The organism is Lysinibacillus cavernae (assembly GCF_009724685.1).
Classification (GTDB): Bacteria; Bacillota; Bacilli; order Bacillales_A; family Planococcaceae; genus Lysinibacillus; species Lysinibacillus cavernae.
Genome location: NZ_WMEF01000002.1, coordinates 571,539 through 629,209, shown reverse-complemented (window position 1 = coordinate 629,209; position 57,671 = coordinate 571,539). Strand labels below are relative to the sequence as shown.

The following is a 57,671-nucleotide window of genomic DNA, read 5'->3' as shown; positions in this document are numbered from 1 at the left end:
TGCCTTTTATAAGAAAGGCTTATTTTTTAAGGAGGGCTACGGCTTAACGGAAGCGGGACCTAATAATTTTTATATTGCCCGAGAGCATGCCTACGCCAAAAAAGGTGCTGTGGGAAAAAGTATGCAATTCAATGAAGCCAAAATTGTTAATCCAACAGGGCAAAGCTGTGCACCACGTGAAGTGGGAGAACTGTTGGTAAGAGGTAAGCATATGTTTCGTTTTTACTGGAATAACAAGCAAGAAACAGATAATATACTGCAAGATGGTTGGTTAAAAACAGGTGATTTAGCGATGATGGATGAAGATGGCGATTTTTATATCGTGGGACGTCGAAAAGAGATGATTATCTCTGGTGGTGAAAACGTATATCCTCAGGAAGTGGAGCAATGTATGCTACAGCATCCGCATGTGCTAGAGGTTGCAGTGATTGGAGTGGCAGATGACTATTGGGGAGAAATAGTAACAGCCTTTATTGTCTGTCATCATCAAGTAGCTCCCATTTTAGATGAACTAAACGAGCTGTGCCATGAACAATTAGGGCGTTATAAAATACCGAAACAAATTATCTTCTTAGAAGAACTACCAAAAACAAGTGTTGGTAAAATTGATAAAAAGGCATTGCAGTTGCTTGTAGATACTTCGAATTGTTAAATAGCATGAATAGGATGAAGACACGTTCGTCTCTCTAAATATAAAGACTAAAATAAAAGGGAGGGACACATGAATGACGCATGCATTAGTTATTGGCGGGACAGGGATGTTAGCCAACACATCCCTTTGGTTAGAGCGTAAAGGATATCATGTCTCTGTGATTGGACGTAATGCAAATCGGATGGAATGTTTACTAAATAAATCAACAGATCCTTCGCATATAACGCCGATTTTAGTTGATTATCGTGATACAGGCTTATTCAAAAATAAACTGAGAGGTACGATTGAGCAGAATGGACCAATTGAATTAGTCATTGCTTGGATCCATTCAAATGCTGAAAGTACTTTAGAAATCGCTTTAAGTGAAATTTCACATGAAAATAGCGGGAAATGGAAACTGTTTCATGTATTAGGTAGTAGCGCAAATCTACGTGCCATCCAAAAGAAAATTAATCTACTTGATAGTACTCAATACCGTCAAGTCCAGCTAGGTTTCATTATGGAAAACGGTCATTCAAGGTGGCTTACAAATGATGAAATTTCGCAAGGGGTAATTGATTCTATTCAACATGATCAACTCATCAATATCGTTGGCACTCTTCAGCCTTGGGAAAAAGGTCCTTTATAATGATCGTTTAAGCATGCAAGCACTCTAACTAACCTTCGTCTAACTATAAAGACGAGGGTTATTATTTTTATCTCTAATTATAATTAGTACTAAAACATCCAACTCGACTATACAAGAGACTTCTTTTTTTACTTACAATAAATTTATATAAAGTATCCTTATTTTTTCACAACCCTTCCCATCTAACGAACATATCAGTAAAATAGAGTAGGTTAGGGGGATTGTCATGTGAAAGATCAACGCTTTAAAATAGCGCATCGAGAGGCGCTTATCGGAATTGGACTTGTCATTATCAACTTTGCGATTTGGTTTGGCTTTGCCTATGGATTAGGGGCAGGTGACCCAGCCGATTATTCGTATGTATTTGGTTTTCCTGCTTGGTTTTTCTATAGCTGTATCGCAGGGACAGGCTTTATGATCCTACTTATCTGGATTGTTATGAAACTCTTTTTCAAAGAGGTTCCATTTGATGATGAGGAGGAGGGTCGCTAATGCATTGGCAAGTTGTATTTCCTTTGCTATTATTTCTAATTATTATTTTTGGGATTGGGATTTGGGCCAATAAGCATATCCGCTCCTCGGATTCCTTCTTACAGGAGTACTTCCTTGGTGGTCGTGAGATGGGTGGTTTTATCCTTGCGATGACAATGATTGCTACATACGGCAGTGCGAGTAGTTTCATTGGAGGACCTGGAGTTGCCTATACAAAAGGGCTTGGCTGGGTATTACTGGCGATGGCACAGCTACCTGCGGGTTATTTTGTATTAATGATATTAGGTAAGAAATTTGCCATTATCGCTCGTCGTTACCAAGCGATTACATTAATCGACTTTTTACGAGAGCGCTACAAAAGCCACGTTATTGTTATTCTATCTGCGATTAGTATTATTGTCTTTTTATTTTCTGCCATGATGGCACAATGGGTAGGTGGCGCCCGTTTAATTGAGTCATTAACTGGCTTAAATTACACGACGGCACTTTTTATTTTTGCTATTTCGGTGTTAGTGTATGTTATTATAGGTGGTTTCCGAGCGGTTGCTTTAACGGACACAGTACAGGGCTCTATTATGGTCATCGGTACGGTTATTTTGCTGATTGGAACCATTGTTGCAGGTGGAGGCATTGACAATATAATGGCCTCACTTGTCGCTGAAAACCCAAATTTTGTGTCACCTTTTGGGGCTGAAGGAGATTTAACACCTCTTTATGTCTCGACATTTTGGATTTTAATCGGTGTAGGTGTAGTGGGATTACCGCAAATCGCTGTACGTGCCATGAGCTATAAGGATTCAAAAAGTATGCATCAAGCCATCATTATTGGCACGATTGCCATAGGGACAATCATGTTTGGTATGCATTTAATTGGTGTATTAGCGCGACCTGTTTTACCTGGCATTGATATTGGTGATAAGGTGATGCCGCTCCTGACATTGAAGGTACTACCGCCATTTTTAGCAGGGATCGTCTTAGCTGCACCAATGGCCGCTACGATGTCAACTGTCAACGCGTTACTTATGCTTGTTAGCTCTACGGTTGTCAAAGACATCTATTTACATTACATGAAGCCAAAAGCGAGTAACGCGGAAATTAAGCGTGCAAGCTTCGTTGTGACAACGGTCATTGGCTTAGCAGTTATAGTCTTTGCGCTCAATCCACCAGATTTATTAGTATGGTTGAATTTATTTGCCTTCGGTGGGCTAGAGGCTGTCTTTATTTGGACAGTGATTTTAGGATTGTATTGGAAAAAGGCAAACAAGTATGGTGCAATTGCGTCGATGATTTCAGGTATGTCCTTGTATATTACCATTGATCGCTTCTATCCTTCTGTCTTTGGTATGCATACTGTCACGATTCCAATTGTTGCGTCCTTCTTTATTTTTGTTATCGTCAGTCTTGCTACTAGTCATAAATTCAAAGATGAACAGCTCATGATATAATTCAAAATGCCACAGATTCACTTCTGTGGCATTTTTTATTTTTAATGCATCATAAAATCGTAGGCGTTTTTCGCTAGTAACGTCATCGTCACGACGATAAAAAGCGTTCGGACAAAACCGCTTCCTTTTTTGATGGCCATTCGTGATCCAAGCATAGCCCCCCCAATTTGAGCAATTCCCATTACTAAGCCGTAGACATAGTGGATTTGTCCTAAGTAAGCAAACATACAAACACCAGCCACATTACTCGCCAAATTTAAAAATTTCGCATTCCCTGCCGCCTTTAAAAAATCGAAGCCTACAAGTAAGAAGCTAAAAATTAAAAAGGAACCCGTACCAGGACCAAGAAACCCATCATAAAAACCAATAGCAAATAATAGCATCATAAATAAAAATAAATGGGTTTTAGATAGATTTTTTACGGTAGAGACTGAGCCCCAATCTTTTTTAAAGATCGTATAAATCCCAACCACCGCAAGCATTACAAGCATTAATGGCTTTAGTAAAGCTGGATTGATTAAATGAACAGTCCATGCTCCACATAATGATCCGACAAAGGCTAGAGGAAAATACTTGAGGACAGATCGAATTTCAAGCTGACCAGAACGATAAAAGGAAATGGACGATGTGAGTGAGCCCATTGCCCCCGCTAGTTTATTAGTTGCCACAGCAGCAGCTGGGTTTAGGCCGACAAACAGTAAGGCCGGAAGTGAAATTAAACCCCCTCCTCCAACTACCGAGTCGACAAAAGCGGCTAGAAAGCCAAATGAAATTAACAGTAAGATGATATGTACATCAACATCAAAAAGCATTTTTACACCTCTTTTATTAGTTACTACTGAAATAGTAACTAATTTTATGGAAGCTGTAAACCCTAACTTTTTTATTGGCAAATCTTCACAACAGTAGCCTATAATAAAGACAATGGAGGGATTACATGGAGGAATTAATCGCCCAGTTGAAAGAAATGGGTTTTACAGAATATGAAGCAAAGGCCTATACGGCCCTTGTTCAGCAAAGTCATGTCAGTGCCTATCAAGTCAGCAAAAATTCGGGCATACCACGTGCAAGAATTTATGATATTTTGAATATCCTTGTAGAAAAAGGGATCGTCCTAAAAGAAGAGACAGCTGAACAAACGACCTATGCGGCTATGCCAGTGTCAGTTTTTTTACAGCAAATGCAGCAGCGCTGGCAATCGAATTTTACATCTATGAGTGCCCAATTAGAAAAATTAGAGGAAAAAGTGCAGGAAGCGGAACATAAGGTAGTCATGCTGAAGGGCAAGGAAGCTATCATCAACTACTGTCAGTCACTTCTAAAAAAGGCCAAGAAAAAAGTGATTTTGTCGATGTGGGAAGATATGTACGATGCTTTACGGGAAGATCTTCAAGAGGTGCCACAGCATGTTCAGGTACATGGCATTACATTGTATGTAGAGGAACATCTAGCATCGATAGACCGGCATAGGGCCACACACTATACAAGAAAGACTTCTACACCTCATTGGTTTATTTTATCGGTAGATGGTCAGGAAATGATCTATGGACACGCACCGTCCAATCAAGAAATGGCTTTTATCACCAATGACCCTGTCCATATTTATTTGTTAGAGGATTATGTTTGGCATGACGTCCTCATCAATCGATTGGTAAAACGTGATGACATGGAGCTTGAGGACTGGATTGCCAAAGAGCGTAAAGCTTTTTTCTTAGAGTAGTCATAAGGGAAGGGGAGTATCGTGAAAAAATATGTATTGCTAGGTTTATGGTGCCTCCTATTGTTAGGAGCATGTAACGCTAAAACGCCTACCAATCCACTAACGATTCGTGAGCTAACTGTCGTACCAGACAATATTCAACAAAATATAGAGGCTAATGATAAGGTTCAATTATTGTATGAAGATGACTCTACGTATTATCTTGTTTATTATTCGAAAGGGAATGTACTGGCAAGTATTGAGGCTGAAGGGAATAGTCAAGTTATCCAACTCAAAGAAGGAAGCGAGCAACGAAAAGAGGCTCAACCTTATGTATTTAAAATCATCACCAAAGATCCTGCGCTAGACACGATTGATTTGCGAGTAAACGGCCAAAGTACGCCAATAGTTCGCGTAACCTCTATATAAGGCAGAAACCGAAATCTCACTAAATGAGATTTCGGTTTCTTTACAAGATGTCTTAATAAAAGACTTTATCTACATTGTATTTTGAGCGGAAAGTATTAATCGCATATGTTTCGTAAATTTCACGTTCCATTGGATCTTCTACTTCATAGACTTCGATTTTAAAGACTTCATCACGATGGTTTTTCATCGGAGATACATTGTCCTCGAAATGCTTTTTAACACGCTGACGAATTTTACGTGCTTTACCGACAAATAATAGCTCATTCTTATCATTATAGAATAAGAAAATGCCACCTTTATCACGTGTAATTTTATGGAAGTCAATAAAACCAAAGTATGGTGTGATCGGGACATCACCTGGTTTTAAATCTTGTTCACGTTGACGGATTACTAGATCTGGTTTTGGAAATTCAATTTTAATCAAACTATTCACGTTCCTCTCTATTACTAAAGATATATGGTAACATAATTACGGCATGTTTACCATAAAATTTAAATGTAGAAAATCCACATACAGCAAGCTTAGTGTACATCAAATGAACAAGGAACATGCATCTGAATAACAAAATATTCTATGAATTATTGATATTCTAACTAGTCCATGTTACAATTCAATGTAATTAAATAATCTTATCAAGAGAAGCTGAGGGATTTGGCCCGATGAAGCTTCAGCAACCTCTAACAATTGTTAGAAAGGTGCTAATTCCAGCAAAGGATTTTTCCTTTGAGAGATAAGAGTGGACGTGAAAAAATCCTTCTCATTCTATCTCGTATGGAATGAGGGGGATTTTTTAATTTTACATGCATTCTTTGCTAAAAGAGAGCGAAAATAGAGAGGGGAACGCAAGATGCCAATTAATATTCCGAAAAATTTACCAGCTGGAGAACATTTACGTGAGGAAAAAATCTTCGTCATGGAAGAGGATCGTGCGAAAACACAGCAAATTCGTCCGTTAAATATATTAATATTAAATTTAATGCCTGAAAAAGAAAAAACAGAGCTACAATTACTACGATTATTAGGAAATACGCCATTACAGGTGAATATTACCTTTTTAAATACAGCTACACATGAGTCCAAAAATGTGAGTAAATCACATTTACAGTTATTTTACACAACGTTCGACCAAATTCGTCACCGTCGCTATGATGGTATGATTATTACAGGGGCGCCAGTAGAAAAAATGGCGTTTGAAGATGTAAACTATTGGCAAGAAATTTCAGAAATTATGGATTGGTCCAAAAAGAATGTTACATCAGTGTTACATATCTGTTGGGGAGCACAGGCTGCATTGTATCACCATTATGGTATTGGGAAGGTTGAGCTTTCGGCTAAATGTTCAGGCGTCTATTCCCATGTAATTACAGATTTAACGGTGGATTTAGTACGTGGCTTTAGTGATTTATTTACTGCTCCTCATTCACGCTATACATCCGTTTCAATAGAGGAGGTACGTAATCATCCAGACTTACGATTATTATCCTATTCAGAAGATGCTGGGGTATTCATCGTACAATCAAAAGACAATAAAAACATTATGATTACAGGACATCTTGAGTATGATGCTACGACACTAGCCGATGAATACAGTCGTGATGTAGCGAAGGGCATTGAGATCGATGTACCAGTGAATTACTTCCCGCTTGATGATCCAGCACAAGAACCGATTAATACATGGCGTGCTCATACGCATTTATTATTCTCTAACTGGTTGAACTATTACGTTTACCAAGAAACACCATACGAATGGGATTTTGTAGATGAAATTGAATATCATATTTAATTAACAAAAAGTCTAATTTCTTTCCTGATAGAAGAAATTAGACTTTCTGACTTTCTTTGGTTGTTTCTGTATTGGTTGCTTCGGTATTGTTATCGTTAGATTTTCGATTCCGAATGACCGTCACAATTAATATGAGTAAAGGTAATAAAATGGTGAAGATAAATGAAAAAATAGGCCAAATTTCATTATTATAGTTATTCGAATGGACAATGTCTGGATGAACAATTTGTGAAAGCCCAATCACAAGAATACCCATAGGTATGATTAGTGGCCGATGATCCTTGATTTTCAAAATCTGTGCGAGACCGACAACAGTAGTATAGAAATACATAAACGTACGAATATAAATGGACGAGATCCACATAAAAGCCATGATGATTTCAATACGCTGTAAAAAGTTACCTATTGAAATTCTTTGTGCTAAGGCATAACTTGGAAATGTTCTGGACGCAGTATTCTCAGGTCCTAATACAAGGATTGAAAGCACAATCAACATGATTAAGACGATACCTCCTAGAATTGTCCCAATATAAAACCCTTTCTGGGCAGATGGCTGTACATTGACGGAAGCAGGATACAGCATTAATAACACAACTAGTGGAAAGGAAAAGATACTCATGAAGCGTGCAATACTATAAAACATGGATGTTTTGCTCGCTTCTAGCACAGGTTGAATATTTTCAAAAGTAATCTGAGGTGTAATACAAATAACAAAAAAAATAAAAATAAAGACAAATAGCGGGAATAAAATTTCTGCCGAACGTGCAAAAGTTTCAATACCTAAATAGGCGGCATACATAATAATAATACAAAACAGTAAGGAAAATGCCATCGTCGGTGTTTCTGGCATGACTTCTGTTTTCATGAAAATACCGATAAAGTAAAGCAGTTCTCCAGCGGAAAGAAAAGTAAGGATCAGAAAGCCTATTGCTGTGATTTTTCCAAAAAAGCGCCCGAGAATTTTTTCGTTCGCCTCTATAAAATTTAGTGACGGTGTTTGGTTAGCGAGTGTTAAAAATAACTTAATGATCAGTAAACTAAGGACAATACCAATGCCTGCTGCAACCCACGCATCTTGCTTAGAAGCAGCAGTAATACTCGAAGGGATAATTAATATAGCTGTACCGATAGAATAGAGGAAGGTAATGATTGTAAATTGTCTTGAACTAATGATCTCTTTATCCATCTTGCTACCCCTCCGATTTCGTCAATCTATCTATTTGGTTAATGACACAATGTAATCTCTGATTGGTGTAAATATAAAGGTAATTAAGTCTAATGGGCTCGGAATATGGATTCTTAGGGCAATCCCCATATTTAAAACAGTTCCAATGAGTAGCAGAATGGTGAATACAACAATGGTTTTTGTATCCTGTTGCTTTTTTAACTTAGGAATAAAAATAAGCACAAGAATGACCGACATGACTAAGATTGCTACGGCTAGAACCATTCGATTACTCCTCCTTTGGATTATTTAATAAAGAGTTTTGAAGTGTTCCTAAACCTTGTGTCGTCACTTTCACGTGAACGTCAACAGTCAAATCTGGAAAAATGGATATCCAATCATCTTTGATTTTTTTCCATTGTTTTGCATCCGTCCGATGTAGTGCATCACCAAAACCAAAAACATCAACTTCATATTGTTGTTGTATTGTTTCTAATGTTTTTTTGATTCGCTCCTCGATACCTTGCGCTGTTTTTTTATTGACATAATCAATGGATTTATTTTTTGTGAGATCGATATCACATTCGACCTCTCCAACATTTTGCTCGACGATAATTTGAACATCAATTTTTGGCTCTCCGTGTTCAAAAGACCCCTTTACTTTCGTAGTCGATTGGGTGATTTCAGTAGATAAAGTCCCTTTCTTTGGACAGGCAATGATTTCAATCGTACTTTGAATTTTATCCTTTAGAAAACTAATGCTTTTACTTTCTCCCTCAGTCAGCAGACCCATGAATTTATCCTCTTTAAAGACAGCCAAACCTGCATATTGTAGCAACACAGGTGTTTTTACGCGTTGGACATTTGTTTGATCTGCACCTAATTTCTTATCACCGTGAATTTCAATCGCAGAAATTAATGCTCCTGCATCTTTATTACTCAACGTAGTGACTAATTCGTCTATATTAACAGCTATTGTGGTACCCCAAGCTCTCTCAGAGACCTTTAGGGAGTTTAACATTTTATTAGCAGGAACCTTTTCGATGGGTGTTAGCACATTTAACACTTCTTTTGCTGTAGCTTCATGAGACATAACGACATCAAAATCTTTTCGAAATTCATGGTCCCTCGAAATTAAATCAAGTGCTTCACTAATTCCTTCTTTGGCTAAATCTTCCCCTAAGACGACGACTTGAAGATGTGCAAAATAGGGCTTTCTGGCAGCTGTGGTTGTCATTTTTCGAATAGCCTCAAAGATCGTCTCGCCTTTTGAATGATAGCTAACGACTGGAGCGCGTTGAGTGGTAGCCTGTCTCATAGAAATTTCACTTGGATCGACAATTTGCAAAGAAATCTCATATTCATCGTCTACTTTGTCTATCCCAAGTGCTACGACAATGGCTAATTCATTTAATTCACGCTTACTCCAGCAACCACTTAACACCAAAGTGAGGATGCATAGTAAACAAATTGCATGTACTTTTGCCATATTCCATCCCTCTTTTGACCAGAAGTTTATTTTCGACTCTTGATTTTCTTATTGTTATGTCCTCTGACAATATTTTTTTGATTGACTAATCGAGGTCGTGTTAGTAACTTTCTACGTGGGAACAAAAGAAAGGCATCTTTTTGATCCTGTATTATTAATGGTGCGAAGGGACTTAAATAAGGCACGCCAAATGAACGAATACTACATAAATGTAGGATAATCACCATAATGCCAAACATAACACCAAATAAACCAAACATAGCAGCTAAAATCATTAATGGAAAACGCAGTACACGAATGGTATTTGATAAGCCATAAGCTGGGAATAGAAAACTACAAATCGCAGTTAGGGCTACAATAATAACCATTACAGCTGATACAACGCCTGCATCAACCGCTGCCTGACCAATCACTAAGGTGCCCACAATTGATACAGCGGGACCAATTGTTCTTGGCATACGAAGTCCAGCTTCCCTTAGTACCTCAAAGGCAACCTCCATAATGAGTGCCTCTACTACTGCAGGGAAGGGCACGCCTTCTCGTTGTGACGCAATACTGATCAGCATGGCTGTTGGCAGCATTTCTTGGTGAAACGTTGTAATTGCTACATAAAGTGAAGGTGCTACTAGAGCGAGACTGATCCCCAAAAATCGCAATACTCGTACAAGGGAACTAATCATCCAATGTTGATAATAATCTTCTGCTGATTGTAAAAAGGATGTAAATAAAGCTGGTACCACTAAAACAAAGGGTGTACCGTCTACTAATATGGCTACTTTACCATCTAATAACTCACCCGCAATCACATCTGGGCGTTCAGAGTTATAGACTGTTGGAAACATAGAATTTTTTGAGTCTTGAATAAAATCCTCAATATAACCACTTTCTAGTATGCCATCTATATTAATACGATCTAAACGAGCTAGCACCTCAGCTACGACTTTGTCGCTGGCGATGCCATTGATATACATAATCGCTACATCTGTTTGTGTCACATCACCAATGACACGTGTTTTAATCCAAAGATTGGGGCTTTTTATTTTCCGACGGATTAGCGCTGTATTCGTACGCAAGGTTTCGGTAAAGGATTCCCTAGGTCCTCGAATAACCGATTCGGTCGATGGCTCTGTGACTGCTCGATCCTTGGCACTTCTCGTACTTGTCACAATTCCCTCGGCAAAACCGTCTAATAAAATGACCGTTTCGCCATTGAGAATGGCATTAAATAAGGCGGTAAAATGCTCGATATTCGCTACATCACCTACCGTTAAATAAGAATTCCGTATATATTGATTAATGGTTGTAATTTCAATGTTTTGTTCTTCTTCAATATTAGCCATGAGCTTATCGATAACTGAATTCGATATTGTCGTTTTATCAGATAAGCCATCAATGGAGATGACGGCAATGCTATGAGAATCTGATGCACCAATGGTGATTTCCCGAATAATAATGTCATTACTATGACCGAGTGTATTTTGAATAACTTTTATATTTTTAGATAGGGAAGTGTACAACAAATCGTTCGTTGTATGCGATGGGGAGGTCTTGATATTGTTAGACATTGACATGCGTTTTCCTCCTCAAATGGTCGATCATTATCTATAGAATGGACAAATTATTTGAGAGATAAACGAAGTGGACATGAAAATCTAGCTATTTGCTACTAAATCAAATATGACTTGGCGAAATTGCCGCTGCTGAAACAAAATAAAAAACAGTTTGTCCTTTCATGGCTTGAAAGGACAGACTGCTTTATGTACGATACTCATAATGTAATTCATCTTTACTTGCATCAACGTCAACATGTAAATTGTGATCGTTAAAGAACCATAGATCTTTTTCATCAATGTAATAGGTTACACCTTCGACCACTGTCTGAACACCTATGTCAATAGGTTCTTCACGTGTCATGCCAAGTGAAAAACCTTCATGAAAAGGACTAGAGCCACCATAGCGTGCATAAAAGCGAATTGTATCACCCGGTTCAACTTCCATCTCTTGTTTGAACCATTGTAGAGCTTTAACTGTCAGTGCAATATTCATATCGAATACTCCTCTCTTACTAAAGCCATTTTACCTTTGGCTCGGTGCCATTTTTAATTCGTGTAATATTGGCACGGTGTCGATACATAATAAAGGTAAATAAAAAGGCTACCAAGATGCCTAATGCAAAGTCACCTGTAACAAAATAATAAACGATTGCATAAATAAGTGCTACTAAAGCGGCTATCATAGATGTTAAGCTGACGATTTTTGTGATTTTTAATGTCACAATAAAGGTAATAAATAGTAAAACAAAGAGAGGCCAAGAATAGCCTAATAAAACACCTGCAGATGTTGCCACTGCTTTCCCACCACGAAACTTGGCGAAAATCGGAAACATGTGACCGATAACAGCAACAAGACCAAGTAATAGGGGATGGAGCGTACTGTCAGAGAAAACGGGAAGTGTCACGAGTAAGACAGCGGCTGTACCTTTTAAGACATCCATAATCGTAACAACAATACCCGCTTTTTTCCCTAGCGTTCGAAAAGTATTGGTCGCACCTAGATTACCGCTCCCGTGTTCACGAATATCGGTAGTATAAAAAATTTTGCCTATCCATAACCCAGAAGGTATAGAGCCAATTAGATAAGCACATAAAATAATAAGTCCATTGATCATAGCTGGACTCCTTTCATTCATAGTCCATCACTTGGTACTAATAGTTTGTAACAAGTATTTTACACTTTTTCTTGCTAATCTACAATGTTATGAAGGAGATTTCATTAGGAGCCTTGAATTCAATACAAGAGAAAATATACTAGCCTTGGGATAGGCTTTTAGACATGAGTTTTTTTGAAGCGAAAAAAGCCTTATTAAAAATATAGGCAAAAAGGCAATTTTGTCAATCGTTCATTCCTTTGGTAGAATAGAAGTCTAACTTTATCCAGTTTAATCACAATGTACGTAAGTAGCTCTTATATCTATTAAGGTAGGCAAGCAACACAAATTTATTTTGCAACTAAATAAGCTATGATGCGTCAGGTGTTTATGGATACTAGTAGCTGTCTGCCTTGCTTAAATACCAATTTTAAGCAACTGTTGAAGATGTTTACTTTTAATAAATAAGATCAAAACTGTGAGCAAATTTTAAAATTTTATTAGACCTGTCGCTAACTATTGACAGGAAATGCTATTATTATTAGGATGAGAACATAAATAGAACATGCGTTTGTTTTTTGGAGGGGAATTTTTTTGACGAATAAACAGTCACCTAGCGTCTATAATGATGACGCAATACAAGTATTAGAAGGATTAGAAGCGGTACGCAAACGACCTGGCATGTATATCGGTTCGACGGATGGCCGTGGACTTCACCACCTTGTGTATGAAATTGTAGATAATGCGGTGGATGAAGCACTGGCTGGCTTTGGATCTCATATTACTGTCACGATTCATAAAGATCAGAGTATCAGTGTGCGTGACTTTGGCCGTGGAATGCCTACCGGTATGCATAAAATGGGCAAACCAACCCCTGAAATTATTTTTACTGTGCTACACGCTGGCGGTAAATTTGGACAAGGTGGTTATAAAACAAGTGGTGGCTTACATGGTGTAGGTTCTTCCGTTGTGAATGCGTTATCTACATTTTTGGAAGTAACCATCCATCGAGATGGTAAAAAATATCGTCAACGTTTTGAAAACGGTGGGCACCCTGTAACAACGCTTGAAGAAATTGGACAAACTAAACAGACAGGTACACTTGTCCATTTTCTACCAGATGAGACGATTTTCTCTGTCACGAAATACAATTACGAAACACTAGCAGAACGTTTACGTGAGTCAGCATTTTTATTAAAAGGCTTAAAAATTGAGTTAATGGATGAGCGCGAGGAAGGCAAAGGTGATGTGTTCTTTTATGAGAACGGCATTGAAGCTTTCGTTGCGTATTTGAATGAAGAAAAAGATGTCCTTCATCCTGTGAAATATGTTGAAGGGATTCAAGACGAAATTGAAGTAGAATTCGCCTTCCAATATAACGATGGTTATTCTGAAACAATCTTGTCGTTTGTTAATAATGTTCGTACACGTGATGGTGGGACACATGAAACGGGTGCGAAAGCGGCATTAACGCGTGTGTTTAATGAGTATGCAAGAAAAATCGGCTTGTTAAAGGATAAGGATAAAAACCTTGAAGGGACAGATATTCGAGAGGGTTTAGCGGCGATCGTGTCTGTTCGTATTCCAGAACATTTACTTCAATTTGAAGGGCAAACGAAGGGTAAGCTCGGCACTAGTGAGGCTCGATCTGCAGTCGATAGCGTAGTGTCTGAGCAAATTTTATATGTACTAGAGGAAAATGCTGAATTATCGGCTTCTCTTGTGCGCAAAGCAATTCGTGCGCAGCAAGTCCGTGAAGCGGCTCGTAAAGCACGTGAGGACGCACGGAATGGTAAGAAAAACAAAAAGGGCAGTACGATTCTTTCAGGTAAATTAACGCCTGCTCAGTCACGTAATGCGTCCAGAAATGAATTGTATTTAGTCGAGGGTGATTCTGCGGGTGGCTCTGCTAAACAAGGGCGAGATCGTACGTTCCAAGCGATTTTACCATTGCGCGGGAAAGTCATTAACACGGAAAAAGCCAAGCTACAAGACATTATGAAAAATGAAGAGATATCAACGATTATTCATGCGATTGGTGCAGGCGTTGGAACGGATTTTGCTGTGGAAGATTCAGCCTACAATAAAGTAGTCATTATGACCGATGCCGATACAGATGGTGCACATATTCAAGTATTGCTATTAACGTTCTTCTATCGTTATATGCGTCCGCTTATTGAGGCAGGAAAAGTATATATTGCATTACCGCCACTTTATAAAGTCTCTAGAGGGACAGGGAAAAAAGAAGTGATTGAATATGCTTGGACAGAAAGCGATTTACAAAATGCCATCAAGAAGGTTGGAAAGGGTTACATATTACAACGCTATAAAGGTCTTGGTGAGATGAATGCAGACCAGCTATGGGATACAACGATGAACCCTGAAACACGGACATTAATACGTGTCACAATCGAGGATGGTGCACGTGCAGAGAGACGTGTTACGACGCTAATGGGTGATAAAGTAGAACCACGTCGTAAATGGATCGAAGCCAATGTAGACTTCGGTATGGAGGATGATTCAAACATTTTAGAGAATGAATTCATCCAGCAAGAGGAGGACCAAGCATGAGTAGTACGGAAAAGTTTCAAGATTTACCTTTAGAAGAAGTAATGGGTGACCGTTTTGGTCGCTATAGTAAATATATTATTCAAGACCGCGCGTTGCCTGATGCACGTGACGGTCTTAAACCAGTACAGCGTCGTATATTATATGCGATGTTTACAGAAGGCAATACAAACGATAAACCGTTCCGTAAATCGGCTAAAACTGTCGGTAACGTAATTGGTAATTACCATCCTCACGGAGATAGCTCTGTGTATGAAGCAATGGTACGTATGAGTCAGGATTGGAAAGCGCGACATATGCTCATTGAGATGCATGGGAACAATGGTTCGGTCGATGGAGACCCACCTGCTGCGATGCGTTATACTGAGGCGAGACTATCTGCCATTGCGGCTGAAATGCTGCGAGACATTGGCAAAAAAACGGTCGAGTTTGTGCCGAACTTTGATGACCAGGATATGGAGCCAACCGTTTTACCTGCGCGTTTCCCTAATTTACTTGTCAATGGCTCTACAGGGATTTCGGCTGGTTATGCGACAGATATTCCTCCTCATGCGTTAGATGAGGTGCTTGATGCTGTATTAATGCGCTTGGAAAAGCCTACTGCAACAGTGGATGAATTAATGACGGTTATTAAAGGGCCGGATTTCCCGACAGGTGGTATTATTCAAGGCGTTGATGGTATCAAAAAGGCTTATGAAACAGGTCGTGGTAAAATCATTGTACGTGCACAAGCTGTTGTGGAACCAATCAAAGGTGGCAAAGAGCAAATTGTTATTACGGAATTGCCATATGATGTGAATAAAGCGAATCTTGTGAAAAAAATCGATGAGCAACGTGTCGATAAACGTCTGGAAGGTATTGCGGAAATTCGGGATGAATCAGACCGTACAGGCTTACGTGTCGTAATTGAGCTGAAAAAGGATGTACCAGGGCAAGGGATTTTACAGTATTTATTTAAAACAACGGATTTACAAGTAGCTTATAATTTTAATATGATTGCTATCCATAATCGTCGTCCAACGATGATGACATTGCCATTATTGCTGGATGCCTATATTGCCCATCAAAAAGAAGTTGTCACGAACCGTTCTATCTATGATTTACAAAAGGCAAAGGATCGCTCACATATTGTGGATGGGCTTATTAAAGCGCTCTCCATTTTAGATGAAGTGATTGCTACGATTCGTTCTTCTAACGATAAGAAGGATGCGAAGCTTAATTTACAAGCGAAGTTCGATTTTACAGAGGTGCAAGCAGAGGCCATTGTTAGCTTGCAATTATACCGTTTAACGAATACCGACATTACAGAGCTTCGTCAAGAACAGGACGAGTTAGATAAGTTGATTGCAAAACTAGAAGGAATTCTGCAAAGCGAGGCGAAGCTTGTCCGTGTCATTAAACAAGAATTGCTAGATATTAAGAAACGCTTTACAGAACCTCGTCGTTCGAAAATCGAGCAAGAAATTGAAGAAATTAAAATTACATTAGATGTCCTTGTACCAAGTGAAGAGGTTGTCGTGACTGTAACGAAGGATGGTTATATTAAACGTACTTCGACACGTTCACATGCCGCTTCAAACGGGCAAGATTTTGCGATGAAGGATTCGGATTATTTATTGTATGAAGCAACCTTAAATACGCAGCACCATCTATTACTGTTCACAAATAGAGGCAATTACATTTATCAGCCTGTTCATGAACTTCCTGATATTCGTTGGAAGGATCTTGGTCAGCATATTTCAAGTATTGTACCAACAAGCGAGGATGAATCAATTATCGCTGTCTATGGCTTTGAGACATTTGATCAACCTAATACGTATATCTTTACAGCAACGAAAGATGGGCAAATTAAACGCTCACCACTCGCAGATTATGCGGTGACACGTTATTCGAAACCAATCAAAACCATGAATGTGAAAGCTGGCGATGCGATGATGTATGCAGCGTTTGTGACAGATGAAGTGGAATTGATGTTAACAACAGATACAGCCTATGCGATTCGTTTCCCAATTGAGGAATTACCAGTAACAGGTGTCAAAACAGGCGGGGTGAAAGGCATTACGCTGAAAGATGGAGAAGCTTTAGTTGGTGTGAATGTGCTACAACCAGATGAAACGCACTATGTGGTCATTGTGACACAGCGTGGGGCTGTAAAGAAAATGAATGTCGCTGAAGTTGAAGTGGCAAGTCGAGCAAAACGTGGTCTAAAGGTATTAACAGAATTAAAGGCAAATCCTCACCGTATTGTGGCAGTTATCCAAGCAACAAACGAGGAGCAAGTTGTCATTGAAACAGAAAAAGGCGTGCAAGAAACCATAGATGTCCAAGGATTGACGCGTGCAGATCGCCATTCAAACGGTTCGTTTAAAGTAGATATTGCAACAGACGGTGCCATCTCACATGTCTTGACGGCCAAAAAGGAACAAAAACCTAGCTAATATTATGCCCAGACTCAGACGTGAGCTGGGCTATTTTTAATAGTGGAGCATCTATTCAAAAATAGCACCTTGTCATTTAAGATCAACTATGGGTATAATAATCATCGAAAAGTTCATATCGAAAGAATGTAGGGGGGCTAGTAGTTGCTAGCTGAGATTGTGTCCGATAGACGCTGACCCTTTGAACCTGATTTGGCTCGTACCAGCGTAGGGAACATCTATTCAAAAAAGCAAAAGTTTTGAAGATTGATTGCATTACGCCTGGGAAGAATCCTAGGCGTTTTTTTTATGTTTTTAAGCAGCATCTTCCATCCGCATATACGCTTTCTTCTGGTGACATTCAATCATGAACACTTTCATATTACAAACTGGGAGGACCTAGCATGAAAAAATGGTTATTTATTCTATTGGCTGCACTTCTGACGTTAGTGGGTTGTAGTAACAAGGAGGACAAGCAGGCTACTGACAAGTTAAAAAAGGTGTCAGTAGTATTGGACTGGACACCGAATACGAATCATACAGGGCTGTATGTCGCGGATAAACTCGGTTATTTTGAGGAACAGGGCTTAGATGTTGAAATTATTATGCCTGGTGAAGCAGGAGCAGATCAGCTTGTTGCTTCTGGTAAGGCGGAATTTGGAGTTAGCTACCAGGAAGGTATTACACAGGCTCGTGTACAGGATGTACCGCTTGTATCTATCGCAGCCATCATTCAGCATAATACATCTGGCTTTGCTTCTATTGTTTCAAAAGGCATTACATCACCAAAGGATTTTGAAGGTAAAACCTATGGTGGATGGGGAGCTCCACTAGAACAAGCCGTACTTCAATCATTAATGCAAACAGAAAATGCAGACATTAATAAGCTAGACATCGTCAATGCAGGAGATTTAGATTTCTTTACAATGATGGAAAAAGATATTGATTTTGCATGGATTTATTATGCATGGACGGGTATTGAGGCAGAGCTTCGTGGTGAAAAAATTAATATGCAGTATTTAACGGACTATAGCGATCAGCTGGATTATTATACACCTGTTCTTGCAACGAATGAAAAAATGATTAAGGACAATCCTGAAGTGGTTAAAGCGTTTGTTGCGGCTGCATCGAAAGGCTATGAATACGCAATGGAGCAACCAAGTGAAGCGGCTGATATTTTAGTAGAAGCGGCACCTGACTTAGATAAAGAGTTAGTGCATAAAAGTCAGGAATGGCTAGCTGATAAGTATCAGGATGATGCTAAGCAATGGGGTGAACAAAAACTTTCTGTATGGGAAAATTATGCGAAATGGATGTCCAGTAACAATGTATTAGAGGGCGAGTTTGATGCAAAACAAGCCTTTACTAATGATTTCTTACCTAAAAAGGGGGCAAATTAAGATGGCAAATTCATTAATTAGTGTTCAAATCATTCCGAAAACAGAGAAATATGAGGATGTTATTCCTTATGTAGATGCGGCGATTGCTGTTATTGACGCTTCTGGTGTGAAATATGAAGTACATCCACTAGAGACAACGATGGAAGGTGAGTTAACAACATTACTCCAAATCATTGAAAAAATGAATGACAAGATGATTGATCTTGGTGCCATCAATGTCATTACACAAGTGAAAATTTTATATCAACCAACAGGTATTACGATGGGCAAGTTAACGGAGAAATATCAGTAATGAAACGCGCGTTGCAAAAGGGAAGGACGATAATTTTTATCGCCTTCCTCTTATTCATATGGGAGCTAGTTGTGCAAATGGCTGAAGTTCCTCATTGGCTCTTACCTGCACCAAGTATTATTTTGTTGGAGGGCATGCAATCGTATCAAACGTTTCTACCCCATGCTTTGGCCACGGTGCAATTAGCCTTATTAGGTCTTGCCATTGGGATTGGTTGTGGTTTAACGGTGGCAATTGTTTTGCATCGTTTTACTTTTATTCGGGAGTTGTTTTATCCGATTCTTATTATGTCGCAAAACATTCCCATTCTTGTATTAGCACCGCTGCTCATTATTTGGTTTGGCTTCGGCCTTTTACCGAAACTCATTATTATTTGTCTTGTGTGCTTTTTTCCGATTGTCATTGCGGCGATGGATGGGTTTCGTCAAACGGCACCCGAGTTAAAGCATTATTTTGCCATGATTGGTGCAACGAAGGCACAAACTTTTTGGAAACTGGAATGGCCACATGCGTATCCAGCTATTTTCTCAGGTATTAAAATAGCTGCTACATACAGTGTGATGGGTGCTGTCATTGCGGAGTGGCTTGGTGCAAAGAAGGGCATCGGTGTTTACATGACCTTAGCACAGTCCTCCTTCCGTACGGATCGAGTGTTTGTAGCGATTTTTGCAATCGTTTTGTTAAGTTTACTGTTGTTTAGCAGTATTCGTTTGATTGAAAAGTTAATGGTAAAGGGGAGAGGCTACCATGCTCAGCATTCAGAACATCGCTAAATCTTTTAATGTCCTGCAAGTCCTGGACAAATTATCTTTTGATGTCAAGGATGGCGAGTTTGTGGCTATTGTGGGACCTTCAGGAAGTGGTAAAAGTACTCTATTTCAATTAATTGGCGGTATCTCTTCCATTGATAAAGGTGCCATTTTATTAAACGGGGAAGATATTCAACAAAAACGAGGAACGATTGGCTATATGCCACAGCAGCCTTGTCTACTGCCTTGGCGTACCATTTTAGAGAATGTTACCATCGTGGAGGAATTACAACATAAACCAAACGTTGAACGTGCCAAAGAATGGTTAGAAAAGGTTGGGCTTGCTTCGTTTATCCATGCGTATCCGAACGAACTTTCAGGAGGCATGCAGCAGCGTGTATCCTTTATACGAGCCATGGTTAGTAATAAGCCTATTTTATGCTTAGACGAACCATTTTCTGCGCTGGATGAATTTACGAGACTGGAAATGCAGGCATGGCTTTTATCTATTTGGGAAGAGTACCGTAAATCAATCTTATTTGTTACACATAGTATTGAAGAAGCGCTCTTTTTAGCGGATCGTATACTTGTTTTAACGAAACGTCCAGCAATGGTTAAAAAGGAAATCATTGTACCGTTTGAAAGACCTCGCAAAGAGGAAATTCGTCATTCTGCAGCATTCACCGCTTTAAAGCAACAGTTATTTATGTACTTACAGGAAGAAAAAGGTGATTTGTATGTTGATTGATGCTCATATTCATTTGGATCAGTATAAAGATGAGGAAATTTCGTCTTTATTGGAAGAGGTAGATTATGTGATTGCAGTTAGCATGCAGCTAGTATCTTGTGAAAGAACACTGCATCTGTCAAAAACCTATCATCAAGTAAAGGCAGCTTTTGGCTTTCATCCTGAACAGTCTCTACCAGGTCAAAGAGACGAGGATGCTTTATTTGATTGGATACGTGCCCATGCGGATGATATGGTAGCTGTTGGTGAGGTTGGTCTACCTTATTATTTAAGGCAAGAACAAGCCATTGATAATCGTCCTTATGTGGCTTTATTAGAGCGTTTTATCATTTTGGCAAAGGAGCTTGATAAGCCGATTGTTTTACATGCCGTATATGAGGACGCCGCCATCGTATGTGATTTACTTGAAAAACATCAGCTACGTAAAGCGCATTTTCATTGGTTTAAAGGGGATAAGGCTGTGGTGAAACGTATGATACAGCATGGTTATTTTATTTCTATAACGCCTGATTGTTTCTATGAAGAAGAGATTCAACAGTTAATTCAAGCTTACCCCATTGAACGCATGATGATAGAAACAGATGGACCTTGGCCGTTTGAAGGACCGTTTACGAATAAGCGTACATCACCGTGGATGATGCATTCGACGATTGAGGTCATTGCGTCCATTAAAGGGTTGTCAACACAGGAAGCGGCTCAGATCATCACACAAAATACAAAAAACTTCTATCGACTTTAATGGATCAAGAAAAAGCAGTATAGGGTACGAATTATTCGTCCTTATACTGCTTTTTATGTTTACTGAAATGATGCTCCAATTGCTCATTCTTTGTTTTCGTCATGCGTTCATGTGTGCTGAAAGAGCTAGATTGCCGATTTTTTTCAACATCCTTGCCGATTGTTCGTTTAACATGCATACGCTTCTTTTTAGCATCAGACTGTGACATAAGCATACCCTCCAATTCTTTCTAACTTTATAGTAACGAATAAGGGAGAAAAAGTAAAACCTCGTAAGCAAGATACTTACGAGGTTGTCGAGTGTATTAGTGAGATACGTCCTGTACAGAAATACCTGTGTTTGCTTTAACATCTACTTCACGATATTTCGCATCATCTGTTTCTTTAGAAAGTAATGTGCCAATGAAGCCGCCAAGGAAACCAAGTGGTACAGAGATTAGTGCCGGGTTCGTTAACATAATTAACGGATCACCAACGAAAATCGCTTTTCCTTCAACTGGATTCCACACGTTAGGTGACATAGCAACTAACACTAATGCTGAAATTAAACCTGTTAACATCGCCGTTACAGCACCAGCTGTATTAAAGCGTTTCCAATAAATTGTGTAAATGATTACTGGAAGGTTAGCAGAACCTGCAATACAGAATGCTAGAGATACTAAGAACGCAACGTTTAATGTTTGTGCACCAAGTGCTAATAGGATAGAAATAACAGCGATTGTGATCGAACCGATACGAGCTGCAAGTACTTGCTCTTTTTCTGTAATTTTACCCTTTTTGATAATTTGTCCATAAATATCATGAGATAGGGCAGATGCACCAGAAAGTACAAGACCTGCTACTACCGCAAGAATTGTTGCGAATGCTACCGCACAAACAAATGAGAATAGAATGTCGCCACCAAGTGCTTCCGCAAGAAGTGGGGCAGCCATATTACCAGCAGCGTTTGCCGCGATAATATCTTCTTTTCCAACGAATGCTGCTGCACCGAAACCTAAGAAAATTGTTAGAACGTAGAAGATACCTACGATCCAAGTAGCCCAAATAACTGATGAACGAGCTGTTTGTGCGTCTTTTACTGTGAAGAAACGCATTAAGATATGCGGAAGACCCGCAGTACCTAATACTAACGCAATTAACATGGAGATTGTGTCAAGTCCATTTGTATATTTTAGACCTGGGTTTAAATAAGCAGCCCCACTATCAGTAGCTGTCGTCATTTCTTTAAACATTGTAGAAATACTGAAGCCGAACTCTTTTAAAACTAAGAACGAAATAATTACCGTACCTATCATTAAAAGACAAGCTTTAATAATTTGTACCCAAGAAGTTGCTGTCATACCACCGAATAGTACGTATGTTGTCATCATGAAACCTACGATTAAGACAGCAATCCAGTAGTCGATTCCTAAAAGTAATTGAATAAGTGCTCCTGCACCAACTAGTTGTGCAATCATGTAGAATAATACAATTGTAATAGTGCTTAAAGCAGCTGTTCCACGAACTTTAGCGTTATCGAAACGCGCTGTAATCATGTCAGCTAATGTGAATTTCCCAAGGTTACGTAATGGCTCAGCAACGATGTATAATACCACTAAGTAAGCTACTAAATAACCAATAGAGAAGAAGAATCCGTCAAATCCAAATAGTGCTACTGCACCAGCGATACCTAGGAAAGATGCTGCTGATAAATAGTCACCAGCGATAGCTAGTCCATTTTGCCAGCCTGTTAACCCACCGCCAGCAGTGTAGAAATCACTTGCTGAAGATGTGCGTTTAGATGCCCACCATGTAATAACTAATGTTAAACCAACAATGCCTACGAAGAAGAATATGGCTGTGAAACTCATTCCGTTATTCATCGGCGGCCACCTCCGTTTTCGTATTCAGCGATAATCGCTTTTGCTTCTCTATCGAAGCTGTTTGCTTTTGCTACATATAAATGACATAACCCCCATGTCATGATGAATAGCCCTGCCGAGTAGATCCACACCCAAGTAATTTCCCCAAATGCCTTTTGGTGTAGAATTGTTGTGTATGATGTCAGAATTGGTAGCAACATGTAAGCCATTAAAAATATGGCAGTCATAGACCAAAGAAAAGAGTTCTTTCTTCGTACAAGAGCCTTAAACGATTCTTGGTTTGCAATTGCATCATAGTCAATCACGACACCTTTTTTTGCTTGATTGTTCGCCATTAACATTCCCCATTTTGTGTATATTTTTTCTGCCTCAAGACTTAATTTTGCTAGTTTAGTGAATTCACATTCTCATTTTATGAAACAGTTCACAAAATTGCAATACATTTCAGAAAAATTATGCAAAAAAAATTTTTCTGAAAATAGTCCTGGAAGAGAAAAAATGCCACAAAGTCAAGGATATAAAGGGTTTTAGAAAATTCAGATAAATAAATGAAGTGAAGAGAAATCTAGATTCTTGACAAAAAAGGAAGGGTAAAATTACAAAATAATCTCGTTTTTTCAACTGAAAATAAACACTATTTACTTAGTGGAAATTGGATTTTTTCTGTTTTTTGGAAGAGAAATAATATTGTTCGATAAGTAAATTGGTAGATATTGAATAACAAAAAAGGCGAAAAACTCGACCAAAAATCGAATTTTTTGCCTATTTTTTTGCATTTTTTGAATTAGGATTCATTGTACATGATGTGTATAAATATTAATGTGAAACATCAGAAACAGACACACCTGTATTCGCTTTCACGCGAATTTCTTGATAAATACGCTCAGCCTCCTCCTGTGGTACTTTGCTTGATGTAAGTACTGTCCCGAGATATCCAGCAATAAAGCCCAATGGAATTGTAATAATAGCTGGTACAGCAAGTGGCACAAGTGGATTTCCAACAAAAATGGCAGCACCTTCTACAGGGCTCCAAACATTTGGTCCCATTGCCCCTAATATTAAACAGGACACTAAACCCGTTACCATAGCTGATACTGCACCTGTAGAATTGAACTTCTTCCAATAGATTGTGTAAAGGATAACAGGTAGGTTCGCTGATGCACCAATACAAAACGCAAAGGATACTAAGAACGAAACATTTAAGTTTTGAGCGAACAGAGCAAGAATAATAGACACAATCGCAATCGAAATAGAGCCTGTACGAGCAGCTACCACCTGTTGCTTTTCAGTTAATTTCCCGCCTTTAATAATTTCTCCATAAATATCGTGAGAAATCGCAGAAGCTCCCGTTAATACTAAGCCCGAAACAACTGCTAAAATTGTCGCGAAGGCTACAGCACCGATAAATGCCATTAATACATCTCCGCCTAGATAATGAGCCAGAAGTGGGGCAGCTGTGTTACCAGCCTTACTTTCAGCTAGAATTTGATCCAGACCTACAAAGTTTAATGCACCGAATCCTAAGAAAATCGTTAATGAGAAGAAAATAGCTGTAATCCAAGTTGTCCAAGAAATCGAAGCACGTGCAGTCTTTGCATCCTTTACTGTAAAGAAACGCATTAAAATATGTGGTAAGCCTGATGTTCCTAAAACTAAAGCCATCATCATCGAAACGGAGTCGATTGTACTTGTGTATTTGATCCCTGGCACAAGGAATTCTTCACCATGATCGACGGCAATCGTGTCAAACATCTTCATAAGAGAGAAGTCAAATTTCGCTAATACTAATACTGCTAATAGACCTGTCCCAAATAATAATAGACTGGCTTTAATGATTTGAACCCAAGAAGTCGCTGTCATGCCGCCGAATAACACATACGTAGTCATCATAACTCCAACGATTAACACGGCAATCCAATACTCAATCCCAAATAATAGTTTAATCAATGCACCGGCCCCTACTAGCTGTGCAATCATATAAAGAATCACAATGATTATGGTCCCTGACGCAGCAACACCACGAATTCTTTTTTCATTAAAACGAGCCGTTAACATATCTGCTAACGTATAGCGACCTAAATTACGCATTGGCTCAGCAATTACATAAAGTAGTACTAAATTTGCTACTACATAGCCTACAGAGAAGAAGAAGCCATCAAAACCAGTTAAGGCAATAGCACCAGAAACACCTAGAAAAGCAGCTGCCGATAAATAGTCACCAGCAATCGCAAAGCCATTTTGCCAACCTTTTAAACCGCCACCAGCAGTATAGAAATCAGCCGCAGAGGAAGTACGCTTTGCCGCAATATACGTAACAATAAGTGTTAAGCCAACAATAGCTAAAAAGAAACCAACAGATACGAAGTTCATTTATTTACCACCTTTCGCATGATACTCTGCTAAAACAGCAGCTGCAGCTTGATCGAATGAAGCCGCTTTTTTTACATATATTGTACAAAGCACAATGGTCATGATAAATAATCCTGCAGAATAAACCCAAACACCCGTAATATTTCCGAAGAATTTTTGTTGTAGTACAGGTTGGAAAGCAAGGATCGGAAGCAAGATATAAAGGATTAGAAACATTGCTGTAATCGAGAAAAGGAAGGTATTTTTCTTTTTTACAAAGCTATTGAACGATTCCATTGCCTCAATTGCATGATAATCAATTGACTGGGCTTGTTTTTCACTTGAAACGTTAGCCATTATTATTCCCCCTAAAGTTATATATTTCTGTTTAAAACGACATATTTCTTTTTAATTCGTCGTTATATTCACTTATTTTATGGGGGAGATTCTTATAATGCAATACTAAATTTTGAGTTTTTATAATTTTTAGTCACTTTTACTTAGAGAAAATAACTTAGAAATAATGGGGAATTGTTAGAAAAAAACCGCTCGAAGAAGAAATAAGAAATTTCTTGAAATAATATTACTAAAATAGTTTATTGTTAATAAAGATGAATGTAGGAGAAAATATAAACATGAAAGAGAATTTTCTGTATTTTATTATACTGCTAGTAAAATCAAAAAAAGAGTAGAAAGTAGAAAAACGTTGTTATATAACAATTTTCTGATGCCTTGGGAAATATCGAAAATAGTATAAAAAAGCTGTGAAAAAATTTTTTAAAAGAGATGCGTTATTTGGAAAATTTAGTAGGGTGAAATACCAGAATAAGTTAATGTTCACATGTTACACAAAAAGCAATACTGGTGTAAGACCATTATCTTGTATTTAGCTTCTATAATGAATAAAATAAGATGATGAAATTGAAGGGAAGTGGGCACCACAAATGAAAAAGAAAAGTATAATGCTCGTTTTAGTACTAGCATTAAGTAGCATTTTAGCTGCTTGCGGAAGTTACAAATTTGAGCCAACATTAAACCTTGAGGTTCAAGATTTCACTGTAACCAATCAAAAAAATGAACAAGTAAGCCTGGATGATTTAAAAGGTAAACCATGGTTAGCAATGTTTATTTTCACGAACTGTACGACGATCTGCCCGCCAATGACATTTAATATGACGGAAGTTCAACAAGCACTTCAAGATGAAGACCTTGAGGATTATCAAATTGTTGCATTTAGTGTGGACCCTGAGGTGGATAAGCCTGAGGTATTAACGAATTACTTAAATACGTATAACGTTGTAGATGATAGCAAGTGGCAGCTATTAACGGGCTATCAACAAAAATTCATTGAGCAATTTGCACGTAAATCATTTAATTCATTAGTTAAAAATGATCCTAACTCAGACCAAGTGATACATATGTCTAGCTATTATTTAGTAAACGCAGACGGCACAGTTGTAAAAGACTATGATGGCGCGACAAACGTACCAGTTGAAACAATTGTTGGAGATATGAAAGCTCTTATTAAGGAAAGCAAATAACGCAGAGGTCCATGTGACTTCTGTGTTTTTTTATTATAAAAATATATATCCTACAGAGTCACGCTAAGATGTGATTCGTCTCGATTTTCTTTCCCAATATTGCACCGAATGTAACAATAATATATTGTGTTATTCAGTAATATGGTTCATTAACTTAAACCAATCAACGAATTAGTGGAGGTTTTTATAATGAATAAACAGGAGCAACTAAACTTAATTAAAGAAGATTTTATTAATTGTCAAAATGTATTACTAGCAATTGGGGATGAAACACGTCAATCGATTTTGTTGGTATTAATGGGAACGGATTGTCAAACAGGCTTGCGTGTAGGGGAAATTACAGAACAAACACACCTTTCTCGACCTGCAGTGTCTCATCATCTAAAGATTTTGCGAGATGCCGGTGTTATTTTAATGCGTAAAGAAGGTACAAAAAACTTTTATTATATTGATGTACGTACAAAATTAGGACTATTAAAAACACTTGTGCTGGATATAGAAGAGTTTATGCAAAACTTTTATTGAAGTGATAAGACATATGTTATTTGGAGGAATAAACAATGAAAGCAATGGTTATTGATAGATATGGCAAAGCTCCCATGCGGTTGGCGGAAATGACTACACCTGTAATTGGAGAATATGAGGTACTTGCGGAAATCCATGCCGCTAGTATTAACCCTATTGATTTTAAAATACGCGATGGGAAAGTGAAGTTGCTAATTAAATATAAAATGCCTCTTATCCTTGGTAATGACTTTTCAGGCGTTGTGGTAAAGATTGGTGCAAAAGTGACTCGTTTTAAAGTTGGGGATGAAATATATGCACGCCCACGTAAGAGTAGCATCGGAACCTTTGCGGAATATATCGCAATTCATGAAGATGACATCGCGCTAAAACCAAAAAATTTGAGCTTTGAGGAAGCTGCATCGATTCCACTGGTAGGGTTAACCTCCTACCAAGCGTTACATGACATCATGCAATTACAAAAAGGTCAAAAGATTTTGATTCATGCTGGGTCTGGTGGTGTCGGAACTTTTGCAATTCAACTGGCAAAATTAATGGGTGCCACCGTTGCAACGACTGCTAGTGAAGCTGGAGCTAATTTAGTAACATCTCTAGGTGCAGATGAAGTGATCAACTACAAGAAAGAAAAGTTTGAAGAGATACTGGAAAATTATGATGCAGTCTTTGATACACTTGGAGGGAAGTCACTCGAAAAATCTTTCGACATTATCAAAAATGGAGGAAAAATTGTTTCCGTTTCAGGCATGCCAAATGCCCGTTTTGCTAAAGAATATGGTTCAGGGATTTTCAAAAAATTATTATTTTCAGCAGCAAGTCATTCACTGACTGCACTCGAAAAAAAGCATCATGCTCAATATACGTTTTTGTTTATGAAGCCAAGTGGCGCTCAATTACGTATAATTGCAGACTATATTGAATCTGGTAAAATCAAACCCGTAATTGATCGAACATTTTCATTCGAAGATGCTCAAAAGGCAATGGAATATGCAGAGTCGGGAAGGGCTAAAGGGAAGATAATAGTAAAAATTAGATAGGTAGCTAAGCAAAAAATTTTACCTAGCGTTCTACAAACAGAAGTAGGTTACCCGTGGGGCTCATAATAAGTGAGTACCTGGTCTTTAAAGTCGGAACTTTTTTAAATTTCATGTTATAAGATTAAGAATACCAAAAAAGGCAATGAAAACAGGCTGTAAACAAAGTGATGTTGTCTACAGCCTGTTAAGATTTTATTTATGCATATTCAATTTAGTAGTTTTCTTGTTTAATGTGTATGCCTTTTATTTCATCAATTCGTTCTTTTTGATGATCAGACAATTTATTATAAGGAACGCCATTAAATGCATGGATAAAAGGATCTTCTACATCTGTAGTGATACCACTCAGTTCCTCAACGATTGCATGTGAACAAAACGGCACATACGCAGTGCTATAACCACCTTCGTGTACAGCAACTAATTTTCCATCACAATTAGATTCAGCTAGTTGCAACATGAATTTCGTCATTTCTCTATAACCCTCAGCAGATACCATCATTCTTCCTAAAGGATCAAAAATACTTGCATCTTGTCCTGCAGAGATAATTATTAGTTGAGGTTTAAAATCGTCAGTTATTGGCTTTACAATTTCTTCAAGTGCATACATATAACCAGCATCTCCTGTACCAGCAGGTAGGGGAATATTCACAGTCGTTCCTTTCCCATTTTCCTCACCAATATGATCGATTTCTCCACGTCCAGCAGGGAAGAGTCCTTCTTGATGAAGGGATATAAAAAGTACGTTAGGATCATTATAAAATGCAGATTCTGTACCATTTCCATGGTGAACATCCCAATCTAAAATCATAACTCTCTCTAATCCAAGTTCTTTACGAGCATAGTGAGCAGCAATAACAACGTTATTAAATAGACAGAACCCCATCCCTAAATTGGCTTCTGCATGGTGCCCAGGTGGTCTTGTAAGAGCATAGGCATTGTCACATTCGCCCTTAACAACTGCTTCTACTGCAGAAATGGCACCACCAACTGATAATTGAGCGATCTCATAAGAGCCATTTCCAACAAGAGCTAATTCACCAGCGTCACCATGACCAATACGACTTAATTCCTTCACCTTTTGAATATAATCTTTTGTATGAAAATATTCGAGTTGGTCTTCTGTAGCAGCATAAGGTTTTAGTTTATAGAGCTTTTCGTATAATCCACTTCGTTCAAGTAGATTCTTGAAACGCCGTTTCGTTTCAGGGCTTTCTGCATGACCATCAGATTGGACATACCCACCTGGTAATGAAAATAAAGCACCGTTCCCAGTATCATGCCAGAAGTAACTTTCATCGCAAATAAATGCAGTTTTTTTCATATTTAAAGCTCCTCTCTAATTTGATAAATTTATGATAAACTAGATTTTAAGAGAATAATATTACACCAAAGTATAATTTTTTGTTGTTTTCATTTTTTTGGAGATATGTCTATATTAAAAGGGTGGGGTTTTATGTATAACAAATTATCCGTTACAGACTATGAAAAAATAATTTACTTTGCTTCTCAAATAACTAAAGCTATACCAAAGGTTAGAAGTTCAGCGCTCCAGGAGCTTTCTTCAATTTTCGGATACAATCATACTTTATTTTGGCTTGCAGACAATGAAGGACAATTAAAAGATCCAATTAACTATAATATTTCTGACAGAATGCTAGATGAATATTTAAATGGGAACTATAATTTAGACTTTTTATATCCACCTTTTAAGAAGGATTTATTTAAACAGAAGAATGTTTTACGATTATCCGATGTTACGACACATGAACAATACGAGCTGTCAGAATATTATAAGGGCTTTATGAATAAATATGGGTTCTATGACGAGATGGTTGTGACGCTTTCACATAATGAACAAGTTATTGGTACAATAGGTATGATTAAACGTGAAAAAAACAATTATTTTACAAACCAAGATGTACTTAGGTTTGAGTATTTATCGACCATTATTTCTTCAGCATTATTGAATTGCAGTGAAGAAAAGAAAAGTATACTTTCAAGGCGCGAACAAGAAGTCGTGAATCTTGTGAAGAAAGGTTACACAAATGCCCAAATTGGTACAGAATTGTTTATTTCAATTCATACAGTAAAAAAACATTTGCAAAATATATTTGATAAATACGGAGTTCTGAATAGAACAGAATTAATAAGTAAGTTAAATTCAAATAAGAATCGTAATTAAAACTATACTTAATTTGGACTAAAAGATTTTAAAAAAAGTGAAGCAATGCATATTATAAATTCTTATAACTAATGAGAGCGTTGATCCAACAAGTGATTAGCGCTTTTTATAATGAACAAAACAGGATTAGATGAAGCGCTTGTCTGTGGTTAGTCAGAGAAACATTGTAACTTTCTTCCACTATATTCGTTTGATTTAATAAGAAGTTTAATTGTACCAATATTATAAAATTCATAAGAGGATGAGTTAGAATGAAAACTTTTTATCATTGTTTAATAATGTGGATACCTTTTATATTGTTGTTTGCCTTAGCTGGATTCGGTCTAGAAGTTTTAGAAGGCAATAAAATCAGGGCATCAGAATATATGACAGGATTTCGTGATTTTGGAGTTGCTTATTTGTTCTTAACGGGTTCTTATGTTTTTATTCTTTACCCTTTTTCATTTTTGCCATTAACATGTATTGTGAGTAGATTTATGAAAAATCGGATATTCAAAGTGGTTACTTTTACTTTATTTGGTGGGGTAATAGGGGCTTTTTCTTTAGAAATAATATATGATTCCCGCTTTATAGAAGAATATAATTTAAGTATTGTTAGTTCGATTATTATTTTTGGGATTGCAGGTTTACTCTACGCATTAGTAGAAAATTCTGTGAAAAAAAATATAAAATTTGTTTAGGAGGTATACTTATGTGGTTAATACTAGGACTTATTGCAATAGTAGCAAATTTTGTAAATCTTTATATGTATACAACAGGTAAAGATTATAAACTTGCGATGGCAATGGGGTTATCATTTACAGCGTTGACACTTTGTTCAGAATATAGTCTTGTATCCCGGTGGGTAAAAGTGGATGATTGGGCAGCTTTAGAGGATGTAGTACCTGGTATGGAAAGGGCATTATGGTTTTTGACAATTTTTTCTATCTTACTAAATATAGCACCTATACTTTTAGAACGAAAAGGAAAGAAACAATAACTTATTGTCACATCACTTAATAGGCAATTATTGTGTATGTCTTTATGTATAAGTATCGGGGGCGTTTCTTTAAAAAGGAATGCTCTTTTTGTATCCTAAAGGAAGTAAAAGTTATTTTAATTAAAGATAGTTGCTCTTCTATTATAGGTGGAGGAAGCTTTAATATGATATATGCTACAATATTAAAAAAGGTAAACTTTAGAGGCACACCACTGCAATAAGACATATAACGAATATGAAACAGTGCTTTAATAAAGGAGTTGTATAAAATGGATGAAAAAAAAGATACAGAAATAAAACGCTCTTCAAAAGCAGAAGACATTCTACCTCAGATCAATAGTAAAACTAAGCTAGGCGACTTACGAAAAATCGCGAAGGACATTAAAAAAGATCACGAATTAGCTATGGAACTTTGGTCAACCGAAGAGTTTTTACCCAGACTATTAGCAATCTTAATAATGGACAAAAAACTTCTTTCATATGATGTGCTAAATAAGCTTGATAAGGATATGCAGACGCACACTTTTGATGAGCGAAATAACTTAATGGATTGGTTAATGGCTAATCAGCTTACCAAAGACAAGAAGAAGATTGCATTGATGGAGTCATGGGAAAATAGCCCTTCAGCTCTTCAAAGGCGAGCTTTCTGGTATTATCAAGGGCGATTGAGATGGACTGGACAAACACCGCCTGATAACACCGCAGACTTGCTATCTGCAATAGAAGCTAATATTACACAGGAAGAACCGGAAGTTCAATGGGCTATGAATTTCACCGCGGGCTGGATAGGCGTTTATGATGAGAAGAATCGTGCACGTTGTATTAAACTTGGTGAGAAAACGGGTCTTTACAAAGATGAAAAAGTAGCAAAAGGATGTACGCCCAGCTATTTGCCGGAGTTCATTACGATTGAAGTTAACAAACGACATAATAATTAGTTACCTCTGAAAAAATTATTAGGGTTTAATGTAAAAAAAAGGAATTCAAAGCCTCGATATCAAAATTGTAATAGGTTTGAACCGAAAAATAAAGAAAACAACGCGTTATGGCAGCTAGTTAGTGAAATAATGAAAGAAAGATGTAAAGGATTAACCCATTATCTCTTCTTGATCTGTAGAGCGCTTATCTTTTAAAAGAACAACTTTCCAGCTGCGCAGTACAACGATACTATTCAATAGAAAAAGATCTGGGCGCATTTCTCTACGTCTACATTCAATGGCCAGATTGTGGAAAAACACAAAAAGTCCGCTGACCACTTCACAAATTCTTTAAAAACAATATTTATACCCATTTCAGCCTAATTACCGATAGCATATTAAATGATTTTCCTTTATGGTTAATAGGTCGTAAAAGAAACTATCAGGGGCATCCTGTGAATATATGGAATGATAGGTGAAAACAATGAATTATCAAATTTTATTATATTACCATTACACGAAGATTGAAGATCCAGCTGCGTTTTCGGCAACGCACTTAGCAATGTGTAAAGAAATCGGTTTAAAAGGTCGTATTTTAGTAGCCAATGAGGGCATTAACGGTACTGTTTCAGGTACGATTGAGCAAACAGAGCAATACATGGCAAACATGCAAGCAGACTCATTATTTGAAGGCATTGTCTTCAAAATTGATGCGGCAGATGGTCATGCATTCAAAAAAATGCACGTACGCCCACGTCGTGAGTTAGTAAACTTAGGCTTAGAAGAAGACGTAAACCCACATGAATTAACAGGTCGCTACCTGTCACCAGAACAATTCCTTGCTGAAATGCAAGATGAAAATACAGTAGTATTAGATGTGCGGAACACGTATGAATACGATGTCGGCCATTTTCGTGGCGCGATTCGACCAGATGTAAAAAACTTCCGTGATACTCCGGAATGGGTACGTGCAAACCGTGAGCTATTCGAAGGGAAAAATGTTTTAACCTATTGCACGGGTGGGATTCGCTGTGAGAAGTTTTCGGGCTGGATGAAACGTGAAGGCTTTGGCAATGTCGGTCAATTACATGGCGGTGTTGCAACATACGGAAAAGACACTGTTGCGAAAGGTCAATTATGGGACGGTCAAATGTACGTATTTGATGAGCGTTTAACGGTGCCAATCAATCAAGTAGAGCATGTGATTATCGGTCGTGATCACTATGACGGTGAACCTTGTGAACGTTACATAAACTGTGCAAACCCCGAATGTAACAAGCAAATCATCGCATCTGAAGAAAATGAAGCAAAGCATTTAGGTGGCTGTACAATCGAATGTACAATGCATGAGCGCAACCGCTACATCGTGCGACACAATTTAACAGAAGAGCAAGTAGCTCAAACAATTGAGGCGTTACAAGGTTAAGCATGACTAAACATAAAAAACGTCATTAACTATCTTTTATAACGGCAACCAACTATATAGAGGTATTTAAAACACTCTATGTAAGTGTTCAAACTATCCATTTCATAATGGAACTAGTCTGCTCGCTTACATAGGGTGTTTTTTCTTATGTAAGGAAAAAGGAAATGACTAAATGTATACGTCGAAACGCAGGATGTAAAAAATATGCAAGTGAAGTGATTTCTAAAGAGGATGTAGTAAAAAGAAGAATTAGAAATTTTTTGAGGCAGGATGAGCAACAATTGGGCGCTTTTCTGAAATAAGATAACAACTTTCTTCCTGAAAAGGGCCAGAGTCTTGAATAATAGCTTTAAAAAGTGTGGCATATATATGTTGAAATTAAGGAGCTACCAAGAACTGTACTGGAAGTGATGAACCGTTATGGTTGATCAAGAAGAAAAACCTTTGGTAGATGAGAATTTTAAAAAATAGTCGAGAATGATACCCATTTGGGAAACGCTTTTCCGGGCGCTATGGTTGAATGTACAGTGAAGTATCTTATATTAAACAATTATATTTTAACCCCGACCTAAATTTAGAACGAGGTTATGCTTGTTTTAGGTTTTAAAATCAAATAATTTTATCCGAATGATATCCTTAACTAGTTTGAAGTTTAAGACACAGCAACTACTAAAAGAAGTTTAAGAATGGGGGTTGAAGAAATTGGAATTAAATTATCAAATTTATATGTTAGAGAAATTCTCCTCTTTAAATATTACACGAATTCAAGAATTCATTGAAAAATTTGTAGCTATGAACTCTATTAAAGATGTGTCGAATCAAATTATAGAAGGTGAAATTATTTACTTTATTCGTATGGAAACGAATATGTTTGAAGATTTAGCAACTAAAGTTCAAATTCATTTTGAATATGAACTAGCTGAATATACTATGTTTCTCCACAACCATTATCATATGGAAAGGATAGTATGGAAATTATTCATGCTGCAATAGGAAATTTATTATCAAGATAGAATTTTTGATGTGGAAGAAAAAATAGGTACTGTAGAAGAGGAGATTTGCTTTATTAATAAATTAGAATTGAATTCATCACAGGAAAATATAGAAGATACCTTAGAAAAATCATTCGATGATTGGCTGAATACTAAATTTTTTGGTCCAAACTATTTGACCTTTTACATTCATTTTGTCTCACTATTAGTAGTATACTTTTCAATGAAACGTAACTTCCTATAATTTATATTATGTAAACTAAAATTATTTGGCGTGGAAAATATACGCTTTCGGACCATATGAAGCCATTGCAATTATTGTATATGGACAAGAATCTACAGACATTTTGGACAAGAATCTACAGACAAAATATAATTCCCTACTTTTTGGACAAGAAAGTCCAGACAAAGTCACGTTTTCAAAAGAAAAATGGACAAGAATGTCCGGACAGCTCATTTTTTTAATACATGATTGTCTAAAGAAATTGTACATAAACCGTTGGGTTTGAAATTCCCCATATCCTTTAATATCTAAAACAAAGTTTGTTCATTTTCTACATGTGCAGCTCCACAATAGCCATAACTTCATAAATTATCCTGGTTTACTTTAACTTTTTAATTAGGAATAAAGATTGATTAAAAAATATCCCTCAATCCTTATCTAATAGCAACTTCAAAACCTCCATTTTGAAAGAAGATTGTTCAAAATGGAGTTACTCCTTTAAAATAAGTATGAGATTTATATAAAAAAAGTTTGATCATTTTCCAGCTGTATTGTTCCACAAACGCGCCTGATTGTGGAATAACTCTTCTACTTATTCTTTATACGAAGGTCAACCTGCCTGTTACTTAAATTTTCATCAAGTTTCATTTTGTATGTATGCGGATGGTATTTCTTAATTTTACTATTAATGCTAAACACCCTTTAACAGCTTCAAAAACAGTTGGACTTATACTATCTTGGAGTGGCATAATTCCGTGGTTTTTTAGGACAGTGACCCAACTATTTAATAAGTCAAATTGATTTATCTTATCTACAAGTCTTTTGTACCTTCTTTTGATTGTCCAATACTTAAAAAAGCTCGATAAGCTGTGATTCCAAATGGAAATGGATCAATTCTAATTTATTTAAAGTCAAGAGCCTCGGAAACTATATCGAGAATTATATAATCAAACTCTTTCTTCGAAATATCCATAGATGCTAAAAATTCCTTGTTCTTTTTAAAAGACTTCCACAAAAGCTGTTTATCTTTATTATCCAATTCAATTTTATATAAAAGGTTTGACAATGCGATTATTAGATCTTTATTAATATCTTTTCTGTTGCCATCAGAAATAAATTTGCTGAAATCTTCTTCATTGTACTTTGGTTGCAATCCTAATATCGGGTTTACAAGCAATTGAGTTGATGCCGACATCAAATTTACATAAGCTCCTAATTCGTATTGCTGAGCTTGGGCCATTTGATGATAATCCGAACCAAACGATTCAATTTTTTCAATTGCATTATAAAGTTTAACACTTTCTTCTTTTATACGAGATATGCGTTCATTAAGTTCAACTATGGCAAGCTCATAGGATTTTATATCTCGCTTGCAAATCAAGGTGAAAATGTTTTCAAGTCGATTCTGATCACTTTTAGTCTTCCAAAAGAGAATTCCACTACCCAAAAGTGCAACACCTGCGATTGCCCAACCGATAGGTCCAGCAAGAGCCAAGAAGGCGTTTCCGGCCGCCATACCGCCACCGCCTGCAGCAAGTGCTCCACCACCCAACCATGCTAATGCAGCATTAGTGGCAGCGGCACCACTTAAAGCGGAAATTGCCGTACCGGTTGATGCAACACCGAAAGTTGTAGCTATACCCATTGCTGCAGTTGGACCAATAGCTGCTACTGCAACTCCTGCGCCAACACCAACCACACCTTTTCCAGCATTTTTTGCAACAGCATTTTTATAATCTGACTCGATTTTTTCAACCTGATGTTTCCAATTTAAACGAACACCTTTTAGTTGATTATATTCCAAACGCTTTTCGCTTGGCACGTTTCTAATTTTATCAAATAACTCCTGAATATCGTTTAATGCAGTATAAAGATTGTAAGTGTTTTTCCCAAGTTCCTCTATTTTATCATTTGTCTTTTTAATGGTAGATTCTGCTTGTTCTTGAGCAATTTGTAGATTCGATTTCTTCTTACTCACCTTTTTTTCCTCCTAAAAAATAAGAATCTATTTCGCTCTTATTTTTTAAAATTTTTTGATTTGGCACATTTCTCTTTGTAGCTAACAAAACAGATTTTTCAAAGGCTTGTATACACATATCACTATTCTTGAAATCAGTTATAAAATTCAAAAGATTTTTATCTTCATATAACTCCGATAATAATTTGAGCCCTTCAATATAATTTTCTACAACTAATTTTTCTTTTCTAGCAAAGATTATTGCTCTTTCTGCCTTTTGTATACCCATTTCACGCTTAAATTCACCATATAAAGAAATAGTAAATCGTCCAACCCCTACGATGTTAAAACGCAAGAAGAACTCAATCGGATTAAAAGATCCTCCACCAGTTACAAAACCACGAACAGAAGCATCACTAATATCTACAATACAAAACGTCCCATGTGCTACAGTCAACATTCTTTTAACAGTTGGATTTGAAAAAGGCTCACACTTTTTCCACATAAGCGAAAACGAACGAGTTTCTTTATCGGTTTCAGCAAAATATTTGATAAGTCTTCTGATTGCATAAACAAGTCGAACTAGCATCTCATTTATAAAAACCGGAATGGCTTGAGCCGACTGGAATCGAGCATCATATCCCTCTTTAAATATATTTATAGCCAGCTCGTTTATTGACTTATCGAGCTGTGACACAGGAATATTCAATTTGCTTTTTAATGTAATAATATCATTTGTCCATGTCCATAAAGGTGAAGGAATTCCCATTCCACGTCCCTTGCTACCTGATGAGCCTGATATATCAGATATTAAATGACCAAACCAATTAGCGAATGCACAGAATAATTTACTTGGTACGTTGCTTCCTCTTAACTCGAATTTCCCATCTGCATCAGCTAAAGATATAAGTTCACCATTAGAAATAAAATGTGAAAAATTAGTAAACTGGTCTAATATTGAAAAGAACAAACCAAGCAAACTAGGATTATGTGCGAGTGATTTAACATGATGATTTGTCGGATTCAAATCGAAAACAAAACTTGCCGCGTCTCCAGCTCCACGCTGGTCATAAGGAATTTTAAACTTGTTTTCAAGAAATCGGATTGCTGAAGACAAAGAGTTCTCTCCTTTATCTTTCCATCCACACAGTTTTGCAAAATTAGTTGTTCGATTAGCAAACCATTTATCAGTAATATCTCCAAGAGGGGATTCTCCTGGCTTACCGACTAAGAAAATATCAATGATCCCACACAACGCACCCGAACTTGCAGCTAATATATAATCCAATTTATCACAATTAGGCTTTAAGCCGTTAATTGATTCAATTGTTTCATCTAAATTATGTATTTCCAGTTCTGCTTGATTTAGTGCTCCGAAAATAGACGATGTGAAATCATATTTGCCATCAGCCACACTCATTTCAAGCAACAATTTTGTATTTTCATTAAATATATCACTCACTTATGCACACCTCATATTAATTTAATCAATAGGGTTCTTCCAAAGTACCCTTTCAGATTTTTATCTATTTCTCCCTAATTAAAGAAATGAGACAGTTAGTTAAATATCACTTTTCAAGATTCTTAGGATTTTCAACATATAGACCTAACAGTTACCCACAATTCGAGCAGTAATGTGAGGATATTGGTGATGATAGACTTCTTGAATTATTGTAGGAAAACATATGAACTACTGCATTCCCTTAACGAATAATACCCTTTTCGATTTGCCTGTTATTACATTAAGGACATTCTTTTTGTTCCATTTGTGAATCTCTCCAATCTCTTAGTGTATAGATAATTTAATCTTAACACTTAAATTACATTTATCCCTTTTTCTAATTAACTTGTCTCTTAGCCATCCCATGAATTAAAAAATATAGATTCACCACAGAGAATGAAGAAAATTACGTTCCTTGGTAGTTTAAGTATATTTCTTCACAATTTCACTTAAATTTTAGCACAAATATCCAAATAATTTTTATAGAGTGTTATTCCACAAAATGGCCCGTTAGTTGAATAAAAAAACGCAACCTAAGCGGTGTTTTAAAATGATTTTTTATTAAATATAAGTAACTAAAAGCCCATAAGCTAATAAATATCATAGTTACACCAATATACTGAATCAATCTAATCGCTAGAATAATTCCCGAAGATGATAACAAAAACCCTATGACTAGTAATCCCACACTAAAAAGTACAAAAGGTTCTTTAAGCTCAATTTTTAATGTCTGTTGTTCTTCCTTAGCCATTTTAAAATATGCATTTATAACAAGTATAATCCATATTAAAATAACAAATAAAAACTGTATCATTTCACATCACCTAATCTATAGTATTTAGCAAATCTGTTAATTGAAGTATAACCTTTTTAAACCTTAATAGGTAATATTTTACATAATAGAGTTATTCAACAAAATGACCCCTTAAATGAAAAAGACGCGTTCCTAAATAAACGCGCCCGATTGTTGAATAACTCCATGAACCTTACGTCTATTCCGGAAAATGAGTTACAAGATATTCATATTTTAAATTGGGGGGACTATTGGGATTTACTTTCTTGAGTCTCTGGATTAGTATGGACTCGGAAGTTTGTGGAACAAAGTTATGGTATTTTGCTCTCGATGGTAGATTGTTCCTACATAAATTCGCTTTATAAAACCATTAGTTTTTCTCTGAATTGGTTGCTTTCAATAGGTACGTACTGACAATTCAAAACAATGCTACGCCCTAATATTTCTGACAGAGTAGCTGATTTTTCTTCCAGCAACAACGGATTGTTTTCCAGTATCTGATTAATGCTAGCTACATATTTAGGCGCTGAAAGTTTTTGTATTATATCTTGCCCTTCTATACATTCTCCCGGTGCGCCGCCATCCTTTATTATTCGAGCATTAGATAACTTTCGTATTTTAGCAATGAGCATAACCGACAGAAAAAATATATCCATAAGTTCACGTTGTGCTTCTTCGCTAGTCATATCGTGCTCATACTTTTCATATGCTTCATCAAGCTCTTGTGAAACCATTCCTGAAACAGTATCTCTAGTAGCAGTAATTTGGGTACTTTGAGGCCTTCTTTTTCTAGTCTTATAAGCTCCTAACGGGGACTCATGGATACTTCCGGTAACACGAAAGGTTTCTCCACTGAAACTGCATTCGTAATCCTAGGAATCAAAGCAATACTCTATTCGATACATGCTAGTTCCCTTGTTCCAATTGGCCTTTGAGTTTCTGTTCAAATGCTTTTATTACATTTAACTTTTTATTAAGCTGCTCATAGATTTTCTCTTTCGAGACTTCCTCCTCAATCTTCGAACGTTTAGTAGTAAACGGAGTACGCCACTGCCAGTTCGCTTTCTGCTGCCTGGAAGGATAATACACATTAATGCGCTCACACATATCCTTCAAACTATCCGGAATGTTTTTAGAGCTAAAAACAAGCTGAATAAAGAATTCATTACCGCCATTGTTATAAAGCTCATAGAAGTAATGATTCTTTGTTTTCCATCCACTTTGTGCTTCTTCTGCATCAGGGATGAGTTCCGACATGCCCTTTGTCTTAAATCTTGTATAAGTCTTGGCGCACTTATCAAGCACAACTACGAGCTCTCCTTTTTCTGTCATTTCCGTGGCCCACTGCCTAAAAATCTCAGCAACGTCGGATGCACGGTCCGGTTTGTTTTCAAATATCAAATCAAGGGCTTTCTGATGTTTTGCGTATATATCTGCACAAATCTGTGCTAATCTTTCGTCACCCACAATATCCCTCCTAATTGTTTCAACGTAATTATCTATCAACAATTCTGCATCTGGAAGCAACTTAACTTTTCTACGAGCATTTTCAACGATGTCCAGCACATCTTGGTATCCCATAGAGCACCAATACTCCGGCTCACTTGATTCAGAGCCATCCGGTGAAAGGAATATGTACATCTTCTTGTAATCAGGGTAAGTCTCGTCAATGCTGTAACGGTATCTTCTAAGCTGATTATCATGCTCCCCTGAATCGATTTTATTCTCGAAACAGAGAACAAACTTCTCTTCAGCAGATACAGCCAAGATATCTATATGCCTCCATTCACGTTGAATCATGAAATCGTGGCAATCCATCAACAACGTATCGAACACGTCCACATCCTCACTAAATGAAGTGACCACATATTGGATGAAACCCCTGATAACACTATCACTAAGTCCGTGATTTTCATTGGGATTGAGGAGCCATGAAAGCATATTGCTGTGGCGGATTTCAGTCCGTGTAATTTTAAGAATGTCAAACAGATTGAATTTGCTTGTCCAGTCTGCCAGTGGATCTAAGCAATCTATATCCAGTAGGAAGTCTTTTAGTGCCTGCTCATCTTCACTGTATTTATTATTATCAGCCAACTGAAACACCTCCATTACGCTCTTTCTTTCCGTATTTCTTCGGGAAGTAATTCTTCCCAAGCAACCAAACATATTGGTCGATTTGTTTCAGGTTATATTTATCCAAGCCATAGAAGGCACGAAAATCAATTAGTATGCCTTTGAATTTTACATAATCCTTCAAATCGCTATCTGGGAAATCTGAGAAACTATCACGATCTCTAAAATAGCGAAGCACCTCATCGACATAGCTGTCATAAATTGGATAATCGAGCGGATTGTGATGGCTACAATACTTTGAGGCAAATGAGTAAAAATTCTTTTCTGTCTCACCGATAGTTACATACTGGATATCTCCAACCAGGGTAATATCACCGGCTTTAAGTCTCGTATCAATATCTAGGACACATATGTGCTTAGCCACTGGATAGATTGAGAAAATGTTCGTACTATAAAAGTCATTAAGCACTGATGCCTTCAAAAGAATATCGGTAACATCTGTATTCTTAGGACACAGCTCAAAGAACAGTTTATTAAGCGCATCCTCCTGCAGGTGGTAGTTCTTAAGGCCATCCCACTTTACAAGATAAAACTCAACCTGCTCGATTGATGGATAAGGAACATCAATGTCCATTTTCTTCTTACGAGTATATGAACTCATAGCAGCCTTTTCCTGCTTAGGCTTAGCTGGCTCGGCAGTTCCACTAGAAGCTAAAAATAAACGGAACCTTCTTAGATGAGACAAGTATCCATTAACAAGTGAATTAACATTACCGGTCGAGTTTTTAGAAAGAGACTTTATTAATGCGCCCTTTGCTTCATTCTCAAAATCAGTAGCGTTCACTGCATTCCAAAACAGCTCCTGACTCCCTTTCCTCCAGAGATAGAAAGTATCCACATAAGCTGTATTGATGGTAGCTCTTGAAATGTCCTGGCTTTGTAGGAAGATCTTATATAAAGCACGCAGCTCATCATACGACAGAGTTTTCATTTTGTTTATATCCATAGTCGAACCTCCTATACTCAATACTGTTTAATCTTTCAAGCCACTTCAATATGTAGCCACTTTTAAAAAAATCTAATAATGCACCGTCGCAAAATCGCTCGGCTTCAATTCTACTTCCATTACACCCATCACATACTTAGCAATAATGCTTCATCGGATAAGCCCTCGATATTTATTATTCTATTATAATTCACTAATTTGGAGTACAATTCACAATATACAAAAACCCCTTCGTATCAACAAAAGGGATAAAAAATATAATTATGTACATATAAGTAAATAAATATTACTTTATTTAAAACTGATTGAATTTTATAGTCATTTTACCTTATCGACATATTCAATTTCCCAACCCGCAGTCTTCAATTCATCTTCGTGTCCATCTATAGTCTCTTCTCTAATTGCGACACAAAGTAAATGAGAAGGGCGTGTTATTCCGACGTAAGTCATCTTCAGGTTTTGCAGTTTTCTTTTAGCGGTAGTTTTAGAGTGTTGCCCTTTCAAATACTCTATTATTCGTTTAATATCATAATCATAGAAGAAGGTTTCTAAATAAAGTGTGGCTGTATGCGTCTCACCTTTGACACCATGAATAGAAGAGATCTCTATGTTGAAATCTTTTTCATTCTCCGAAAAAGTAAATACGTTCGTCTTTATCTGATGATCTTCCATTACATCTTCATACTTTGCTTGGAAAAAGGTATTTAATTTAGAAATATCGCTCCAATTAAAAATCTCTTTAATTTCAACTGTGATGAAAGAAGTTACTTCGCTCAATATTTCTTCATCGTTTTGGATTTTTAGACACCATTTTGATAGGTTTAATAATAATTTATCATAAACTTCTTCATTGTTCTCTTGAAGATACCTTAAAAATGATTCTTCTGTGAAATATTTTCTGTTATTTTTTTCATTCATTTCTCTTAGTGCTTTTACAAGACCTCTTAGTATTCTTTTTCTATAGAAATTGCTGCCATGATTTATACCTTCATCATTAGTTACTTTTAGCAAATAACTTTTCAAATGGTCAAAATCAATTTTCTTTTTATATTCTTTTTTATACATATCCCAATAACTAGTTATCCCCAATTCACTTTCATGTTCTGCCACCCATCCTACGGCTTTGAAAACATTACTGTCACGGATATGCAGATTGTTTTCGATGATTAACCTTGAAAAGTGTAAGAACACATTTTTCTGGTTATCTACGTTAAATACCAGAATTCTAGGCTTTATTTCCTCAATTAACGAGTTTCCAACCAATTTTTGTGGGCTGATACATACATTTTGAACAACAGAGGCAATTTTACGGGAAAAACGCTTACTATCTGATATTTGAAGAATTGAGTCTTTGTTTATATCCCAATGTCCCGTAGCGTTGGGGTCATCGTATATTGCCTGATTTGGATCTCCAATTCTCTGGATGACAACAGTGTCATCGAAAATTGAATTAAGTAAAGAAATCTGATGTTCCATCGTGTCTTGCATTTCATCAATAAAGACATAGCGAAAACGTTTAGAAAATATCTCTTTAAGATTAGGATGTATCCTAAGGTATTTTAAAGATAAGTAATATGCATCATCATAACAAAGGATTCCGTCTTCCATAATACTCTCTTTTAATTTTTTTAGAGCAACATAGCTGTCACTCTCATGATTCTTATAAATGGGGTTCCCATGTAAGCTGTTTACCAAAGTAGCATCGTTTAAATTGAATCTAATTTTTGTAATATCTATGTGTTGTTTCTGTATACCAAATCGTAATCTCCGAGGTATATGGTTAAAAAATTCTTTACTGATAGCTTCATTGTATATTTCGTCATCTATCCTGAGTGGCCTTTTTCCATAGAAATATATATATGCCGGGATTGCTAAAAATTGATTGATAAAAGACTGTATAGTGCTACAGTTATTTGGATATCTAAAAAGTTTATCTCCATACACACCTAATCTATTTTTCACTTCATCAATCGCAGTGTTGGTGTGAGTAAGAACACAAATCCCTTCATTATTCTCTAATGGTAGTTTCGCATTTAATATTGCCAACTTTGCTAATAATGTAGTCGTTTTCCCACTTCCTGGGCTTGCTAATACGTCCACAGTTTCTAAGCTTTTGATAATCTCTCTACGTTCATCATTAAATGACTCACCGTCTTTTAGTAATAGACCTTCTGCATATAAAATATCGTTATCTGTTATCTGCATAGTTACTCACCTCCGGTTGTAGCGTGGTTAATAGCTCTCACAATATATTGTAATTGCGCATCACTTAGAAGTTTGGATTTTAAGACAAGAGGATCCTTTTCTTTCAATTCTTCTAAAATTCCAGCAAGGCATTGAGCGATTATTGCTTTTGATATTTTTTTCTCAAGTACTAAATCATAATAAATATAAAAAGCCTTTTCTTCATTAGAAGTGTTTTTTTTGTCCCATTCTTTATACAGTTCGTCGATTTCTTTTGAAATTTGTTGTTCCTTTTTAGGTGTTAAACCAATGACATCACTGTTACCTATTTTTTCTGCTCTAAGAACTGCTTGTAATAATTCCTTTTGTAATGTACCTAACGCGATATCGTATTCTAATGTCCAATCAGGGGATATAAACAATTTTACATTCTGACCATCTATATTATGGCTCTTATCTGCTCTTCTTTGTTCTATAGTTTTTACTTTTTCTAAATCGCTCTTTGTGTTAACAAGTGGATCTTTATCTTTGTAAAAATCAGGTTTAATGTCATTATCAGTTATTGCTGCTACAGGGATATTTAGCAATCCGTGTTCAGGATGTTTCCTTTTAAAAATTCTTGAATATCTCAAGAACGCCGTGTTACCGACATTAACTACAGTTACCCCGTACTTGGAAAAAGGTTTTTCTATTATGTCTGCGATTGTCGGTAATAATAAGTTCTCCGAATCACCTTCCACCATAATGACCCCTTGTGCAAAGAATAGGTTTGCTTTAGTCGAGTCTAAAAAACGTTCTAAAAATAAATAATCACCTTTATTTAATTTTGTGTAATTTTGTCCCATAGGAAAAGCTTTGTCATCTTTGCAGATTATTAAATTTTCTAATCGTACTTTTGATGCAAGGTCAGTACTATGTGTAGTCATAATTAGTTGAACACCAGAACCTTTTACTTCCTCCTGAAGAAAATCAATTAGTCTAATTTGTGCTTGGACATGTAGATGAGCCTCAATCTCTTCTATCAAAGCTAATTTTAATCCTTGATATGAGTCTCTTTTTAAAAGTAGCAATTCCGTTGCGATAAATAATAAATTTTGAGAACCCAGTCCTGATTTATTCTCAGTCATTTCTAGGTTCAACCTTTCAAGTATATTCTTCAGATTTAATCTTGCTAAAGTGAAATTTGAGTGGAGTTTATTATTAATACCTCCAAACTCCTCCAAGTAGTCATTGATATCTTCTAATAATTTCTTACCTTCTTGGTCTGATAATGGAGCTCCATCTTGATCTATACCTTTGAAGTAGCTTTGAATCTTTTCATTTGCTTCTTTAATAGTTTCAAAAATATAATGTTCTTCTTCCTTTCCTTTGAATGCATCATGACTGGTTAAAATTTGTGCTAATCGAGAATTTCTTCTGGGAGACATTTCTTTTTCAGCATCCCGTAAAGGTTTCAGGTAGGTACTCCTTAATAGGTTTCTTGCTTCTCCACTAAGTTGTTTTCCTTCATGATCTGGCCCAGCTTTAATATCATAATAAATAGAGTTATTATTTCTTTTTGCAGTTAGAAATACTTTAAGATAATATTCGTATTTGTCCTGATCGTTTTTCTCCATACCTAGCCATTCTAAAAAGTTTTTTGCTTCATCATCGCTAAATCCTTTAAAAACGCATTCGACACGTAATTCAGTAGCTCTGTTTGTTTCTTCGGTTTCTCCAACAGGTAGATGGAAATCCTCATTCTCAATTCTAATATTTTCATAGCTTTGAGTATGTATAGTGTATTTTATTGCATCTACAATTGCTGTTTTTCCCGAATTATTTTCACCAACTAAAAGGTTTAATCCAGGTGTGAAATTAAGGGCTAATCCTGGATCATTTTCATTAGAGGAAAATTTTCTGAAGTTCCATATCTTTAACTCTGCTAAATACATGATTCATTGCTCCTATTCTATTAGGCATTTATATTCAATTGTATACCATATTTAGAAAATAAGCACATTTCATATGTAATCTTTGTTTAACAGATTTAAGAATATAATCAAATACCAGGGGTAAAGTGATGTTTTCAAGAGCAACGATAGTGGATTTTATTAACTCAAAAACACTGACTTTTTTGAATGATAAAAAAATAAACCACTCGGATGAGTGGTAAACTTGATGATTCTTTATGGATTTTTTTATTAAAGGCCTTCATTTTTCAAAAGTATTAAATATTTCATTAGCAATATTTAATATTAAACGAACCTCTACTTCACTTCTATCCTCTATTAAATTTTGCAAGATCATAATCAATTCTTTTTTTTCAAAATACTTATTATCGAAATTGATAGTATCAAATTTAAAGATACTGCTAGGTGTTTCTTCCAAGCCTTCAGTAATCTTTTCTAAGGTTTGGATAGTAATATTCCTATCCCCTCGTTCAACCCCGGCCAAATACGAAGTTTGCAGACCACATTTTTCAGCCAATTCTTCCTGAGTGAGTTTTTTCATTTTCCGTATTTCTTTGATGTTGCTACCAACTAATTTAACTAAACTTTCCACAAAATCACCTCACATTTAGACTATGTGAGGTTTGTACTATCTTACAGTTACATATAGTATAAATTTGATTGAATTATGTACTTATAAGTACTATAATGTTTAAGTATTAAAATTTTGTTAAGGAGTTTTTGTTATGAGTAATAACTTACCTTCAAATATAGCAATAGAAAATGTATTACAATCTAAAATGCGTGGTCGTGTTACTTACCAGGGCTTTGTCTCATCTCAAATAGCAGTCAACTTCTCATACTCCAAACTTTATAATGATCCTTCTGGCAAAGGCTATCAACGCCCCATAGATAAAAAAAGATGTAAAGATTTTGCTAGTTATTTATCACAAGGTGAAGATGCTCTTTACACGCCAATTTTATTAAATGCTTCAGGACATTGGGAATTTCACGCATATGAAGGTCAACGAAGAAATTTCGGGAGATTAATTTGCACAAAAAAAGCTACTTTAATGGATGGGCAGCATAGGTTAGGCGGAATAAGTGAATATATTAATGAAACTGATAGTATGCTTAATGTTCCCTTCTTGGCTTTTCATTATTTAGATGAGGATGAAGAAATTAAATTATTTGATGTAATTAATTCAAAAGCCAAGGGTATTGGTACATCACTAAGTCGCTATTTAAACAGGGATAATGATGACATTAGCTGGGTAGCTACAAACTTAATTCTTAAGCCAGAGAGTCCTTTCTTTAGTAAAGGAACCTTAATCGGAAGAAGAACTAAAGAAAAAAACGTAACATTACAAAACCTGTACAACATTATAAAATTATTAACTAAAAAGTCTGCTTTAGCATCCCTTTCAAAAGAACGGAAGTTAAATATTACTTTATTTTATTTCAACTTAATAAAAGAAATGTTCCCAAATCAGTGGGATGATAATAAGTTGTATAGAATGACACATATAACATGTTTAAACGCATTGGCAATTGTAGGAAATAAAATAATTAATGAAAATTATTCAATAAAATCTCAACAACCAGATTCTGCTCAATTAACGAAGATTTTAAGTAACCTAAAAGAAATTGATTGGTTATCTACAGGAAATTTAAAGTATCTTAAAGGGGCAGCAGGTTCTAAAATGTTAGCAGATGATATTTTAAATTGCTTGAAAAGCTAGCTATTAAAATGAAAATAGCCTCCATTTTTCGGGGGCTATTTTCATTTTAAACATATAATATTGGATTTTTCGCTTTGAGCTTGTAAAAAGATATTATATCATTTTTGCATCTAAATATTGCTATTGAGTAATTGTTCTTCTCTGTCGCCACGGATAACTTAAAATAATAAAGTCGTTTAATTAAATATCCTCAGTTCATATTCGGATAATTTTCACTAGCTTCTTATAACAAGGATTCTAAACTTCATATTAGGAACCAAATTTATTTTTTAAATTTAAAAAACTGTATGATTAAGTCTATAACAGCTATCAAAGTATATACCGTAAATAGTATCTGCCCAAGATGTAGATTTCATTAATAATATAATATTACCTACTACAATATAAATACTTCCTTTAAAATATTTACGATTTAATATCTCGTGTATTCCGAATAAACCTACAGGTGTAAGATATTGATAAGGATCTCCAGTAAACATAAATAAACTTAATATACCGAATAGAAAATAATCATGTTTACTAATATCTCGTTGTTTAAACGATTGAATAATAGTTTGAGCAAAATCTTTAATCTTATATTTTACAGATTCAGATTTTGCTGTAAACGTTGCCCAAGTAAATGTTAAAAAGCTTATTACTGCTTTTATAAATAAAACTAAATATGTACCTGCAGATTCACCAAACGTACCTATTATCATCGAAAATATTGAAATCATTATAGCAATTAATATCAATAAAAATGAAAAAATAGCACCTATTGCTTTTCTTTCTTGATATGAATGTTTTCCTCCTAGAAAAACAAACACAATTAATAATAAAATCGCTATATCGAATACCCTCGTGAATATGCTAAACACCTGAATTCCCCAGATGAAATGTAAACAAAAAAATACTAAACATGGAATAGTAAATTTTAAAATATCTATAATCATTTCAATTTTGGCGAATTTTTTCCCATCTTCAGTTTTTACTAATTTCAATTTTAAAACAAATACTATAATTGCTATTATAAATGGTACCAATATAAGCATTTACAGCCACACTCCTTCTTAGCTTTACTGCTCTTTACATCAAAATTTATTTATTACTTTCAAGTATGGTTTTGAAATTGTTTCTTAATATCTTATACAAATCTTCAATTTTACATTCTTTTAGTGTTGAAATCGACATAATCAAATCGTCAAAAAAGTTTATATCATAATTGTTTTTAAATGTTCTAGTGAATGGTCCGTCACTCTCAAGTAGAATGCGATTTAGCGGTATAAGCTCGATTATTTTTCTACCGTTTATACTCTTTATCATTTCATTGTTTATTGAAAAATAGTATCCATTATCTATAGCTCTTCTTGTATCAGATTGATTACCATTAAACCAATGTAAAATAACTTTTCCGTTAAATTCAGGTCCTATTATGTCTATTACTTCTCTCGCAGCTTTTCTCGAATGAATACTTAGTATTTTATTGCCCAAACGATGGCACTCTGTTATACACCTCTTGAAAAACTCTTGTTGCAGATTTTGATATGATGTGTACTCCTTACTGAAATCTAATCCTATTTCGCCAACATATCGTACTTTTTTAAGTTTTTTAAAAAACTCCGTTACTTGTTCAGGAAATTCATGAATCAATTCAGGATGTAGACCAAGGGCAAATCGAATATATTTAGTATCAGGGATATTTTTCCTAGCTTTTTCATATAATATTGGTAAGTTTGTTACGGCAATAGTATATGATTTACGTTCGTTAATATGTGCAATGATGTTATCTGTGTCTTTGTATAAATCTAAATGTACATGTGTGTCAAAGTGAAATTTGCTCATGAATACTCTCCAGTAATGCCTTTAATTCAGCCATTCCGCGATCATAAACCTTAACAAACTCAGAAATGTTTGTTGATATAGGTCCTGAATTTTGAATGTTCATAAAGGAATACTTTTTGTTATATTTTTGTAACCCCATATTATAAGACATTAAATTCATTCTTGCAGTTGGACCGTGTTCAAAATATAAATCTCTATACGTACTAGTGTCTAATATATTTGCCTTTCTTATTGAGGCCCTTCTAATTGTGCAGGGTAAACATGTTCCGCAATGTGCTGTATTCGATTCTCCATACAATCTACCTAAGTCTGGATGAGAACACGACATAGTATTAGCTAGATTCTTATTTAATAAATCTATGTTTTGGCACTCTATAATCATTTCACCTTTTGTCTTAAATTGATAAGGGTTTTCTAAGTTAATATTTATGTTCAAATTAGTAAGTAGATTTTGTAAAAGTTTCATGTAATATGGATGCGTTGTTCTAGTGCTACTACTTCCTAATCTAGAATTAGTGAGTGGGATATTTAACGATATATATCCATTTTCAGGGATTAGTAATGTCATTCTTTTTTGCATAGCTGTCCCTAATAGAATGGCATGTGCGAAGAACATTAAAGATCTAGTTCTTGTAGTGTCCTCTATTCCATTTTTTGCACTAGCATAAAAGCTATAAAAAGCATGTGAGTCTAAATTATAAGTCTCATTAAGTGAGGTAAATAAAGCATTTTGGTACTCTCGAACTCCCTTACCTCCACCATAATGACTAACAAATAATGTTTTATCATCAGGATAATTTTCAATTGCATCTATTACACCTATAAATGAATCTAATCCTCCTGAAAACATACATAATTTTTCGTACTCGTATTTTTCCTCTGCTTTCAATATCTCTTCTTTGAATTGTCTTTCTTTTTTTGTCAATCCTCTTTCTCTGAATTCTATTTCCCAATTATCCCCACTTAAAAAGTTTAAGATAGACTCTATTAAAGCTTTATTTTGCTCCCACTTTTGGATTGATAAAACCGGAATATGAAGTTTTATATTTCTTTTCCAGGCATTCTCACCATAATCTCTAAGTAAAATTCTATCTGCCCCAAATACTGACAGTGATATGTAAAATAAATCTAAACCTTCATCACTGAAAAAGTTTGGTAGGGATTTTAAATTTTTATCCCAAAAAGTATATGTAAATATAGAATTATCACTTAAGTTGTAATCTATATAATCATTTTCAACTTTGTACGTATCTTCACTATCTATTCTAATTAAAAGCTCATTTTGAATCATAGATAATCCTCCAATACTTCATAGCACTCTTTATAAATGCCTTCAAACACATCTTCTATACTACTTTGATTATAATCTATGTTTTTAAAGTCAATATCTTGTAATTTAACATCTGTATGCTGGATAATATATTCCTTAACTTCTGATTCTTTTTCAATAGCAAGATTGGTGTCAGAAGCATATTGTTCGAAACGACTTTCTAAATCATTTAATAATCGTTCAAATATAAAGCTAGAAATAAAAGTGGCCATAACTGTATCAAAAAACTCTTGATTTAAAGAATCTAAAGCTTTTATATCCATATCATTTTGTTCTACAAATTCATAGAGTTGAGAGAGAGCATCAATTGAAGCTTTTCTTGCTATTGCGTCTTCTTTCAAATTTGATTCTGGAACTAAGACATTAACTAGAGTTGAAAATAGTTCCTCAACTCCTTTTCCTTTAAAATTGACACTTATTCTTTGAAGTGTATTTTCAAGACCTTCAGAAGATACCGAAGATAGAAATCTTCCTAAATTAACTGCTGATTTAATACCACTTCTAGCTGTACTAGCAGCGTTGCTTGCACCACCTAGTGCTTTAGTATAACTCCGTAAAACCCTTCCCCTGTTACTATGACTTTCATTAATATATTGTGACATAGAATTTTTAGCAGCTTTCCATGGCGCTAATGGCTCTTTTCCTTGCTGTTCTTGATCCCCATTTAGCTCATTAGAATCAAAACCTTCTGGAAGAAGAGGATTATTATCTATCGGCCCTCTATATATACTAGAAGTTCCCATGTTACTTCTCTCCTTTTGTAAGTGATGTTTCTATAGCTGTGACAATTTTAGGATTTTCTTTTTTCCAGTTTTCCAATGTTTCTTGGAATAATGCAAATTGTTTTGTATGTTTTATATAATTTGTTATTAATGGTACTATTGGTAATTTTAGTTTTGATCCAGGTAATGAATTGAGATCATTTAATACTTGAGAATATAAAGATTCTTTGGTTTTTCCCCATTCTAAATAAGACCTAAAAATATCTTTTCCTATGTTAGATGTACCAATCAATTTTGTAAATAACATTTGTAATATTTCGACTGCCTCATAATCACTTATATTAATAGCTTCTTTAATTGCTGCATTTCTAGCTGCCTGACTTCCACTTATAAGTTGTTCAAATATTTTATTTGCATTGTGACTTAATTTTTTAAGTGAACTAAAACTTTTATTATTTAAGCTATCCCTTGAGAAATAAAAGTAAGGTGTTAAATCTACTTCGCCTATTTTCGGATCGATATTACACCAATCTTTAACCCAATTATCATCATTCCAGATTTTTAAAACATTTTCTTCACTTAATTTATCATTTTCCAATTCACCTAATTGATTGTTTAATTCTTGTAAATTACCTTGGAATTCAGCGATTTGTTTAAAGAGAGTAGGTTTAAAATATTCCAGCATCATTAATTTAGCTAAGATTTTTCTATCTAATTCTATTTTTTTATAAGAAGACATTTTTTCTCTCATAACTAACGAATTTAAAAACCTCTTACAATGCCTTGGATTACCATTTAGACCTTGCGCCAATACATCTGATAGTTGTTCTGCCACAACAATATCCTCTTTAACTTTTTCTGCAATATCAGGATATTTTTCATTAATCAATTCAAAAGAAATAGCAAATTTAAAGAAATTTTCGCTTTTTGCGTCATTAAATAAACTAAGTATTTTTTCAAATTCTACAGAGGTTAATCTTTTTTCAAAAAGTAAACAAGTTATATAGAATTTCATTTCTATGGAGCTTAATCTAGGAATTCTAATAGGATATTGAATAATTTTCTCTAAGTATTCTTTTCCAATATTAATTTGCTGTCCTTCTATCTCATCAAATTTTCGTTGTACAGCGTAAGATATATGCCTTTCATCGGCACCAATAATAAATACCGAATTCCCAGTAAATAAAAACAGCCTGATAGCTTCCAGTGTCTCTAATATAGTATCTGGACTACAGCGATCTAACTCGTCAATAAAAATTACCAATCGGTTAATTTTACTTTCTTCTAGTAATTTTGCAAAATTCACTTGAAATTCTTTTATATCTTCACGTAATTCTTTGAATTCTAACTCACTTTTAATAGCATCTAAAATTTTACCCTCTTCAAGGTCTGGAAAATTATCTGTAGAAACAGCACCCTTTACTTGATTAATTACCTCCTTTGTAGACAGTTCTAATAACGTGCCTATACCTCCACTTAATAATATATCTGCCCCGTATCTAACGCCTTTTTTAGCAAACTTTAATTTATCAATACTTTTATATAAAATGTTAATTGTCTTTTTGGCATTAGTAGATAATTTCTGGTTTGATTGGATAGCATCTAGAATACTTCCTACTAAAGCTGTTTTCGCATCTTCATATCCTTCAAATAACCAGCCATTAAAATTGAGACATACTGTTCCCTCACGTTGTTCGGCTTTTTTCATACTCATGCGAATTAAGCTAGATTTTCCACTTCCCCAGTCCCCATATACTCCAATACTTGATGGAAGTAATGTATCATCCTCAATTAACTCATCGAGCAATCCTATTAAATAATCAAAATCCAAAAAATCTAATTCAGTTTCACTATCTTTCCACATTTTAGGAACCTCTTTCTTAACTATGTAATTTTAATCTTTGCTACGATCCACTTTTTGTATTGCAAGTTGTAGGGGTGTTCTGTATGGATTGTATTTTTGGTTTCTATCAAATCCACATGTATTTTGTTCGTTTTGTATATCTTGTACTATTTTTTTTAATTTACCATGTATATTTTGGTGATAAATGGTAGTTTTATTTGTTTTCGTATCAAATATAACTAAATGCATAGGCACTTCTCTTGGTAAGTAATAATTAAATCTTTTGTATGTTGAAGAATTTGAAATTAAATCTAAGTATTTTAAAAATCTCTCAAGCAAAAAATATGATAACAGAGTACTCACTATCTTTTTTATTTGATTTATATCAATAATTTTTAAATCACGAGTATTTTTAAAACAGCTATCCAACAAGTCTTCTAGATATGTACTATAAAAACCTTTTGTGTAAATTGAAAATTGCTCATTATAGCTCTCAAAGTTAAATATTTTTGTTTTTTCTGGTGATTCTCTTACAGTATGTGATAAATTGATTCCCTCAAACTCCTCTCTCCAAAAAGTAAATGCTGTAGCAAACTTGCAATATGTCCCATTTTCAAGTAGCTCATTATTAAGGTGAATACAGTTTTTATGCTTTTTTAGATAGCTTTTGAGTAAATACCTTTTAATAGCTTTATAAACATTTCTAGAATGGATATAAATTTCAAAAAGTATTGCATCTATTTTATCCTTTTCCGCCAAGTTATGGAACCTATTCCGATAATCAAAAATATTATTGTAATTGTTTAAAGCTTTTTTAAAAGAGTTTTTCGAAGATCTTGAGTTATGATTATATTCCACTTTTATAGTTTCCATACTACTTAAGCCTGTATCTAAATAATAGTTTTTAGTGTAATTTATTAATAAAAATAGGGCTGATTGATTGTATCCTTCATCCATTCGAAAAATACGCTGAGGGTGAATAATTACTGGGGTTGCTTTTTGATGTTTATATATTGTAAGTAAGTTTAAAAGTTCTTTATCTTTAATAGTGAACTTTTTTTCCCAGCTATTAAAAATGGAAATTACATTTGTACTATCCAATAAACTAGTACCACACTTACAAGTAAAGGGAGGGTTAGGATTATTGAATAACAAATATTCACCTAAAAGAGAATCACATTTTTCGCAAGAGTCTATTAATGCTATATTCGGGTGAAAAACACAGTATTTAAATAAATTCAATTGATGAAATATACTATGAAAACCACTTTTAATACAGTTTGGACAATAAGTAACTTGTTTGTTGATAAAATAGTTGTGCGACGTACCAATAATCGGAACTAATTTTTTAAAGACCATTGTGTCCCTACTGTTCAGATTTACTCCTAATAAATCAAGGGACTTCTTTTCATCTATGCCAGCTAAACTTGTAAGATCTCTTAGGTAAAAACAAGCATTTGCAATATGTTTTATATTATGAACATGCTCGTTTCCAAAAATATGCAGTATATCATGGTTGCTTAGTGCATTAGAAAATTTAAATCTTTCAAATACACACCAATTGGATATATAACTATGTATCCAGTCTCTTTTCCAAACGAACTCCTTTTTATCCATATTACCCCCTCCACTTTAATCAACATCTAATAAAACTAACTCGGATTGAAAGTAACCAGAATTAATTATTGCTTTTTTTAAAAGATTTTTGTTTAGTAGTTGAACATTCTCAGCAAAAAAACCATAATTCTTCAAGATATATTCTATAGACAGTGTAACGTATTGCATTGGTATTTCCTTGTTGTGTTGTAATCCCTTCTCTAATTGTAGTTCTAGATATACGTCATAAAACTCCTCTGCATAGTTAACTAATCTAAACCCGTTTTCAAAATGGTCCCTGTAATAATACTGTGTAAATGACACATCTGAACTAACAGGAAACTCAGTTCCTTCATCATATTGCCCCAGTAATATTTTAAAGTCTTCGACATCTTTTAACCCATTAAACTGATAGCTATCACTCATAAATCTACCTACTATCTGAAAATCCTTATTTTTAATGAATCTTTTTCTGCGGTCGATTAGTTCATCATGTCCTACTAAAATAGTAGTTAATACAATCCCATATTCATCTAATTCATTATATATATCCATTAACCAGTCATATTGGATGGCAGATAGTTTTTGCGCATCATCAATAAAAAGAACAATTTTATTTTGTTTTGATTTTTCGGCTGCATTTATAAAAAAATGTTTTAAACGGACTCTTTTTTCACTTGGTCTTCCTAGATCAGGTGCAGCATGTCCAACTCCATCTAACAAATCCTCAAAAAAGTTACTTTCCCTAGCACTTTTATAGGTTCTACATCTAATGTGGAACATAGGAATATTTTGATTCAATTCATCTGGAAGTACTTTAATTAAATAAGAGATTGCACGTGTTTTACCTAAGCGGGGGCGACCATGAATAATAGCACCTGGAAATCTGTTATCAATCCAGTTACCTACTATATAACATAATTTATCAATTTCATTTGTGGCAATTAGATATTTTCCAGTGTCTACAGGGTGTTTTCCCAAAGGTACATTAATATTAGTTAAGTTCACCATAATATACACCACCTACAGAGTGATTGATTTTCTTTTATTTTTATTTTTATTTTTTTCTACGTTTATTAAATGCTCATAGTAGTTTGTTTCTGTGATTTCAGGATTGAAGATATTTAAACTACTTTCTTTATCTGAATTAGTTTTAGCCACTGTAGAATTTTTTTCTTTTTGAATTAACTTTTGCTCTATTATTAAATCGTGAGTTGATTTGAATTCATTGTTTTGGATATTAGTAGGTTTATCTTTAGAAATATCTTCAACCTTAGTAACCTTTCTGACATCAATAACTTCTTGGTGTAGTGATTGTTGTTCTTTTTTTAACCTAACCTGTACTTTCTTCTTCTCTTTATTTTTCGAATCAATGTTATATCTTTTTTTATAGGATTTGAATTCAGCTAATAGACTTCTAAGTTTTCTATCGTTAATTGCATTTTCTTCTAGAAAAGCTTGAAAAGCATCCATGGGATCTTCATTTTCAGTATAATGGAAATATCGTTCGCGCTTAAATTTATTTATTGCATCTCTTAATTTTAAGGAATGCTGCACAGTTCCCCAATAACCACTACAAGTTAATACCCCATATTTTGAGCCATCTTGTCTATAAATTACAACTGAACGAAGATCTTCAGTATTAATCAAGACAGTTACTTTTTCATTTACCATTGAAAAATCCATAGAAAGTTCAGGGTTAGAGTAACGTTCATGTTTATAATGTATATATGGCCTTCTGCCTTGTTCTAAGTTACCTTTAACTCTTCGTACACAAGTTATTGGAAATAAATTAACTAA

Annotated in this window: 57 protein-coding genes and 2 riboswitches (2 of these 59 cut by a window edge); of the genes, 25 read left to right on the top strand and 32 right to left on the bottom strand. The window is 35.4% G+C overall.

The window, feature by feature from the left end:
- From GJU32_RS07515 to panF, 4 genes are all read left to right on the top strand, one after another.
- A protein-coding gene (locus GJU32_RS07515) for a class I adenylate-forming enzyme family protein (protein ID WP_155591306.1) crosses the window boundary here: on the top strand, positions 1-652 show its end. 824 nt of this gene lie to the left of the window's left edge; 652 of the gene's 1,476 nt are visible here — the last part of the coding sequence; its start codon lies beyond the left edge, outside the window; the stop codon is at positions 650-652.
- Positions 653-725: 73 nt separating this feature from the next.
- Entirely contained in the window at positions 726-1,280 is a 555-nt protein-coding gene (locus GJU32_RS07510; RefSeq protein WP_155591305.1) for a short-chain dehydrogenase, read from the top strand.
- 228 nt (positions 1,281-1,508) lie between these two features.
- Entirely contained in the window at positions 1,509-1,772 is a 264-nt protein-coding gene (locus GJU32_RS07505; protein WP_155591304.1) for a YhdT family protein, read from the top strand.
- On the top strand, positions 1,772-3,217 hold the full coding sequence (panF, locus tag GJU32_RS07500; RefSeq protein ID WP_155591303.1) for a sodium/pantothenate symporter: 1,446 nt from the start codon (positions 1,772-1,774) through the stop codon (positions 3,215-3,217). The genes GJU32_RS07505 and panF overlap by 1 nt, the downstream gene beginning before the upstream one ends.
- Positions 3,218-3,258: 41 nt before the next feature.
- Here the strand turns inward: panF and GJU32_RS07495 are convergent, their stop codons facing one another.
- Positions 3,259-4,029, bottom strand: coding sequence for a TSUP family transporter (locus GJU32_RS07495; RefSeq protein WP_155591302.1), 771 nt, complete (start codon positions 4,027-4,029; stop codon positions 3,259-3,261).
- A gap of 125 nt (positions 4,030-4,154) precedes the next feature.
- On the opposite strand from GJU32_RS07495, the gene GJU32_RS07490 reads away from it, so the two are divergent.
- Together GJU32_RS07490 and GJU32_RS07485 are read left to right on the top strand one after the other, a co-directional pair.
- On the top strand, positions 4,155-4,937 hold the full coding sequence (locus GJU32_RS07490) for a TrmB family transcriptional regulator (RefSeq protein WP_155591301.1): 783 nt from the start codon (positions 4,155-4,157) through the stop codon (positions 4,935-4,937).
- Between the two features lie 21 nt (positions 4,938-4,958).
- Entirely contained in the window at positions 4,959-5,345 is a 387-nt protein-coding gene (locus tag GJU32_RS07485) for a hypothetical protein (RefSeq protein WP_155591300.1), read from the top strand.
- Positions 5,346-5,397: 52 nt separating this feature from the next.
- On the opposite strand, the gene GJU32_RS07480 is transcribed toward GJU32_RS07485, so the two are convergent.
- Positions 5,398-5,769: a nucleotide excision repair endonuclease gene (locus GJU32_RS07480; RefSeq protein ID WP_155591299.1), complete on the bottom strand. Its 372-nt coding sequence runs from the start codon at positions 5,767-5,769 to the stop codon at positions 5,398-5,400.
- A 203-nt stretch (positions 5,770-5,972) separates the two neighbouring features.
- Positions 5,973-6,083, top strand: a riboswitch (SAM riboswitch).
- Positions 6,084-6,193: 110 nt separating this feature from the next.
- Between GJU32_RS07480 and metA the strand changes: the two genes are divergently transcribed.
- Complete coding sequence (metA, locus tag GJU32_RS07475; RefSeq protein ID WP_155591298.1) at positions 6,194-7,129, top strand: homoserine O-acetyltransferase MetA; 936 nt, start codon at positions 6,194-6,196, stop codon at positions 7,127-7,129.
- Positions 7,130-7,166: 37 nt separating this feature from the next.
- On the opposite strand, the gene GJU32_RS07470 is transcribed toward metA, so the two are convergent.
- The 6 genes from GJU32_RS07470 to plsY all read right to left on the bottom strand — a co-directional run bounded on the left by GJU32_RS07470 (position 7,167) and on the right by plsY (position 12,451).
- Positions 7,167-8,315, bottom strand: coding sequence for a GerAB/ArcD/ProY family transporter (locus GJU32_RS07470; RefSeq protein ID WP_155591297.1), 1,149 nt, complete (start codon positions 8,313-8,315; stop codon positions 7,167-7,169).
- 30 nt (positions 8,316-8,345) lie between these two features.
- Positions 8,346-8,579, bottom strand: coding sequence for a hypothetical protein (locus GJU32_RS07465; protein ID WP_155591296.1), 234 nt, complete (start codon positions 8,577-8,579; stop codon positions 8,346-8,348).
- 4 nt (positions 8,580-8,583) lie between these two features.
- Positions 8,584-9,783 carry a Ger(x)C family spore germination protein gene (locus GJU32_RS07460; RefSeq protein ID WP_155591295.1) on the bottom strand — a complete coding sequence of 400 codons (1,200 nt, stop codon included), beginning with the start codon at positions 9,781-9,783 and terminating at the stop codon, positions 8,584-8,586.
- A 26-nt stretch (positions 9,784-9,809) separates the two neighbouring features.
- A complete protein-coding gene (locus GJU32_RS07455) occupies positions 9,810-11,354 on the bottom strand; it encodes a spore germination protein (RefSeq protein ID WP_155591294.1) in 1,545 nt (514 codons plus the stop codon).
- Positions 11,355-11,538: 184 nt separating this feature from the next.
- Positions 11,539-11,829 (bottom strand): HesB/YadR/YfhF family protein, encoded by a 291-nt coding sequence (locus tag GJU32_RS07450; RefSeq protein WP_155591293.1) that lies wholly within the window; start codon positions 11,827-11,829, stop codon positions 11,539-11,541.
- 19 nt (positions 11,830-11,848) lie between these two features.
- The gene (plsY, locus tag GJU32_RS07445; RefSeq protein ID WP_155591292.1) at positions 11,849-12,451 is read right to left on the bottom strand and encodes a glycerol-3-phosphate 1-O-acyltransferase PlsY; all 603 of its coding nucleotides are present in this window, start codon (positions 12,449-12,451) and stop codon (positions 11,849-11,851) included.
- Between the two features lie 573 nt (positions 12,452-13,024).
- On the opposite strand from plsY, the gene parE reads away from it, so the two are divergent.
- From parE to GJU32_RS07410, 7 genes are all read left to right on the top strand, one after another.
- The gene (parE, locus tag GJU32_RS07440; protein WP_155591291.1) at positions 13,025-15,001 is read left to right on the top strand and encodes a DNA topoisomerase IV subunit B; all 1,977 of its coding nucleotides are present in this window, start codon (positions 13,025-13,027) and stop codon (positions 14,999-15,001) included.
- Entirely contained in the window at positions 14,998-17,436 is a 2,439-nt protein-coding gene (parC, locus tag GJU32_RS07435; protein WP_155591290.1) for a DNA topoisomerase IV subunit A, read from the top strand. The genes parE and parC overlap by 4 nt, the downstream gene beginning before the upstream one ends.
- 120 nt (positions 17,437-17,556) lie before the next feature.
- A riboswitch (TPP riboswitch) is annotated at positions 17,557-17,667 on the top strand.
- 152 nt (positions 17,668-17,819) lie between these two features.
- Positions 17,820-18,815: an ABC transporter substrate-binding protein gene (locus tag GJU32_RS07430; protein ID WP_155591289.1), complete on the top strand. Its 996-nt coding sequence runs from the start codon at positions 17,820-17,822 to the stop codon at positions 18,813-18,815.
- A gap of 1 nt (position 18,816) precedes the next feature.
- A complete protein-coding gene (locus GJU32_RS07425; RefSeq protein ID WP_155591288.1) occupies positions 18,817-19,107 on the top strand; it encodes a thiamine-binding protein in 291 nt (96 codons plus the stop codon).
- Positions 19,107-19,880, top strand: coding sequence for an ABC transporter permease (locus GJU32_RS07420; protein WP_155591287.1), 774 nt, complete (start codon positions 19,107-19,109; stop codon positions 19,878-19,880). Before GJU32_RS07425 ends, GJU32_RS07420 begins: the two co-directional genes overlap by 1 nt.
- Complete coding sequence (locus tag GJU32_RS07415; RefSeq protein ID WP_155591286.1) at positions 19,855-20,604, top strand: ABC transporter ATP-binding protein; 750 nt, start codon at positions 19,855-19,857, stop codon at positions 20,602-20,604. The genes GJU32_RS07420 and GJU32_RS07415 overlap by 26 nt, the downstream gene beginning before the upstream one ends.
- Positions 20,594-21,343 (top strand): TatD family hydrolase, encoded by a 750-nt coding sequence (locus GJU32_RS07410; protein ID WP_155591285.1) that lies wholly within the window; start codon positions 20,594-20,596, stop codon positions 21,341-21,343. Before GJU32_RS07415 ends, GJU32_RS07410 begins: the two co-directional genes overlap by 11 nt.
- A gap of 31 nt (positions 21,344-21,374) precedes the next feature.
- Here the strand turns inward: GJU32_RS07410 and GJU32_RS23140 are convergent, their stop codons facing one another.
- The 5 genes from GJU32_RS23140 to GJU32_RS07390 all read right to left on the bottom strand — a co-directional run bounded on the left by GJU32_RS23140 (position 21,375) and on the right by GJU32_RS07390 (position 25,910).
- Positions 21,375-21,551, bottom strand: a complete 177-nt coding sequence (locus tag GJU32_RS23140) for a hypothetical protein (protein WP_196426626.1) — start codon at positions 21,549-21,551, stop codon at positions 21,375-21,377.
- A gap of 96 nt (positions 21,552-21,647) precedes the next feature.
- Positions 21,648-23,192 (bottom strand): solute symporter family protein, encoded by a 1,545-nt coding sequence (locus GJU32_RS07405; RefSeq protein WP_155591372.1) that lies wholly within the window; start codon positions 23,190-23,192, stop codon positions 21,648-21,650.
- Positions 23,193-23,200: 8 nt separating this feature from the next.
- Entirely contained in the window at positions 23,201-23,539 is a 339-nt protein-coding gene (locus GJU32_RS07400) for a DUF485 domain-containing protein (RefSeq protein WP_155591284.1), read from the bottom strand.
- 481 nt (positions 23,540-24,020) lie between these two features.
- Positions 24,021-25,574 carry a solute symporter family protein gene (locus GJU32_RS07395; RefSeq protein WP_155591283.1) on the bottom strand — a complete coding sequence of 518 codons (1,554 nt, stop codon included), beginning with the start codon at positions 25,572-25,574 and terminating at the stop codon, positions 24,021-24,023.
- Positions 25,575-25,910 (bottom strand): DUF485 domain-containing protein, encoded by a 336-nt coding sequence (locus GJU32_RS07390; RefSeq protein ID WP_155591282.1) that lies wholly within the window; start codon positions 25,908-25,910, stop codon positions 25,575-25,577. It lies immediately after the preceding gene.
- A 587-nt stretch (positions 25,911-26,497) separates the two neighbouring features.
- Here GJU32_RS07390 and GJU32_RS07385 point away from each other — a divergent pair.
- The 3 genes from GJU32_RS07385 (at position 26,498) to GJU32_RS07375 (ending at position 28,653) form a co-directional block, all read left to right on the top strand.
- Complete coding sequence (locus tag GJU32_RS07385) at positions 26,498-27,094, top strand: SCO family protein (protein ID WP_155591281.1); 597 nt, start codon at positions 26,498-26,500, stop codon at positions 27,092-27,094.
- A 189-nt stretch (positions 27,095-27,283) separates the two neighbouring features.
- Entirely contained in the window at positions 27,284-27,619 is a 336-nt protein-coding gene (locus tag GJU32_RS07380) for an ArsR/SmtB family transcription factor (protein WP_155591280.1), read from the top strand.
- A 35-nt stretch (positions 27,620-27,654) separates the two neighbouring features.
- Complete coding sequence (locus GJU32_RS07375) at positions 27,655-28,653, top strand: NADP-dependent oxidoreductase (RefSeq protein ID WP_155591279.1); 999 nt, start codon at positions 27,655-27,657, stop codon at positions 28,651-28,653.
- A 211-nt stretch (positions 28,654-28,864) separates the two neighbouring features.
- On the opposite strand, the gene GJU32_RS07370 is transcribed toward GJU32_RS07375, so the two are convergent.
- On the bottom strand, positions 28,865-29,974 hold the full coding sequence (locus tag GJU32_RS07370) for a class II histone deacetylase (RefSeq protein ID WP_155591278.1): 1,110 nt from the start codon (positions 29,972-29,974) through the stop codon (positions 28,865-28,867).
- A gap of 132 nt (positions 29,975-30,106) precedes the next feature.
- On the opposite strand from GJU32_RS07370, the gene GJU32_RS07365 reads away from it, so the two are divergent.
- The 7 genes from GJU32_RS07365 (at position 30,107) to GJU32_RS23135 (ending at position 35,393) form a co-directional block, all read left to right on the top strand.
- Positions 30,107-30,835, top strand: coding sequence for a LuxR C-terminal-related transcriptional regulator (locus GJU32_RS07365; RefSeq protein WP_196426625.1), 729 nt, complete (start codon positions 30,107-30,109; stop codon positions 30,833-30,835).
- 251 nt (positions 30,836-31,086) lie between these two features.
- Positions 31,087-31,515 carry a hypothetical protein gene (locus tag GJU32_RS07360; protein ID WP_155591276.1) on the top strand — a complete coding sequence of 143 codons (429 nt, stop codon included), beginning with the start codon at positions 31,087-31,089 and terminating at the stop codon, positions 31,513-31,515.
- An 11-nt stretch (positions 31,516-31,526) separates the two neighbouring features.
- Positions 31,527-31,814 carry a hypothetical protein gene (locus GJU32_RS07355; protein ID WP_155591275.1) on the top strand — a complete coding sequence of 96 codons (288 nt, stop codon included), beginning with the start codon at positions 31,527-31,529 and terminating at the stop codon, positions 31,812-31,814.
- Positions 31,815-32,083: 269 nt separating this feature from the next.
- Positions 32,084-32,752, top strand: coding sequence for a DNA alkylation repair protein (locus GJU32_RS07350; protein ID WP_155591274.1), 669 nt, complete (start codon positions 32,084-32,086; stop codon positions 32,750-32,752).
- 463 nt (positions 32,753-33,215) lie between these two features.
- Positions 33,216-34,157, top strand: a complete 942-nt coding sequence (gene trhO, locus GJU32_RS07345) for an oxygen-dependent tRNA uridine(34) hydroxylase TrhO (protein ID WP_155591273.1) — start codon at positions 33,216-33,218, stop codon at positions 34,155-34,157.
- Between the two features lie 702 nt (positions 34,158-34,859).
- Positions 34,860-35,150: a hypothetical protein gene (locus tag GJU32_RS07340; RefSeq protein ID WP_155591272.1), complete on the top strand. Its 291-nt coding sequence runs from the start codon at positions 34,860-34,862 to the stop codon at positions 35,148-35,150.
- Positions 35,151-35,180: 30 nt separating this feature from the next.
- Complete coding sequence (locus tag GJU32_RS23135; protein WP_196426624.1) at positions 35,181-35,393, top strand: hypothetical protein; 213 nt, start codon at positions 35,181-35,183, stop codon at positions 35,391-35,393.
- An 880-nt stretch (positions 35,394-36,273) separates the two neighbouring features.
- Here GJU32_RS23135 and GJU32_RS07335 read toward each other — a convergent pair.
- From GJU32_RS07335 to GJU32_RS07295, 10 genes are all read right to left on the bottom strand, one after another.
- Positions 36,274-37,350 carry a hypothetical protein gene (locus GJU32_RS07335; protein WP_155591271.1) on the bottom strand — a complete coding sequence of 359 codons (1,077 nt, stop codon included), beginning with the start codon at positions 37,348-37,350 and terminating at the stop codon, positions 36,274-36,276.
- Positions 37,343-38,791 (bottom strand): hypothetical protein, encoded by a 1,449-nt coding sequence (locus tag GJU32_RS07330; RefSeq protein ID WP_230874974.1) that lies wholly within the window; start codon positions 38,789-38,791, stop codon positions 37,343-37,345. Before GJU32_RS07330 ends, GJU32_RS07335 begins: the two co-directional genes overlap by 8 nt.
- Positions 38,792-39,320: 529 nt before the next feature.
- On the bottom strand, positions 39,321-39,644 hold the full coding sequence (locus GJU32_RS23130) for a Fe3+-siderophore ABC transporter permease (RefSeq protein WP_230874973.1): 324 nt from the start codon (positions 39,642-39,644) through the stop codon (positions 39,321-39,323).
- Between the two features lie 338 nt (positions 39,645-39,982).
- Positions 39,983-40,357, bottom strand: a complete 375-nt coding sequence (locus GJU32_RS07320; protein WP_155591270.1) for a hypothetical protein — start codon at positions 40,355-40,357, stop codon at positions 39,983-39,985.
- A gap of 172 nt (positions 40,358-40,529) precedes the next feature.
- The gene (locus tag GJU32_RS07315; RefSeq protein ID WP_196426622.1) at positions 40,530-41,717 is read right to left on the bottom strand and encodes a PDDEXK-like family protein; all 1,188 of its coding nucleotides are present in this window, start codon (positions 41,715-41,717) and stop codon (positions 40,530-40,532) included.
- Positions 41,710-42,702, bottom strand: a complete 993-nt coding sequence (locus GJU32_RS07310) for a PD-(D/E)XK nuclease family protein (RefSeq protein ID WP_155591268.1) — start codon at positions 42,700-42,702, stop codon at positions 41,710-41,712. The genes GJU32_RS07315 and GJU32_RS07310 overlap by 8 nt, the downstream gene beginning before the upstream one ends.
- Positions 42,668-42,811, bottom strand: a complete 144-nt coding sequence (locus GJU32_RS23340) for a DUF6508 domain-containing protein (protein WP_230874981.1) — start codon at positions 42,809-42,811, stop codon at positions 42,668-42,670. The genes GJU32_RS07310 and GJU32_RS23340 overlap by 35 nt, the downstream gene beginning before the upstream one ends.
- Positions 42,812-43,020: 209 nt before the next feature.
- Complete coding sequence (locus GJU32_RS07305; RefSeq protein ID WP_155591267.1) at positions 43,021-44,907, bottom strand: UvrD-helicase domain-containing protein; 1,887 nt, start codon at positions 44,905-44,907, stop codon at positions 43,021-43,023.
- A 2-nt stretch (positions 44,908-44,909) separates the two neighbouring features.
- Positions 44,910-46,820, bottom strand: coding sequence for an ATP-dependent nuclease (locus GJU32_RS07300; RefSeq protein WP_155591266.1), 1,911 nt, complete (start codon positions 46,818-46,820; stop codon positions 44,910-44,912).
- Between the two features lie 259 nt (positions 46,821-47,079).
- Positions 47,080-47,430, bottom strand: a complete 351-nt coding sequence (locus GJU32_RS07295; RefSeq protein WP_155591265.1) for a helix-turn-helix domain-containing protein — start codon at positions 47,428-47,430, stop codon at positions 47,080-47,082.
- Between the two features lie 133 nt (positions 47,431-47,563).
- Between GJU32_RS07295 and GJU32_RS07290 the strand changes: the two genes are divergently transcribed.
- Positions 47,564-48,559, top strand: coding sequence for a DGQHR domain-containing protein (locus tag GJU32_RS07290; protein ID WP_155591264.1), 996 nt, complete (start codon positions 47,564-47,566; stop codon positions 48,557-48,559).
- Between the two features lie 275 nt (positions 48,560-48,834).
- Here GJU32_RS07290 and GJU32_RS07285 read toward each other — a convergent pair whose 3' ends face one another.
- The 8 genes in view from GJU32_RS07285 to GJU32_RS07250 are tightly spaced (at most 55 nt apart) and all read right to left on the bottom strand, a layout consistent with a single transcriptional unit that may run on beyond the window.
- Positions 48,835-49,581, bottom strand: a complete 747-nt coding sequence (locus GJU32_RS07285; protein ID WP_196426621.1) for a hypothetical protein — start codon at positions 49,579-49,581, stop codon at positions 48,835-48,837.
- A gap of 55 nt (positions 49,582-49,636) precedes the next feature.
- Complete coding sequence (gene qatD, locus GJU32_RS07280) at positions 49,637-50,380, bottom strand: Qat anti-phage system TatD family nuclease QatD (protein ID WP_155591262.1); 744 nt, start codon at positions 50,378-50,380, stop codon at positions 49,637-49,639.
- On the bottom strand, positions 50,361-51,671 hold the full coding sequence (gene qatC, locus GJU32_RS23335; protein ID WP_155591261.1) for a Qat anti-phage system QueC-like protein QatC: 1,311 nt from the start codon (positions 51,669-51,671) through the stop codon (positions 50,361-50,363). The genes qatD and qatC overlap by 20 nt, the downstream gene beginning before the upstream one ends.
- The gene (gene qatB, locus GJU32_RS07270) at positions 51,668-52,453 is read right to left on the bottom strand and encodes a Qat anti-phage system associated protein QatB (RefSeq protein ID WP_155591260.1); all 786 of its coding nucleotides are present in this window, start codon (positions 52,451-52,453) and stop codon (positions 51,668-51,670) included. The genes qatC and qatB overlap by 4 nt, the downstream gene beginning before the upstream one ends.
- A gap of 1 nt (position 52,454) precedes the next feature.
- A complete protein-coding gene (locus tag GJU32_RS07265; RefSeq protein WP_155591259.1) occupies positions 52,455-54,296 on the bottom strand; it encodes a KAP family P-loop NTPase fold protein in 1,842 nt (613 codons plus the stop codon).
- A 30-nt stretch (positions 54,297-54,326) separates the two neighbouring features.
- Entirely contained in the window at positions 54,327-55,892 is a 1,566-nt protein-coding gene (locus GJU32_RS07260) for a hypothetical protein (protein WP_155591258.1), read from the bottom strand.
- A gap of 15 nt (positions 55,893-55,907) precedes the next feature.
- Complete coding sequence (locus GJU32_RS07255) at positions 55,908-56,882, bottom strand: AAA family ATPase (RefSeq protein WP_155591257.1); 975 nt, start codon at positions 56,880-56,882, stop codon at positions 55,908-55,910.
- A gap of 12 nt (positions 56,883-56,894) precedes the next feature.
- Positions 56,895-57,671, bottom strand: the 3' portion of a protein-coding gene (locus GJU32_RS07250) for a DDE-type integrase/transposase/recombinase (RefSeq protein ID WP_155591256.1). 1,401 nt of this gene lie beyond the right edge of the window; the window shows 777 of its 2,178 coding nt (coding positions 1,402-2,178); its start codon lies off the right edge, out of view — the gene reads right to left on this strand; the stop codon is at positions 56,895-56,897.

Coding starts and splice junctions, on each gene's coding strand:
- panF (WP_155591303.1), top strand. CDS start 1,772: ATGCATTGGCAAGTTGTATTTCCTTTGCTATTATTTCTAATTATTATT.
- GJU32_RS07460 (WP_155591295.1), bottom strand. CDS start 9,783: ATGGCAAAAGTACATGCAATTTGTTTACTATGCATCCTCACTTTGGTG.
- GJU32_RS07350 (WP_155591274.1), top strand. CDS start 32,084: ATGGATGAAAAAAAAGATACAGAAATAAAACGCTCTTCAAAAGCAGAA.
- GJU32_RS07370 (WP_155591278.1), bottom strand. CDS start 29,974: ATGAAAAAAACTGCATTTATTTGCGATGAAAGTTACTTCTGGCATGAT.
- GJU32_RS07410 (WP_155591285.1), top strand. CDS start 20,594: ATGTTGATTGATGCTCATATTCATTTGGATCAGTATAAAGATGAGGAA.
- GJU32_RS07265 (WP_155591259.1), bottom strand. CDS start 54,296: ATGTGGAAAGATAGTGAAACTGAATTAGATTTTTTGGATTTTGATTAT.
- GJU32_RS07510 (WP_155591305.1), top strand. CDS start 726: ATGACGCATGCATTAGTTATTGGCGGGACAGGGATGTTAGCCAACACA.
- GJU32_RS07360 (WP_155591276.1), top strand. CDS start 31,087: ATGAAAACTTTTTATCATTGTTTAATAATGTGGATACCTTTTATATTG.
- GJU32_RS07320 (WP_155591270.1), bottom strand. CDS start 40,357: ATGGTTTCACAAGAGCTTGATGAAGCATATGAAAAGTATGAGCACGAT.
- GJU32_RS07365 (WP_196426625.1), top strand. CDS start 30,107: ATGTATAACAAATTATCCGTTACAGACTATGAAAAAATAATTTACTTT.
- qatB (WP_155591260.1), bottom strand. CDS start 52,453: ATGGGAACTTCTAGTATATATAGAGGGCCGATAGATAATAATCCTCTT.
- qatD (WP_155591262.1), bottom strand. CDS start 50,380: ATGAGCAAATTTCACTTTGACACACATGTACATTTAGATTTATACAAA.
- metA (WP_155591298.1), top strand. CDS start 6,194: ATGCCAATTAATATTCCGAAAAATTTACCAGCTGGAGAACATTTACGT.
- GJU32_RS07355 (WP_155591275.1), top strand. CDS start 31,527: ATGTGGTTAATACTAGGACTTATTGCAATAGTAGCAAATTTTGTAAAT.
- GJU32_RS07375 (WP_155591279.1), top strand. CDS start 27,655: ATGAAAGCAATGGTTATTGATAGATATGGCAAAGCTCCCATGCGGTTG.
- GJU32_RS07260 (WP_155591258.1), bottom strand. CDS start 55,892: ATGGATAAAAAGGAGTTCGTTTGGAAAAGAGACTGGATACATAGTTAT.
- parC (WP_155591290.1), top strand. CDS start 14,998: ATGAGTAGTACGGAAAAGTTTCAAGATTTACCTTTAGAAGAAGTAATG.
- GJU32_RS07420 (WP_155591287.1), top strand. CDS start 19,107: ATGAAACGCGCGTTGCAAAAGGGAAGGACGATAATTTTTATCGCCTTC.
- GJU32_RS07300 (WP_155591266.1), bottom strand. CDS start 46,820: ATGTATTTAGCAGAGTTAAAGATATGGAACTTCAGAAAATTTTCCTCT.
- GJU32_RS07455 (WP_155591294.1), bottom strand. CDS start 11,354: ATGTCAATGTCTAACAATATCAAGACCTCCCCATCGCATACAACGAAC.
- qatC (WP_155591261.1), bottom strand. CDS start 51,671: ATGATTCAAAATGAGCTTTTAATTAGAATAGATAGTGAAGATACGTAC.
- GJU32_RS07425 (WP_155591288.1), top strand. CDS start 18,817: ATGGCAAATTCATTAATTAGTGTTCAAATCATTCCGAAAACAGAGAAA.
- GJU32_RS07465 (WP_155591296.1), bottom strand. CDS start 8,579: ATGGTTCTAGCCGTAGCAATCTTAGTCATGTCGGTCATTCTTGTGCTT.
- GJU32_RS07305 (WP_155591267.1), bottom strand. CDS start 44,907: ATGCAGATAACAGATAACGATATTTTATATGCAGAAGGTCTATTACTA.
- GJU32_RS23140 (WP_196426626.1), bottom strand. CDS start 21,551: ATGTCACAGTCTGATGCTAAAAAGAAGCGTATGCATGTTAAACGAACA.
- GJU32_RS07470 (WP_155591297.1), bottom strand. CDS start 8,315: ATGGATAAAGAGATCATTAGTTCAAGACAATTTACAATCATTACCTTC.
- GJU32_RS07415 (WP_155591286.1), top strand. CDS start 19,855: ATGCTCAGCATTCAGAACATCGCTAAATCTTTTAATGTCCTGCAAGTC.
- GJU32_RS23130 (WP_230874973.1), bottom strand. CDS start 39,644: ATGATACAGTTTTTATTTGTTATTTTAATATGGATTATACTTGTTATA.
- GJU32_RS07395 (WP_155591283.1), bottom strand. CDS start 25,574: ATGAACTTCGTATCTGTTGGTTTCTTTTTAGCTATTGTTGGCTTAACA.
- GJU32_RS07405 (WP_155591372.1), bottom strand. CDS start 23,192: ATGAGTTTCACAGCCATATTCTTCTTCGTAGGCATTGTTGGTTTAACA.
- trhO (WP_155591273.1), top strand. CDS start 33,216: ATGAATTATCAAATTTTATTATATTACCATTACACGAAGATTGAAGAT.
- GJU32_RS07390 (WP_155591282.1), bottom strand. CDS start 25,910: ATGGCTAACGTTTCAAGTGAAAAACAAGCCCAGTCAATTGATTATCAT.
- plsY (WP_155591292.1), bottom strand. CDS start 12,451: ATGATCAATGGACTTATTATTTTATGTGCTTATCTAATTGGCTCTATA.
- GJU32_RS07430 (WP_155591289.1), top strand. CDS start 17,820: ATGAAAAAATGGTTATTTATTCTATTGGCTGCACTTCTGACGTTAGTG.
- GJU32_RS07255 (WP_155591257.1), bottom strand. CDS start 56,882: ATGGTGAACTTAACTAATATTAATGTACCTTTGGGAAAACACCCTGTA.
- GJU32_RS07495 (WP_155591302.1), bottom strand. CDS start 4,029: ATGCTTTTTGATGTTGATGTACATATCATCTTACTGTTAATTTCATTT.
- GJU32_RS07450 (WP_155591293.1), bottom strand. CDS start 11,829: ATGAATATTGCACTGACAGTTAAAGCTCTACAATGGTTCAAACAAGAG.
- GJU32_RS07400 (WP_155591284.1), bottom strand. CDS start 23,539: ATGGCGAACAATCAAGCAAAAAAAGGTGTCGTGATTGACTATGATGCA.
- GJU32_RS07380 (WP_155591280.1), top strand. CDS start 27,284: ATGAATAAACAGGAGCAACTAAACTTAATTAAAGAAGATTTTATTAAT.
- GJU32_RS07385 (WP_155591281.1), top strand. CDS start 26,498: ATGAAAAAGAAAAGTATAATGCTCGTTTTAGTACTAGCATTAAGTAGC.
- GJU32_RS07490 (WP_155591301.1), top strand. CDS start 4,155: ATGGAGGAATTAATCGCCCAGTTGAAAGAAATGGGTTTTACAGAATAT.
- GJU32_RS07290 (WP_155591264.1), top strand. CDS start 47,564: ATGAGTAATAACTTACCTTCAAATATAGCAATAGAAAATGTATTACAA.
- GJU32_RS07310 (WP_155591268.1), bottom strand. CDS start 42,702: ATGGATATAAACAAAATGAAAACTCTGTCGTATGATGAGCTGCGTGCT.